The sequence below is a fragment of the Pantoea osteomyelitidis genome, assembly GCF_044342975.1.
In the GTDB taxonomy this organism is placed as follows: Bacteria; Pseudomonadota; Gammaproteobacteria; order Enterobacterales; family Enterobacteriaceae; genus Pantoea; species Pantoea osteomyelitidis.
The window spans coordinates 57,672-114,360 of the sequence record NZ_JBGFSN010000003.1; the positions used below are offsets into that span (position 1 = coordinate 57,672).

The 56,689-nt window shown below is 57.2% G+C and carries 51 protein-coding genes (2 of these 51 only partly in view); 31 read left to right on the forward strand and 20 right to left on the reverse strand.

Annotation, left to right across the window (positions count from 1 at the left end):
- The 3 genes from ABU178_RS02520 to ABU178_RS02530 form a co-directional block, all read left to right on the forward strand.
- Positions 1-110, forward strand: partial view of a single-stranded DNA-binding protein gene (locus ABU178_RS02520; protein ID WP_397211677.1) — the 3' end only. The gene continues 451 nt to the left of window position 1, outside the view; the window shows 110 of its 561 coding nt (coding positions 452-561); its start codon lies beyond the left edge, outside the window; the stop codon is at positions 108-110.
- Between the two features lie 173 nt (positions 111-283).
- Positions 284-1,111, forward strand: coding sequence for an AraC family transcriptional regulator (locus ABU178_RS02525; protein ID WP_397211679.1), 828 nt, complete (start codon positions 284-286; stop codon positions 1,109-1,111).
- Positions 1,112-1,185: 74 nt separating this feature from the next.
- Positions 1,186-2,145, forward strand: coding sequence for a DMT family transporter (locus tag ABU178_RS02530; protein ID WP_397211681.1), 960 nt, complete (start codon positions 1,186-1,188; stop codon positions 2,143-2,145).
- Positions 2,146-3,095: 950 nt separating this feature from the next.
- Here ABU178_RS02530 and ABU178_RS02535 read toward each other — a convergent pair.
- Positions 3,096-3,491, reverse strand: coding sequence for a transposase (locus ABU178_RS02535; RefSeq protein ID WP_397211683.1), 396 nt, complete (start codon positions 3,489-3,491; stop codon positions 3,096-3,098).
- Between the two features lie 525 nt (positions 3,492-4,016).
- Here ABU178_RS02535 and ABU178_RS02540 point away from each other — a divergent pair.
- Both ABU178_RS02540 and ABU178_RS02545 read left to right on the forward strand, forming a co-directional pair.
- Positions 4,017-5,273 carry an MATE family efflux transporter gene (locus tag ABU178_RS02540; RefSeq protein ID WP_397211685.1) on the forward strand — a complete coding sequence of 419 codons (1,257 nt, stop codon included), beginning with the start codon at positions 4,017-4,019 and terminating at the stop codon, positions 5,271-5,273.
- 7 nt (positions 5,274-5,280) lie between these two features.
- On the forward strand, positions 5,281-6,231 hold the full coding sequence (locus ABU178_RS02545) for an ATP-grasp fold amidoligase family protein (RefSeq protein ID WP_397211687.1): 951 nt from the start codon (positions 5,281-5,283) through the stop codon (positions 6,229-6,231).
- Between the two features lie 53 nt (positions 6,232-6,284).
- Here the strand turns inward: ABU178_RS02545 and ABU178_RS02550 are convergent, their stop codons facing one another.
- Entirely contained in the window at positions 6,285-6,566 is a 282-nt protein-coding gene (locus ABU178_RS02550; protein ID WP_397211689.1) for a YjcB family protein, read from the reverse strand.
- Between the two features lie 261 nt (positions 6,567-6,827).
- Positions 6,828-7,253, reverse strand: coding sequence for a superoxide response transcriptional regulator SoxS (soxS, locus tag ABU178_RS02555; RefSeq protein WP_397211691.1), 426 nt, complete (start codon positions 7,251-7,253; stop codon positions 6,828-6,830).
- A 101-nt stretch (positions 7,254-7,354) separates the two neighbouring features.
- On the opposite strand from soxS, the gene soxR reads away from it, so the two are divergent.
- The 4 genes from soxR to ABU178_RS02575 all read left to right on the forward strand — a co-directional run bounded on the left by soxR (position 7,355) and on the right by ABU178_RS02575 (position 12,174).
- On the forward strand, positions 7,355-7,840 hold the full coding sequence (gene soxR, locus ABU178_RS02560) for a redox-sensitive transcriptional activator SoxR (RefSeq protein WP_397211693.1): 486 nt from the start codon (positions 7,355-7,357) through the stop codon (positions 7,838-7,840).
- A 62-nt stretch (positions 7,841-7,902) separates the two neighbouring features.
- Positions 7,903-8,568 (forward strand): glutathione S-transferase family protein, encoded by a 666-nt coding sequence (locus tag ABU178_RS02565; protein ID WP_397211695.1) that lies wholly within the window; start codon positions 7,903-7,905, stop codon positions 8,566-8,568.
- Between the two features lie 383 nt (positions 8,569-8,951).
- The gene (locus tag ABU178_RS02570; protein WP_397211697.1) at positions 8,952-10,301 is read left to right on the forward strand and encodes an NCS2 family permease; all 1,350 of its coding nucleotides are present in this window, start codon (positions 8,952-8,954) and stop codon (positions 10,299-10,301) included.
- Positions 10,302-10,524: 223 nt separating this feature from the next.
- Entirely contained in the window at positions 10,525-12,174 is a 1,650-nt protein-coding gene (locus ABU178_RS02575; RefSeq protein ID WP_397211699.1) for a Na+/H+ antiporter, read from the forward strand.
- A 34-nt stretch (positions 12,175-12,208) separates the two neighbouring features.
- On the opposite strand, the gene ABU178_RS02580 is transcribed toward ABU178_RS02575, so the two are convergent.
- Positions 12,209-13,111 (reverse strand): LysR family transcriptional regulator, encoded by a 903-nt coding sequence (locus ABU178_RS02580; RefSeq protein ID WP_397211701.1) that lies wholly within the window; start codon positions 13,109-13,111, stop codon positions 12,209-12,211.
- A 106-nt stretch (positions 13,112-13,217) separates the two neighbouring features.
- Here ABU178_RS02580 and ABU178_RS02585 point away from each other — a divergent pair, with 106 nt between their 5' ends.
- The 3 genes from ABU178_RS02585 to ABU178_RS02595 all read left to right on the forward strand — a co-directional run bounded on the left by ABU178_RS02585 (position 13,218) and on the right by ABU178_RS02595 (position 15,041).
- Complete coding sequence (locus tag ABU178_RS02585) at positions 13,218-13,643, forward strand: CidA/LrgA family protein (protein ID WP_397211703.1); 426 nt, start codon at positions 13,218-13,220, stop codon at positions 13,641-13,643.
- Positions 13,636-14,331 carry an LrgB family protein gene (locus tag ABU178_RS02590; RefSeq protein WP_397211705.1) on the forward strand — a complete coding sequence of 232 codons (696 nt, stop codon included), beginning with the start codon at positions 13,636-13,638 and terminating at the stop codon, positions 14,329-14,331. Before ABU178_RS02585 ends, ABU178_RS02590 begins: the two co-directional genes overlap by 8 nt.
- Positions 14,332-14,495: 164 nt before the next feature.
- Positions 14,496-15,041, forward strand: coding sequence for a YfaZ family outer membrane protein (locus ABU178_RS02595; RefSeq protein WP_397211707.1), 546 nt, complete (start codon positions 14,496-14,498; stop codon positions 15,039-15,041).
- 42 nt (positions 15,042-15,083) lie between these two features.
- On the opposite strand, the gene ABU178_RS02600 is transcribed toward ABU178_RS02595, so the two are convergent.
- The 3 genes from ABU178_RS02600 to acs form a co-directional block, all read right to left on the reverse strand.
- On the reverse strand, positions 15,084-16,742 hold the full coding sequence (locus ABU178_RS02600; RefSeq protein WP_397211709.1) for a cation acetate symporter: 1,659 nt from the start codon (positions 16,740-16,742) through the stop codon (positions 15,084-15,086).
- Positions 16,739-17,068, reverse strand: a complete 330-nt coding sequence (locus tag ABU178_RS02605; RefSeq protein WP_397211711.1) for a DUF485 domain-containing protein — start codon at positions 17,066-17,068, stop codon at positions 16,739-16,741. The genes ABU178_RS02600 and ABU178_RS02605 overlap by 4 nt, the downstream gene beginning before the upstream one ends.
- Before the next feature lie 221 nt (positions 17,069-17,289).
- Positions 17,290-19,245 (reverse strand): acetate--CoA ligase, encoded by a 1,956-nt coding sequence (acs, locus tag ABU178_RS02610; protein ID WP_397211713.1) that lies wholly within the window; start codon positions 19,243-19,245, stop codon positions 17,290-17,292.
- Between the two features lie 580 nt (positions 19,246-19,825).
- Here acs and gltP point away from each other — a divergent pair.
- The 3 genes from gltP (at position 19,826) to ABU178_RS02625 (ending at position 23,949) form a co-directional block, all read left to right on the forward strand.
- A complete protein-coding gene (gene gltP, locus ABU178_RS02615; protein ID WP_397211715.1) occupies positions 19,826-21,127 on the forward strand; it encodes a glutamate/aspartate:proton symporter GltP in 1,302 nt (433 codons plus the stop codon).
- 124 nt (positions 21,128-21,251) lie between these two features.
- Entirely contained in the window at positions 21,252-22,169 is a 918-nt protein-coding gene (gene murQ / locus ABU178_RS02620) for an N-acetylmuramic acid 6-phosphate etherase (protein ID WP_397211717.1), read from the forward strand.
- Positions 22,170-22,404: 235 nt separating this feature from the next.
- Complete coding sequence (locus tag ABU178_RS02625) at positions 22,405-23,949, forward strand: methyl-accepting chemotaxis protein (protein ID WP_397211719.1); 1,545 nt, start codon at positions 22,405-22,407, stop codon at positions 23,947-23,949.
- Between the two features lie 8 nt (positions 23,950-23,957).
- Here the strand turns inward: ABU178_RS02625 and ABU178_RS02630 are convergent, their stop codons facing one another.
- Positions 23,958-24,914, reverse strand: coding sequence for an AraC family transcriptional regulator (locus tag ABU178_RS02630; RefSeq protein ID WP_397211721.1), 957 nt, complete (start codon positions 24,912-24,914; stop codon positions 23,958-23,960).
- Positions 24,915-25,017: 103 nt separating this feature from the next.
- Here ABU178_RS02630 and ABU178_RS02635 point away from each other — a divergent pair, with 103 nt between their 5' ends.
- The 4 genes from ABU178_RS02635 (at position 25,018) to ABU178_RS02650 (ending at position 29,711) form a co-directional block, all read left to right on the forward strand.
- A complete protein-coding gene (locus ABU178_RS02635) occupies positions 25,018-26,205 on the forward strand; it encodes an MFS transporter (protein ID WP_397211723.1) in 1,188 nt (395 codons plus the stop codon).
- Positions 26,206-26,448: 243 nt separating this feature from the next.
- Positions 26,449-26,658, forward strand: a complete 210-nt coding sequence (locus ABU178_RS02640; protein WP_397211725.1) for a DUF1471 domain-containing protein — start codon at positions 26,449-26,451, stop codon at positions 26,656-26,658.
- Positions 26,659-26,874: 216 nt separating this feature from the next.
- Positions 26,875-27,927, forward strand: coding sequence for a 7-bladed beta-propeller protein YncE (gene yncE / locus ABU178_RS02645; protein ID WP_397211727.1), 1,053 nt, complete (start codon positions 26,875-26,877; stop codon positions 27,925-27,927).
- Positions 27,928-28,067: 140 nt separating this feature from the next.
- Entirely contained in the window at positions 28,068-29,711 is a 1,644-nt protein-coding gene (locus tag ABU178_RS02650; protein ID WP_397211729.1) for a dihydroxyacetone kinase subunit DhaK, read from the forward strand.
- Between the two features lie 40 nt (positions 29,712-29,751).
- Here ABU178_RS02650 and sbmA read toward each other — a convergent pair whose 3' ends face one another.
- Positions 29,752-30,987, reverse strand: coding sequence for a peptide antibiotic transporter SbmA (gene sbmA, locus ABU178_RS02655; RefSeq protein WP_397211731.1), 1,236 nt, complete (start codon positions 30,985-30,987; stop codon positions 29,752-29,754).
- Positions 30,988-31,298: 311 nt separating this feature from the next.
- Between sbmA and ABU178_RS02660 the strand changes: the two genes are divergently transcribed.
- The 3 genes from ABU178_RS02660 to ABU178_RS02670 are packed head-to-tail and all read left to right on the forward strand — an operon-like array spanning position 31,299 to position 35,161.
- Positions 31,299-32,039: a gluconate 2-dehydrogenase subunit 3 family protein gene (locus ABU178_RS02660; RefSeq protein WP_397211733.1), complete on the forward strand. Its 741-nt coding sequence runs from the start codon at positions 31,299-31,301 to the stop codon at positions 32,037-32,039.
- Positions 32,040-32,042: 3 nt separating this feature from the next.
- On the forward strand, positions 32,043-33,827 hold the full coding sequence (locus ABU178_RS02665; RefSeq protein WP_397211734.1) for a GMC family oxidoreductase: 1,785 nt from the start codon (positions 32,043-32,045) through the stop codon (positions 33,825-33,827).
- A gap of 11 nt (positions 33,828-33,838) precedes the next feature.
- On the forward strand, positions 33,839-35,161 hold the full coding sequence (locus ABU178_RS02670) for a c-type cytochrome (protein ID WP_397211736.1): 1,323 nt from the start codon (positions 33,839-33,841) through the stop codon (positions 35,159-35,161).
- A gap of 131 nt (positions 35,162-35,292) precedes the next feature.
- Here the strand turns inward: ABU178_RS02670 and ABU178_RS02675 are convergent, their stop codons facing one another.
- The 3 genes from ABU178_RS02675 to ABU178_RS02685 form a co-directional block, all read right to left on the reverse strand.
- Entirely contained in the window at positions 35,293-36,495 is a 1,203-nt protein-coding gene (locus tag ABU178_RS02675) for an MFS transporter (RefSeq protein ID WP_397211738.1), read from the reverse strand.
- 112 nt (positions 36,496-36,607) lie between these two features.
- Positions 36,608-37,504 (reverse strand): LysR family transcriptional regulator, encoded by an 897-nt coding sequence (locus ABU178_RS02680; RefSeq protein ID WP_397211740.1) that lies wholly within the window; start codon positions 37,502-37,504, stop codon positions 36,608-36,610.
- Positions 37,505-37,516: 12 nt separating this feature from the next.
- A complete protein-coding gene (locus ABU178_RS02685; RefSeq protein ID WP_397211742.1) occupies positions 37,517-38,419 on the reverse strand; it encodes a LysR substrate-binding domain-containing protein in 903 nt (300 codons plus the stop codon).
- A gap of 100 nt (positions 38,420-38,519) precedes the next feature.
- On the opposite strand from ABU178_RS02685, the gene ABU178_RS02690 reads away from it, so the two are divergent.
- Positions 38,520-39,293, forward strand: coding sequence for a HalD/BesD family halogenase (locus tag ABU178_RS02690; protein WP_397211744.1), 774 nt, complete (start codon positions 38,520-38,522; stop codon positions 39,291-39,293).
- Here ABU178_RS02690 and ABU178_RS02695 read toward each other — a convergent pair.
- From ABU178_RS02695 to ABU178_RS02705, 3 genes are all read right to left on the reverse strand, one after another.
- Entirely contained in the window at positions 39,290-40,360 is a 1,071-nt protein-coding gene (locus ABU178_RS02695; RefSeq protein ID WP_397211746.1) for a DUF2817 domain-containing protein, read from the reverse strand. The genes ABU178_RS02690 and ABU178_RS02695 overlap by 4 nt on opposite strands.
- Entirely contained in the window at positions 40,360-41,145 is a 786-nt protein-coding gene (locus ABU178_RS02700; RefSeq protein WP_397211748.1) for an ABC transporter substrate-binding protein, read from the reverse strand. The genes ABU178_RS02695 and ABU178_RS02700 overlap by 1 nt, the downstream gene beginning before the upstream one ends.
- A 219-nt stretch (positions 41,146-41,364) precedes the next feature.
- A complete protein-coding gene (locus tag ABU178_RS02705; protein ID WP_397211750.1) occupies positions 41,365-41,733 on the reverse strand; it encodes a helix-turn-helix domain-containing protein in 369 nt (122 codons plus the stop codon).
- Between the two features lie 167 nt (positions 41,734-41,900).
- On the opposite strand from ABU178_RS02705, the gene ABU178_RS02710 reads away from it, so the two are divergent.
- The 3 genes from ABU178_RS02710 to ABU178_RS02720 all read left to right on the forward strand — a co-directional run bounded on the left by ABU178_RS02710 (position 41,901) and on the right by ABU178_RS02720 (position 45,060).
- Entirely contained in the window at positions 41,901-42,560 is a 660-nt protein-coding gene (locus tag ABU178_RS02710) for a response regulator (protein ID WP_397211752.1), read from the forward strand.
- Positions 42,557-43,912, forward strand: coding sequence for a sensor histidine kinase (locus ABU178_RS02715; RefSeq protein WP_397211754.1), 1,356 nt, complete (start codon positions 42,557-42,559; stop codon positions 43,910-43,912). The genes ABU178_RS02710 and ABU178_RS02715 overlap by 4 nt, the downstream gene beginning before the upstream one ends.
- A gap of 284 nt (positions 43,913-44,196) precedes the next feature.
- Positions 44,197-45,060 (forward strand): nucleoside-specific channel-forming protein Tsx, encoded by an 864-nt coding sequence (locus ABU178_RS02720; protein WP_397211755.1) that lies wholly within the window; start codon positions 44,197-44,199, stop codon positions 45,058-45,060.
- 51 nt (positions 45,061-45,111) lie between these two features.
- Here the strand turns inward: ABU178_RS02720 and yjdN are convergent, their stop codons facing one another.
- Together yjdN and ABU178_RS02730 are read right to left on the reverse strand one after the other, a co-directional pair.
- Positions 45,112-45,546 (reverse strand): VOC family metalloprotein YjdN, encoded by a 435-nt coding sequence (gene yjdN, locus ABU178_RS02725; protein ID WP_397211757.1) that lies wholly within the window; start codon positions 45,544-45,546, stop codon positions 45,112-45,114.
- Between the two features lie 75 nt (positions 45,547-45,621).
- Positions 45,622-46,521, reverse strand: a complete 900-nt coding sequence (locus ABU178_RS02730; RefSeq protein ID WP_397211759.1) for a LysR family transcriptional regulator — start codon at positions 46,519-46,521, stop codon at positions 45,622-45,624.
- Between the two features lie 117 nt (positions 46,522-46,638).
- Between ABU178_RS02730 and ABU178_RS02735 the strand changes: the two genes are divergently transcribed.
- The 3 genes from ABU178_RS02735 (at position 46,639) to ABU178_RS02745 (ending at position 50,067) form a co-directional block, all read left to right on the forward strand.
- Positions 46,639-47,952 (forward strand): amidohydrolase, encoded by a 1,314-nt coding sequence (locus tag ABU178_RS02735; protein WP_397211761.1) that lies wholly within the window; start codon positions 46,639-46,641, stop codon positions 47,950-47,952.
- A 178-nt stretch (positions 47,953-48,130) separates the two neighbouring features.
- Complete coding sequence (locus ABU178_RS02740) at positions 48,131-48,445, forward strand: hypothetical protein (RefSeq protein WP_397211763.1); 315 nt, start codon at positions 48,131-48,133, stop codon at positions 48,443-48,445.
- A 209-nt stretch (positions 48,446-48,654) separates the two neighbouring features.
- Positions 48,655-50,067 (forward strand): MFS transporter, encoded by a 1,413-nt coding sequence (locus tag ABU178_RS02745; RefSeq protein ID WP_397211765.1) that lies wholly within the window; start codon positions 48,655-48,657, stop codon positions 50,065-50,067.
- Positions 50,068-50,129: 62 nt separating this feature from the next.
- Here the strand turns inward: ABU178_RS02745 and ABU178_RS02750 are convergent, their stop codons facing one another.
- Positions 50,130-52,520: a membrane-bound PQQ-dependent dehydrogenase, glucose/quinate/shikimate family gene (locus ABU178_RS02750; RefSeq protein ID WP_397212503.1), complete on the reverse strand. Its 2,391-nt coding sequence runs from the start codon at positions 52,518-52,520 to the stop codon at positions 50,130-50,132.
- 283 nt (positions 52,521-52,803) lie between these two features.
- Positions 52,804-53,403 (reverse strand): hypothetical protein, encoded by a 600-nt coding sequence (locus tag ABU178_RS02755; protein WP_397211767.1) that lies wholly within the window; start codon positions 53,401-53,403, stop codon positions 52,804-52,806.
- A 415-nt stretch (positions 53,404-53,818) separates the two neighbouring features.
- On the opposite strand from ABU178_RS02755, the gene ABU178_RS02760 reads away from it, so the two are divergent.
- Together ABU178_RS02760 and ABU178_RS02765 are read left to right on the forward strand one after the other, a co-directional pair.
- Positions 53,819-55,060, forward strand: coding sequence for an MFS transporter (locus ABU178_RS02760; RefSeq protein WP_397211769.1), 1,242 nt, complete (start codon positions 53,819-53,821; stop codon positions 55,058-55,060).
- 54 nt (positions 55,061-55,114) lie between these two features.
- Positions 55,115-55,990: a BadF/BadG/BcrA/BcrD ATPase family protein gene (locus tag ABU178_RS02765; protein ID WP_397212505.1), complete on the forward strand. Its 876-nt coding sequence runs from the start codon at positions 55,115-55,117 to the stop codon at positions 55,988-55,990.
- Positions 55,991-56,073: 83 nt separating this feature from the next.
- Here ABU178_RS02765 and ABU178_RS02770 read toward each other — a convergent pair whose 3' ends face one another.
- Positions 56,074-56,689, reverse strand: partial view of a tartrate dehydrogenase gene (locus ABU178_RS02770; protein ID WP_397211771.1) — the 3' portion only. 455 nt of this gene lie beyond the right edge of the window; only the last 616 of its 1,071 coding nucleotides appear in the window; the start codon falls outside the window, past its right edge; it ends in the stop codon at positions 56,074-56,076.

Sequence of the window (56,689 nt, forward strand, 5' to 3'; positions counted from 1 at the left end):
CGCAGGGCGGAAACCAGTTCAGCGGCGGCGCGCAGTCGCGTCCGCAGCAGAACAGCGCACCGGCGAGCAACGAGCCGCCAATGGATTTCGACGACGATATTCCGTTCTGATCGACGTCAGCCCGGCGGGAAAATGATCTCGCAAAAGCGTTTTGGTTATAAAAGAAGGCGGGTTTTATCCCGCCTTTTTCACGCCTGTGGGTCGGCTATTTTTTCACCTTTGCGTTTTGCTGCCGAAAGCAGGATCCTGAGCAGCTACAGGCTTGCGTTTGAGGATGTTTACCGTGTCCGTTGTGCCCTCCATGTTTCCCTGCGAAAAAGATCGCGCCCAGTTTCGTCAGCTGCCGGAGCTGCCGGGCGTTGAGCTTTATCAGGCGCATATTTCGCGTTACGCCTTTGAGCCGCATACCCATGAGGCGTACGGTATCGGCACTATCGTTGCGGGCGCGCAGCGTTTTCGTTATCGCGGCGCGCACTATGTTGCGCCAGCCCATTCGCTGGTAATGATGAATCCGGATGAGCTGCATACCGGCGAGTCGGCTTGCGAAGAGGGCTGGCGCTATCGCATGGTTTATATACAGCCTGAAACCATGGACAAGCTCACGGGCGAAACAGGGTGGTGGTTCAGCGAAGCGATGCGTACCGATCCCCGCTTTGCCCAGCCGCTGTCGCAAACGCTGGGCGCGCTTTGGCAGGCTGAAACGGCGCTGGAGCGGGAAGGACTGATGGTTGATCTGCTGGCGACCATGCGGCCTTTCGCCCGGATGGCGCGGCGGCATCAGAGCGAAGCGGCACACCGTTTTGACAGCGTGCGCGACTATTTGCGCGCAAACCTGGCGCAAAACGTCCGCCTCGAAACCCTCGCCTCGTTGGTATCGTTAACACCCTGGCATTTCCTGCGCGCCTTTAAACATCACTTTCACGTCACGCCGCACCAGATGCTGATGGCTTTTCGTCTCTATGAAGCAAAGCAGATGCTGGCGTGCGGCTTTGCCGCTGCGGATGTGGCGGCGGCGGTCGGCTTAACTGACCAGGCGCATCTGACCCGCACCTTTTCCCATCGCTATGGCATTACGCCGGTGCGTTACCAGAAGCAGGTGCAGCCGCGCTGACAGCAATCTGCTACAAGAATTTTGCTGCTGACTCAGGGAGACTGAGCGCCTCAGGTAATAAAGGAAAAGAAAAAATGTTAGCAGGCATATTATTTGCTCTGGCGGCGGGCTTGATGTGGGGACTCATCTTTGTCGGACCGCTAATCGTGCCCGACTATCCCGGCACGCTACAGTCAGCGGGCCGCTACGTGGCTTTTGGACTTATCGCGATGCCGCTGGCCTGGCATGCCCGTCACCAGCTACGTCGGCTGCGATCGGCCGACTGGGTTGAAGCGCTGAAGCTGTCGTTGATCGGCAACCTTCTTTATTACGCCTGCCTGGCGAATGCCATTCAGCGTACCGGCGCCCCTGTCTCTACCATGATTATCGGTACCCTACCTGTGGTGATTTCCGTTACGGCAAACCTCTGTTATGGCCATCTTGAAGGGCGGCTCTCCTGGCGCAGCCTGCTGCCTGCGCTGATCCTCATCGCGCTGGGCCTGCTGTGCGTGAACGGCGCCGAGCTGCAAACCCTGGGCCCATCGCTGAATGTGCGTCGTTACCTGACCGGCATTGTGCTGGCACTGTTTGCTGTGGTCTGCTGGACCTGGTATCCCTTACGCAACGCGCGCTGGCTGCGCAGTCATCCTGAGACGAAACCCTCAACCTGGGCCACGGCGCAGGGCGTCGTCACGCTGCCGCTGGCGCTACTGGCGTGGCTGCTGGTCAGTGGACAGCTTGCCTGGCAGCGGCCTGAATTCGTTCTGCCGCTGGGGCCGCGTCCGCACGTTTTCGTATTGTTAATGCTGGCGATTGGCCTGCTCTGCTCGTGGCTGGGCACGCTGTGCTGGAATGCCGCCAGCCAACGACTTCCTACTGTGTTGCTCGGGCCGCTTATCGTCTTCGAAACGCTTTTTGGTCTTTTATGGACCTTTTTTTGGCGGCAAAGCTGGCCGCCGCTATTAACTCTTAGCGGCATTGCCTGTCTGATAATTGGCGTTATTTACGCGATGCGTATTAAACCTCAGCCGTTGGTTAAAAAAATGAAAGTCTGAGGTGTGGTTGCATGCTTGTTTAAACTTTTCTATCTCTCTGTTTTGTTGCATTTTAAGATTATGACCAGGTGGATAAACCTGCATATTTGGCTGACAGAGGGATGTTGTGGTTGTCCTTTATAACAACAGGCTGGTTTTTTAGCGCAAAATTTATCCTCTTTGCTATAAACCCACAGTTATTCTCCTCTGCTCTTCCTGGCTAATGCTGTTTTCTGCGCGTAACCTGGGGTGAAATATAAAGCATTCGCTTTGCCTGACTGCCTACTCCTTCAAAGTAATGGACTAAACAGGCGACAAATCAGTCAAAATTTTTCTCTGATATTGTTGCGCAACCTTCTGCTGAACGTCTCTGGTACTGGCTTTGTGTAAGGATGAACCAAATTTTGCTTCATTTGTAACGCCGATGTTGCGATAAACCTGAGAAGTTTCGCAAATAAAAAGATTAATGATGTGAATCTTTCACCGGGGGGTATCAACAGCATGGCTGAAGCAGATGAGGTAAGTGATAAGGAATTATTAACTTTTATTTCCGGATAATTCCTGGGGAAAGTTTTTCAACAGTTTACTACTTCGCTTTTTGTTAACAACCAGGACAAGCATTTTAGGTCCATTCATATATGACGTTATTGTGACCAGATAAACCGGGAGTTGTTTACCTTTGCTGAACAGCGCGCCTGCGGGTCAGCGCCATGACGGGGAATTAATAAAGGAAAGGCACAAATGCCCAATCTCCCCGAATTGAGATTGGGCATTTGTTAACTGGCTTGAATAGCGAGACTTTTGCTGTTGTGAATCACGTTTACCGCACAAAAGATGTGTTTCCTCGACAGAAAACATCAGAAAAAAATGGTGCGAAAAGTCAGACCATGAAAGTTATGTTTAACGATCTTCCTTTCATCTGTTAAGTACAAAACCTACACATCATTCAAAGAAAAGACGGTATTGTGATTTTATCGACTATCACAGTTTGAAGGGTAATGGTAAACGCTACGGCTAATATCAAGCAGGCGGCAGCTGCGACGGGTGCCGATGTCGAAAGTGTTCTGCAAGAAATTGACCGCCTGGCGTTTCTCATTCGTGGTAAAGAAGTTTTTAAGTACGCTTTGCAGCATCTCCTTATCTGAACTGAGCGTCTGCAGCTCGCGGGTGAGGGTTTGAAGTTTCTCTTCCAACTCTCTGATTTTTCTGCCTTCTTCTGAAGAAAGACCTGAAAACTTCTTTTTCCAGCTATAGAAGGTGGCTTCAGAGATGCCTAACTCTTCGCAAATTTCCCGCACCTTAACTCCTGATTCAGAAGCTTTAATGGCATTGGTGATTTGCTCTTCGCTATATCGTGACTTTCTCATAAATGCTCTTACCTTTCTTATCAATTAACGGATGAGAATAACTGTATTAATCTCTGGTACTGCAAAAAGAGTATTAATGCAGTATTAAAGTGCGCGATTTGAATTGCGAAGGTTAAATTAAGATATTTAGAATAAATATCATCATGGGATAAATCTTATTTTATTCCGATCGGGTTTGCGCGCCTTCCTGGATTGGGTTTTTTGATATAAATTCTTCACATCCCAAATGGAAAAAATTCTACTTACATTGTAATTTCAGCATAACTTGCTTGCAAAATTCACAGGATATGCCAGGGGAAAGAGCTTCATTTAACGGGCTGAAATCGTTTACAAAACGACAAAATTTAGCCAAATATAATCAGAGTTTTCCTGAAAATAGTCTCAGACCCCAACTTTTATTCTCATTTTTCGAACCAGCTTAGTTTGAAGTCTTTAATTATCGTCAGGCCCATTGCGCGCTTGTTTATTCAATACAGGGATATTGCAACGAACGCTGTAGTAGTAAGTAATACAAAGGATGAGTCAATGAAACTTAGCGTAATGTCCAATGCCGCCTGGATGATGTCAGAGAAAATCGTCTCCGTTTTCGGCGTCATATTCGTGACCTCCTACGTGGCAAAATCTTTCGGTCCAACCGTTTTCGGTCAGATGGCGTTTTCCACCTCGTTGTTCTCAATGGTGCAAACCGTTGCGATTTTCGGTACCGAAACCATTCTGTTTAAACGCATCAGCAAAAGCGCGCCGAAAGGGCTGCGGTTGATGACGGTGGCGCGCACGCTGCGCATGGTGCTGCTATTGCTGACCTCTGTGCCGGTGTTGATTTGGGTTTGGTACAACATGCAGGAAAGCTTCCTGGCTTTTGCGCTGGCCTCTTTTGTCGCATCGGTTTTCGTCACCCAGGATACCTTCAGCGTCTACAACAATGCGCGTCTGGCTTCGCGGCTAAATACCGTGGCGAACTCCGTCGGCATGGTGCTCAGCTTCGCTATCAGCTTTGTCATCGCCTGGTTCCGCCTTAATCCCCTGTGGCTGACGCTCTCGATTGTGGCGGTCACTCTGGTGCCCTATGTCATCAAGCGCTACAACTTCTATCGCGATAATCAGGATATGGCGCCGCCGCAGGAGAAGCGCAGCACCTATTTTCGCTATCTGATGTATGCCGGCCTGCCGCTGGCTATCTCCAGCATTTTCATCTCTGTTCAGGTGAAAACCGCCCAAATGTTTTTAGCGGGCGCCGGTTCGGCACGCGATCTTGGCCTGTTTGCCGCAGCCAATACCATTGCCGCCTCGTGGATTTTTATCCCCGTAGCGATCATTACTTCATGCTTCACTGAAATTTTCAGGGAGCGTGGCGACACCGCCGTGAAACTGGCAGCGCGGCTGAATGGTTATGTCATGGGGGTTTCATTATTGATGCTTCTCTTCATCGCTTTTTATGGAGAGAAGATTGTGATCGCTTTGTACGGTCAGGAGTACACACAGTCCGGAAGTCTCATTACGTTGCTGTCGATAGCGACCTGCTTTTCGGCAATGGGGACCGTAGCCTATCGCTACATGGTTAAAGAGGGTGGATTTAACTATTTGCTGAGGAAAATTGTCTGTCTGATGCTTATCAGCGTGCCGCTTTCCTGGTGGTTGATCCAGGGCTACGGCATCATGGGCGCCGCGTGGAGCGTTTTCCTTTCAGAGTTCTTGTCCCTTACCGTAATGAATTACTTCTTCAAAAATGGCGTCATTCAAAAAATTCAAGTTTCCTCACTCAACTACAAAACCTACAAATGAGGTCCATATGCTCAAGTTGAAAGAAGAACTCAGAAGAAGCGTACAGTATTTTATCAAGAAGATGCCCTGGTCATACCAGGACCGCATCTACTACTTTCACAAATTCCGTAAGCTGCCTAATCTGCGTCAGCCGAAAGTGTTCAATGAGAAAGTACTGTATCGTAAATTCGTCTTTGGCGATTATCAGAACTATGGCCGTCTGTCGGACAAGTACTCGGTACGCGAATACATAGCTGAAAAAGTCGGCGATGAATATCTGATCCCGCTGGTATATGAAACCACCGATCCCACCACGCTGAACGCATTGCGTAGCTGGAAGAACACGGTGATTAAGCCGAACCACGGTTCAAATATGGTAGAGATTCTGTTGGAAGAGCCGGACGCGCTGAAAAAGCAGCAGATCATCAACAACTGCTACACATGGCTCAAGACCGACTTCGCCAAAGAGGCGCGTGAGATCCACTATCGCTACATCAAGCCGCGCATTCTGGTGGAACAATATATTGGCGATGGTAAAAGCGCGCCGATAGATTACAAATTTCACATGTTCAACAAGCGTGACGGCAATTTTGAATATGTGCTACAGGTGATCTACAACCGGGCTAACCCGGCGCTGTCGATGAACTTCTACGTTAACAATCTGTGTGAAGCCTTTCACAAGATTCGCGACACCGGCCTGGATATCACGCCGCAGATGGCCTCTTTGCAACATGCCCTTGAGCTGAGTAAAAAGCTGGCCAGCGATTTCGACTATGTGCGCGTTGACTGGTACATCCATGAGGAGCATATCTTTTTCGGCGAACTGACCTTTACCCCAGGGGCAGGTTTGGTAACCGGACTGGATCGTGGACTTAATCAGATGATGGGAGATATGTGGATTCAGGACCGCCGCGGAACGCAGAGACCGGGTGTGACCGTGCAGGATGTGAACATTCCTGCCATGTTGAAGAAAATTTGATCGACACAGCAATGTAAAAAACCCCGCTTAGCGGGGTTTTTTATTGCCGGTTATCAGGGCATTGGCCATTCGGCCGGCGTCTGGCTCATCACCTGCACAAAGGCGCTTTTGGATATCTCCATAAAATTATGCAGGTTATCCATGCTCAACGTCATACCCAGCAGCCCGGTCACAAACCAACAGGACATGCCCAGACCAATGCCCCCAAACATAAACGCCATCACGTTATGGCTGGTCTGACGACATTTAATTTTCAGGGTACTGGCGAAAAACATCATCAGGGCGCTGAGCAATTCCCAACGCATAATGAGAAAACTGGTGGTTAATGTAGCCATCTGCAACGAACCTCAAGCGGTGATCATCCCTGACGCTCCGGACAATAATGACGGCGTAAAGGCAGGTCAGGGGGCGCCTTTATGTCGTCCACACATAGCTTAATAGTGTGATGCAGGTCACATTATATCATTCGTTTTGAAAAGTTGAACAAAATCTGTAACTGGTATGGTAGAGAAAATTTTATCGAAACGACGGATAGCAGCAGAGGGTGAACAGCGGGAAGCGAGGGGAGAGAGCGCCCGCACGGGGCGCGCAGGCTGTTAACGAACCGGGCAGCACTCGCCGATGGTGCGCTGAGTAAAGCTGGCGACGTTTTCGCCGCAGCCAAAGCTGACCAGGCGCGGACGCTGTATCGCCTGACGTCGCATCGTATGGCGATATGCGGTCGGCGTTTGCGAATATTGACGGCGGAAAACGCGGGAGAAGGTTTGCTGTGAATCGTAGCCATACTGCATGGCGATATCGAACACCGGCCGATGCGTCTGGCGCAGCGCTTCGGCAGCCAACGTTAAGCGACGCTCACGAATATAGCCGCCCAACGTCTGTTTGGTGACGGTACGGAACATTCGTTGCAGGTGCCATTTTGAGTAACCCGATTTCGCCGCTACTTCATCGATCGATAAGCTTTTATCCAGGTTCTGGTCAATCCAGTCGGTCAAAGAATGAATTATTTCCTGTTGCATCATAGCCTCATCCTTTCTTGTGCACTTTCTTATGTCGTGTGGGATTCGTGGTTTTGATGGGGAAGGAGTATAATTCCTCAAGTTAACTTGAGGTAAAGGGCCAAATGAAAAAAGATCGCAATTACCCTAAGCCGGTGTTAACGCCGGGCGAAGTGGCGAAGCGCAGCGGCGTAGCGGTATCGGCGCTGCACTTTTACGAGTCAAAAGGGTTGATCTTCAGCTCGCGCAACGCAGGCAACCAGCGGCGCTACAGCCGTGACGTGCTCAGACGCGTCGCCATTATTAAGATTGCGCAGCGCATCGGCATTCCGCTGGCGACGGTGAGCGACAGCCTGATGCACGTCCCGGCGGATAAGCGTATGTCGACGCAGGAGTGGGACGCTCTGACGCAGCACTGGCGCGAGGAGCTGGATAAGCGTATCGAAACCCTGACGCGCTTGCGTAACGACCTGGATGGCTGCATCGGTTGCGGCTGTTTGTCGATGCGCGACTGCCCGCTGCGTAATCCCGGCGATCGACTGGCGCAACAGGGATCGGGCGCGGTGCTGCTGGATCCGGGGCATGAGCAGCAGCCGGGCGACGAGGGTTGATGCGCGCAGGTATTTTAGCGACGCCAACTATACTGGTGTAAGAACCGCAACCGGGAGCCGCTATGATCACCGTCCACCATCTTGAGAATTCTCGCTCACACCGCGTGCTATGGCTGCTGGAGGAGTTGGACGTCCCTTATCAAATCAAGCGCTACCAGCGAGAAAAAAGCATGATGGCGCCGGAAGCGCTGAAAAAAGTGCATCCGCTCGGCAAATCGCCCGTGATCACCGATGAAAATCGGGTTATTGCCGAATCTGGCGCGATCCTGGAGTATCTGGAAGCGAAGTACGACGACGAAAATCGGCTGAAACTTTCCGATGAAGCAGCGCAGTTGCAGTCTCGTTACTGGCTGCACTATGCGGAAGGCTCGCTGATGCCGCTGCTGGTGATGAAGCTGATATTCAGCCGCCTTGGCAAGTCGCCGGTTCCCTGGCTGATAAGGCCGGTGGGTGCCGCGCTCGGCAAAGGCGTGCAGCGCGCTTATATCGACAAGCAGCTGGCGCCGCACAGGCAGATGATTGAAACACACCTCGCTTCCCAACCGTGGTTTGCAGGCCAGCGCTTCAGCATTGCGGACATTCAGATGAGTTTTCCGCTGCTGGCGTTGACCTCGCGCGGCGGGCTGGATGCGATGCCCGCCACGCAGCAGTGGCTGCAAAAAGTTCAGACGCGCGCCGCATGGCAACGTGCGATTGAGCAGGGCGGCCCGATAAACCTCGCCAGCTGAATCTTTTCCTCCCGTTGCGCAACGGATGATTCACCCTGTTGCGCAACGCGCCGCTTTCATAAGAATTTGTTATTACGTTTCGCGCTGCGGCTTCCGTAGAGTTTGCCGGGCCGCAGTGAAAGTGCGCTTTCTCGACGGCGAGTGGTGCGATTTATCCTGATCAAACGCGAAACAGCAGTTGAAAATCTGCCGCTAAAGGCCGGATAATCGTTTGCCTTTTTATCGGGCCGTTGGCGAACGGCCTTTTCTTTGCGGCCAGGTAAACGTTTGCCTTATGACAATGCGCTGAATTTTCAACGCGATCGTAACGGAACCAGGGAACGAAAACAGACCGAGGCCGCATGGCGCACCACCCTTAAAAAAATCATTTCAGAGGCTCTACTATGTCTAACGAATCTCGCCCGGCCAGTGGAAAACTGGACGCCTGGTTCAACATCTCCGCACGCGGCAGCAGCGTGCGACAGGAAATCCTTGCGGGATTGACCACCTTCCTGGCGATGGTCTATTCCGTGATCGTCGTGCCCGGCATGCTGGGCAAAGCGGGCTTCTCGCCTACGGCGGTATTTGTCGCGACCTGTCTGGTCGCCAGCTTCGGCTCTATTATCATGGGCCTGTGGGCCAACCTGCCGATGGCGATTGGCTGCGCCATCTCGCTGACCGCCTTTACTGCCTTTAGCCTGGTGCTGGGACAACAGATCAGCGTGCCGGTCGCGCTTGGCGCGGTTTTCCTTATGGGGCTGCTGTTTACCCTGATTTCCGCGACCGGCATCCGCGCCTGGATTCTGCGTAACCTGCCGATGGGCGTAGCGCACGGCACCGGCGTCGGTATCGGGCTGTTTCTGCTGCTGATTGCCGCAGACGGCATTGGCCTGGTGGTAAAAAATCCGGCGCCGGGTCTGCCGGTGGCGCTGGGACACTTCGCCTCGTTTCCGGTGCTGATGGCGCTGGGTGGCCTGGGCATGATTTTTGGCCTGGAAAAACGGCGCGTGCCCGGCGGCATCCTGTTTACCATTCTCGGCATTTCCGTGCTGGGGCTGATTTTTGATCCCGCCGTTAACTACCAGGGCCTGTTCGCCATGCCGAGCCTGAAAGATGCCAGCGGCCATTCGCTGCTGTTCAGCCTGGATATTATGGGCGCGCTGAAGCCTGCGGTACTGCCGAGCGTGCTGGCGCTGGTGATGACGGCGGTGTTCGACGCCACCGGTACCATTCGCGCGGTGGCGGGCCAGGCGAACCTGCTGGATAAAGAGGGGCAGATCATCAACGGCGGCCGCGCGTTAACCACCGACTCCATCAGCAGTTTGTTTGCCGGTCTGGTCGGCGCGTCACCTGCGGCGGTTTATATCGAGTCGGCGGCGGGCACGGCGGCGGGCGGAAAAACCGGCCTGACGGCGATTGTGGTGGGTCTGCTGTTCCTGCTGATTCTGTTTATGTCACCGCTGGCGTACCTGGTGCCGGCTTACGCCACCGCACCGGCTTTGATGTACGTGGGTCTGCTGATGCTGAGCAACGTGGCGAAAATCGACTTCAGCGACTTTGTCGATGCGATGGCGGGTCTGCTGACGGCGGTGTTTATTGTCCTGACCTGCAACATCGTGACCGGCATTATGCTGGGCTTCGGCGCGCTGGTGATTGGCCGCGTGTTTGCTGGCGAGTGGCGCAAGCTGAACATCGGCACGCTGGTTATCGCTATCGCGCTGGTGGCTTTTTACGCTGGCGGCTGGGCCATTTGATGCTTCGCCGGGTGAGCGGTTGCTCACCCGGATTTGTCTTTTTCCCCGTCTGACCGCACATCTGGTCGCACTTCTTCGCCGTTTTGCTTTACACTTTCCGGGCAACAATTTTGTATTAATGATAACCAGGCTGTGTCCCGTCATCAGGCAGGGCGCTGGCGCGATAAGCCGCCGCCGCGCTCACAAAACATTAGGTGACGCAGCCTAAACGCCTAAGGAAAGCATGGAAATCTTTTTTACCATCCTCATCATGACCCTGGTGGTGTCGCTCTCAGGTGTCGCTGCCCGTATTCTTCCCTTTCAGATTCCGCTGCCGCTGGTGCAGATTGCCGCAGGTGCGATGTTGGCCTTTCCCACCTTTGGCCTGCATGTCGATTTCGATCCTGAACTTTTTCTGGTGCTGTTTATTCCGCCGCTGCTGTTTTCTGACGGTTGGAAAACCCCTATTAGCGAATTTCTCCACCACGGGCGTGAAATTATCGGACTGGCGTTGATGCTGGTGCTGATCACCGTGGTCGGTATTGGCTACCTGATCCACTGGATCGTGCCGGGAATTCCGCTGCTGCCCGCCTTTGCGCTGGCGGCGGTGCTGTCGCCTACCGATGCCGTGGCGCTCTCCGGTATTGTAGGCGAGGGTCGCATCCCGAAAAAAATCATGTCAATCGTGCAGGGCGAAGCCCTGATGAACGATGCGTCTGGTCTGGTATCGCTGAAGTTTGCCGTCGCCGTGACGATGGGCACCATGATCTTCTCCTGGGGTGGCGCCAGCGTAGAGTTCCTGAAAGTGGCGCTGGGCGGACTGGTGGCGGGCGTCGCGGTCTGCTGGCTCTATGGACGCTCGCTGCGTCTGCTCAGCCGCTGGAGCGGGGACGATCCGGCGACGCAAACCGTGCTGCTGCTGCTGCTGCCGTTTGCCTCTTACCTGATTGCGGAACATCTTGGCGTCTCCGGCATCCTCGCTGCCGTGGCGGCGGGCATGACCATTACCCGTTCAGGGATTATCCGCCAGGCGCCGCTGGCGATGCGACTGCGTGCAAACAGCGTCTGGCAGATGCTGGAGTTTGTGTTTAACGGCATGGTGTTCCTGATGCTGGGTCTGCAACTGCCCGCGATTCTGGAAACTTCGATTGCCGAGGCGAATGCGGATCCCAACGTCGAGCTCTGGATGCTGTTTACCGATATCGTGCTGGTGTACGGCGCGCTGATGATTGTGCGCTTCGGCTGGCTCTGGATGATGAAGCGCATCAGCCTGCGCCTGCTGAAAAAGCGTCCGCTGGAGTTCGCCAGCTATTCGCTGCGTGAGCTGCTGATCGCCTCTTTTGCCGGGGTGCGCGGCGCGATTACCCTGGCGGGCGTGCTGTCGATTCCGCTGCTGCTGGCGAATGGCAATCCCTTTCCGGCGCGTTATGAGCTGATATTTATCGCCACCGGCGTGATCCTGTTTTCGCTGTTCGTCGGCGTCATTGTGCTGCCGATTCTGCTGCGCGGCATCGACGGCATCGATAAAACCGGTCATCGCCGCGAAATTCAGAACGCGCGCGCGGCGATGGCGGGCGTCGCTATCGAAAGCCTGCATAAAATGGAGGCGCGGCTGGAAAAGGACAGCGAAGAGAATATCGATCCGGAGATGTTGAAAGAGGTCAGCCTGCGCGTTATCGGTAATCTGCGTCGGCGCGTGGATGGCAAAGAGAATATGGATCAGGCGCTGTTTGTGGAAAACCTCGAGCGCCGCTTCCGCCTGACGGCGCTGCGGGCCGAACGCGCGGAGGTCTACCATCTGCGTGCGACCCAGCAGATCTCCAACGAGACGATGCAGAAGCTGCTGCGCGATCTCGATCTGCTCGAAGCGCTGCTGATCGAAAAAGAAGAGTAAGCAGGCAGGCCGCAGCGTTTGTTACGTTGCGGCCTTAAACCGACAGGCGCGGCGCCTCGCCGGGCCAGTGTTCGCGGCAACAGGCGATCCAGGCCTGGGCGCTGCGCGACAGATAGCTCCCTTCCCGCCAGATCAGCCCCAGGCTCCACATCAGTTCCGACTCCAGCGGCAGCCACAGCAGTGAGTTCCTGTCCAGCCGCTGACAGATCGGTTCCGGCAGGATTGCCAGTCCCATCTCCGCCTGCACCATTGCCGCCAGAAAATCCCACTGGCCGCTGCGCACCGCGATAGCGGGGGTCAGGCCCAGACGCTGAAACGCCTTCATCAACTGGCGATTAAGCGAAAACTCTTCGTTGAAAATCAGCAGCGGATGCGTTGCCAGCTCCGCCAGCGCCACGCTGGTGCGGTTCAGCCAGGGCGCGCTGCGCGGCAGCAGCACGCAGAGCGGATGGCGCATCAGCGGCAGGGTATTCAGCGGCAGATCGGGATCCACCGGCAGCGCGGTCAACGCAATGTCAAGGCTGCCCGCCAGCACCGCCTGCTGCACCGTGAGCCCGCCAAATTCGGAGATCTTCAGTTCGATGCCGGGATAACGGCGGCGAAAGGCGGAGATGGAACCGGCGATCTGCATACCCACCATTGGCGGAATGCCCAGCCGCAGCTCGCCGGTTTTCAGCTGGTTAATGTCGCCAATCTCCGCCTCAAGCTGATGAAACTCTTGCAGGATAGCGAGGCCGCGCTGGTAAACCGCCTGTCCGCTGTCGGTAAGATGCAGCTTGCGTCCGTCGCGTAACAGCAGGGTGCAGCCTAACTCCTCTTCCAGCTGACGCAGCATTTTGCTGATGGTGGGCTGAGTGACGTAGAGCTTTTGTGCGGCACGGGTAAAGCTTTGCTGGCGCACCACCTCGGTAAAGTAACGCAGAGCGCGAACGTCCATAAACTATTCCTGTATGGCATGAATTGAATAATATTAATTCATTTTTTTCACCCTCTGTCTGCGTTTTATACTCTGTTTCTGAGATTTTGACGGGAGAGTAAGGAAAATGGCGTTAGCGCTCAGTCCGCAAAGAACGGGCAAGTTGCAACGTATATGGCTGCCGCTTCAGCTGCTGCTTTATATCGGGCTGTTTGTGGCGTCGGAACAGCTGGTGAACTGGCTGCATCTGCCGCTGCCAGCCAATATCGTCGGCATGCTGTTGCTGCTGACGTTAATCATGACGCGCATCATGCCGCTGAAGTGGGTGCGCAGCGGCGCCAACTGGCTGCTGGCTGAGATGCTGCTGTTCTTTATTCCGGCGGTGGTTGCGGTGGTGAACTATGGCGATCTGCTGCGCATGGAGGGCTGGCGTATCTGCCTGGTTATCGCCGTCAGTACACTGCTGGTGCTGGCCTCTACCGCGCTGGTGGTAGATCGGGTTTACCGTTTCGAGGTGGCGCGCGCGGCGCGTAAGCAGGCCCGCAATGAATGATTTCGTCATTAGCGTGCTGTGTCTGGCGATCACGCTGCTGATCTACTTTCTCAACAAGCGGCTCTATCGCCGCTGGCGTACGCTGCTGCTGATGCCGCTGGTGATGACGCCGCTGCTGCTGGTGGCGCTGCTGCTGGTCTCCCATGTCTCCTGGCAGAATTACATCGCAGAGAGCCACTGGCTGCTCTGGCTGCTTGGCCCGGCGACGCTGGCCTTTGCCGTGCCGGTGTATGAGAACCTGGAAATTATCAAACGCCACTGGATGTCATTGAGCGCGGGCGTGCTCACCGCCACTGTCGTCGCGGTTTGCAGCTCGGTCTGGCTGGCGCGACTGTTAACGCTGCCGGAAGCGATCCAGCGTAGCCTGGCGGTGCGCTCGATTACCACGCCTTTTGCGCTGGCGGCGGCGAAGCAGGTGGGCGGTCAGCCCGATCTGGTGGCGCTGTTTGTGGTGATCACCGGCGTGTTCGGCATGGCGGTTGGCGACGTGCTGTTTCTGCGCATCGCCATCAAACAGGGTGTCGCTAAAGGCGCGGGATTTGGCGCCGCTTCGCACGGCGCCGGCACGGCGCGCGCATATCAGTTGGGGCAACAGGAAGGGGTGGTCTCCAGCCTGGTAATGATGCTCTCCGGCGTGATCACTGTGGTGCTGGCGCCGGTGATCGGTCATTTGATGTGGGCTGGCTGATGCTGGTTCCGGAACGTTAACCAACGGGCGACACTGTTATCTGCTACTGTCGCCTGCTTGCTGGAACATCTCTTCTTACGTAAAGCTTTCCAAAATAGGTTGTCTCACTGCGCCTTGCTGTTTACCCTTTCCGCCGAATTGATTGTCCTTTACGGAGTGGAATGATGTTTAAGCAACTTGTTACAGGAAGTGCGTTAGGTCTGGTGCTGCTCAGCGGCGCGGCGCAGGCGATTGAGGGCAGTGTTGACGTGGGTGAGCACAACACCAACCTCAACGTTGGTCTTGGCACCACATCTCCAGGGCTGTTTTTAAAAGGCAACTGGCTGCGCAGCGATGATGACGGCAGCGCCTACGGCCTGGGCCTGGGTTATAACATTGATGTCGGCCCGTTACGCGTGGCGCCGACGGCGAAAGCGCTCTTTACCCACCCGGAAGATGGTAAAGATGGTTTTGCCGTCGCGGTGGGTGCTGGCGCGCAGTACAGCTTCAATAACATGTGGGGCCTGTACGGCGAATATTACTACGCGCCGGAAGCGTTCTCCGACCATCTCGACAGTTATAAAGAAGCGTCGGGCGGCCTGAGCTTTACGCCAATCTCTCTGCTGAACCTGCGTGTGGGTTATCAGTATATGGAGCTGAACAACAAAGGCAGCCGTAAAGATAACGTGCTGATGGATGGCCCGTACGTTGGCGCCTCGCTGCGTTTCTGATACTTCTGCATAAAAAAGGGCGACCATGGTCGCCCTTGTTGCTTAATGCGCTTTGCCCTGATCGATGCCGATACCGGTCTGTGAACGCACAAACTGCGCGCGGAAGCGCTGGCGCTCCACCGCCCCCTGCGGCGAGTGATCGGTCACGGAGAAGAGCCATGTGCCGATAAAGGCCACCAGCATCGAGAACAGCGCCGGATATTCGTAAGGGAAGATGGCCGAGGCGTGTCCTAATACCTGAACCCAGACGGTCGGCCCCAGAATCATCAACAGCACCGCCGTCAGCAGACCGAGCCAGCCGCCAATCATCGCGCCGCGCGTGGTCAGTTTTGACCAGTACATCGACAGCAGAATGATGGGGAAATTACAGCTCGCGGCGATGGAGAAGGCGAGGCCCACCATAAAAGCGATGTTCTGCTTCTCAAACATAATTCCCAGAGCGATCGCCACCACGCCGAGCACCAGCACGGTAATCTTCGATACCCGCAGCTCTTCCCGCTCCGTGGCCTGACCCTTGCGCACCACGCTGGCGTAGAGATCGTGCGACACTGCCGATGCGCCCGCCAGCGTCAATCCGGCGACCACTGCGAGGATGGTGGCGAAAGCGACGGCGGAGATAAAGCCCAGGAAAGTACTGCCGCCCACCGCGTTCGCCAGATGCACCGCCGCCATATTGGTGCCGCCAATCAGCGCGCCGCTGGCATCTTTAAACATCGGATTAGCGCCTACCAGCAGGATGGCGCCGAAACCGATAATAAAGGTCAGGAAGTAGAAGTAGCCCATAAAGCCGGTAGCCCAGAACACGCTTTTACGCGCTTCGCGGGCGTCGGAGACGGTGAAGAAACGCATCAGAATATGCGGCAAACCAGCGGTGCCGAACATCAACCCCAGGCCGAGCGACAGCGCCGAAATAGGGTCGTGCACCAGTCCGCCAGGTCGCATAATCGCAATCCCTTTCGGATGTACCGCCATCGCCTCGGTAAACAGCGTATTAAAGCTGAAGCCAGCCGCCTTCATCACCATGATCGCCATAAAGGTGGCGCCGAACAGCAGCAGCACCGCCTTGATGATCTGCACCCAGGTGGTGGCAAGCATGCCGCCAAACAGCACGTAAAGCACCATCAGAATGCCCACCAGCACCACGGCGATATGGTAATCCAGCCCGAACAGCAGCTGAATCAGCTTACCGGCGCCGACCATCTGCGCAATCAGATAGAGCGCCACTACCACCAGCGAGCCGCAGGCGGAGAGGGTGCGAATCGGTTTCTGCGCCAGGCGATAGGAAGCGACATCGGCGAAGGTATAACGACCCAGATTACGCAGGCGCTCGGCGATGAGAAACAGAATCATCGGCCAGCCCACCAAAAAGCCCAGCGAATAGATCAGGCCATCGTAGCCGGAGGTGTAAACCAGCGCGGAGATGCCGAGGAAAGAGGCGGCGGACATAAAATCGCCCGCCATCGCCAGCCCGTTCTGAAAGCCGGTAATGTTACCGCCAGCGGTATAGTAATCACTGCGCGAGCGGGTGCGTTTGGACGCCCAGTACGTAATGCCTAAGGTGGCGGCGACAAATACCACAAACATAATGATCGCCTGATAGTTGGTGGCCTGTTTCTGTACCGCGCCGGTAATGGCGTCGGCAGCCAGCGCCGCGCCAGGCAGCGCCGCGATCGGTATCAACAGCAGATTGCGCCGCTTCATAATTTCACCCCGCTCAGGATCTCTTTCGTCAGACGATCGAACTCGCCGTTAGCCCGCCATACATAGACGCCGGTCAGCAAGAAGGAAACAACAATCAGGCCAATGCCGATCGGGATGCCGCGCGTCACGTTGGTTCCGGGGTGTAGCGGCGTGCCGAGCCAGCCGGGCGCAAAGGCGATCAGCAGAATAAAGCCAACATAGAGCACCAGCATAATCAGCGACAGCAGAGTGGCGAACGCCTGGCGCTTATGCACCAGCTCTTTGAAGCGCGGGTTATTTTCGATACGGGCATAGAGGGCGTCATGTTCGGATGGAGCTTCGTTCATCACAGTTTCTCCAGAGGTCGTTGAGGCGGTTCTTCACGCTTCGTGCCTCGCCGCAAGCAGCGCGCGGCACAGAGGCAAACGGAGCGCGCGAATAACGCCTCATCTGTAGGCTATTGTTATGGTTAAAGCTGTAATGCGACTGCGAAATGCATAATGCGTTGGATGGCCGGTGCGGGAAGCAGGGCACGGCTCAAGCCCTGACGCTTCCCGCAGAGAACCGGTTACGGCATGTTGATGGCCTGTTTCTCCTCCAGCAGTTTTTCCACGACGCCCGGATCGGCCAGCGTTGAGGTATCTCCCAGATTTCCCGTATCGCCAGCGGCAATTTTGCGCAAGATACGACGCATGATCTTGCCGGAGCGGGTTTTGGGCAACGAGTCGGTCCAGTGCAATACGTCCGGCGTGGCAAGCGGGCCGATCTCTTTACGCACCCAGTTACGCACCTCGGTATAAAGCTCAGCCGACGGCTCTTCGCCGTGATTCAGCGTGATGTAAGCATAAATCGCCTGGCCTTTGATGTTATGTGGAATGCCCACCACCGCCGCTTCGGCGATTTTCGGATGGGAAACCAGCGCTGATTCAATCTCGGCGGTGCCGAGGCGGTGGCCGGAGACGTTCAGCACATCGTCAACGCGACCGGTGATCCAGTAGTAGCCATCTTCATCCCGGCGCGCGCCGTCGCCGCTGAAGTACATGTTTTTAAAGGTGGAAAAATAGGTCTGCTCGAAGCGTTCATGATCGCCATACAGGGTACGCGCCTGACCGGGCCAGGAGTCGATAATCACCAGATTGCCTTCCGCGACGCCTTCCTGCGGCTGGCCTTCGTTATCCACCAGCGCTGGCTGGACGCCGAAGAAAGGTTTGGTGGCCGATCCCGCCTTCAGCTCAGTTGCGCCCGGCAACGGCGTTATCATGAAGCCGCCGGTCTCCGTTTGCCACCAGGTATCGACGATCGGGCAGCGACCGTCGCCAATCTTGTTGTAATACCACTCCCAGGCTTCCGGGTTGATCGGCTCGCCCACCGATCCCATGATGCGCAGGCTGGCGCGGCTGGTGCCGTTAATCGCCTTGTCGCCCTCCGCCATCAGGGCGCGGATCGCCGTGGGCGCGGTATACAGCAGCGTCACCTTATGCTTGTCCACAATCTCCGCCATGCGGCTCGGCTGCGGCCAGTTGGGCACCCCTTCAAACATCAGCGTGGTGGCGCCGCACGCCAGGGGACCATAAAGCAGATAGCTGTGACCGGTCACCCAGCCTACGTCGGCGGTACACCAGTAGATATCGTCAGGATGGTAATCGAACACATATTTAAAGGTGGCGGCCACGTAGACCAGATAGCCGCCGGTGGTGTGCAGCACGCCTTTCGGCTTGCCGGTAGAGCCGGAGGTATAAAGGATAAACAGCGGATCCTCTGCGTTCATCTCTTCCGGCTGGTGATGCGCGCTGGCGCTGTGCATCAGCTCATGCCACCAGAGATCGCGTCCTTCATGCCACTCCGTTGTGTTGCCGGTGCGTTTCAGCACTACCACCTGCTGCACGCTGGTCACCGCAGGATTCTTCAGCGCATCGTCGACGTTTCTTTTCAGCGGAATAGCGCGACCGGCGCGAACGCCTTCGTCGGCGGTCACCACCAGCCTGGCGTTGGAATCCACCACGCGCCCGGCGACCGCTTCCGGCGAAAAACCGCCAAAAATCACTGAGTGCACCGCACCGATCCGCGCGCAGGCGAGCATTGCCACCGCCGCTTCCGGCACCATCGGCATATAGATGGCGACCACATCGCCTTTATTCACGCCGAGATCTTTCAGCACGTTAGCGAAACGGCACACTTCGCGATGCAGATCGCGAAAGGTCAGGGTTTTGCTTTCGCTGGCGTCATCCCCTTCCCAGATAATGGCGGGATGATCGCCACGCTCATGCAGGTGGCGATCAAGGCAGTTGGCCGCCAGGTTTAGCGTGCCGTCCTCATACCAGCGAATAGAAACATTGCCCGGCGCAAAAGAGCTGTTTTTCACTTTGCTGAAGGGCTTAATCCAGTCGAGAATTTTGCCCTGTTCTCCCCAAAAGGCGTCGGGATCCTGGACGGACTGTTGATACATCGACTGATACTGTGCTGCGGTAATCAGCGCTTTTTCTGCAATATTGGCCGGAACGGGATGCTTATGTAGTTGGCTCATGGCGGGTCTCCTTGAAGATGTTAATCATATGACAATCAAAGGTTAATAAAAGCGAGAGCCGGCGCTTTGTTTCTTTTTTGCGCCACAGATCACGAGATTAAAAGAGACGCTAAAACGCACAGATGAATGATGGGTTATTGCAGGTAAACAGAGCAGTAACTGCTGCCTTTAGTTTAGGAAATGTCGCTGCATGCTGCTCAAAAAAACAGCAAACGAACCCGCTCTCTTTTTGCCCGATACTGCATAGCTATGCGCGACAGAGATGAATTATTACTTTTTATAACAGCAGGTTAGGCTTTATATAACTAAACAGCATTTTATCCTGCCGGAATGCCGAAGTTTTAAGCGAACCCGCCGGGGGTTGCATTTACCGTAGTGAAAATGATACTTATCACGCCCCTGTACAGCAGGTCACAACTCTGGTTGCACAGGATGGAGCACGGAAAACCACAGCGTTTCCGTGCCGGATGCAACCTATTATATCCCTCTAATTTACCGGGCTTTTGCTCACTTCCCTGTGTTCTTATTCGCTGCATCTGCGCCGCAGAGACAGGGGTTTTGACTGAGGAAATAACGCGTTATGAAAGGTTTTAAAATCAGCCTCGCCTGGCAAATTTTAATTGCTCTGGTGCTGGGTATTGTCGCGGGCGCCATACTGCATAATCAGCAAGAAGGACGTGAATGGTTAATCACTAACATTCTTAGCCCGGCAGGCGACATCTTTATTCATCTGATCAAGATGATTGTGGTGCCGATTGTGATTTCCACGCTGATTGTCGGTATAGCTGGCGTGGGCGATGCGAAAAAACTGGGACGGATTGGGGTAAAAACCATCGTCTACTTTGAAGTGATCACCACCATTGCCATTGTGGTCGGGATTACCCTGGCCAACGTGTTTCAGCCCGGCAGCGGCATTGATATGTCAACGCTGGCAACGGTGGACATCTCTAAATATGAAGCGACCACGCAGCAGGTGCAAGGCGGCGCGCACAGCCTGGTCACCACCATTCTGTCGCTGATCCCGCAGAATATTTTCGCCTCGCTGGTGAAGGGCGACATGCTGCCGATTATCTTCTTCTCGGTGCTGTTCGGCATGGGACTCTCTGCGCTGCCCGCAGAGCATCGCGATCCGCTGGTCACGGTATTCCGTTCCGTGTCGGAAACCATGTTTAAAGTCACGCACATGATCATGCGCTATGCGCCGGTCGGGGTGTTCGCGCTGATAGCGGTGACCATCGCCAACTTTGGTTTTGCCTCACTCTGGCCACTGGCGAAGCTGGTTCTGTTGGTGTACGCGGCGATTCTGTTCTTTGCGTTCGTGGTGCTCGGCAGCGTGGCGCGCATTTGCAAGCTGCGCATTACCACGCTGATGCGCATTCTGAAAGATGAGCTGATCCTCGCGTACTCCACCTCCAGTTCTGAAACCGTGCTGCCGCGCATCATGGAGAAGATGGAGGCTTACGGCGCGCCGAAGGCGATCACCAGCTTCGTGGTGCCCACCGGCTACTCGTTTAACCTCGACGGCTCGACGCTTTATCAGAGTATTGCGGCGATCTTTATCGCCCAGCTGTACGGCATCGATCTCTCGCTCAGCGACGAGATTCTTCTGGTGCTGACGCTGATGGTCACCTCGAAAGGTATCGCTGGCGTGCCGGGCGTCTCCTTTGTGGTGCTGCTGGCGACGTTGGGTAGCGTCGGCATTCCGCTGGAAGGACTGGCGTTTATCGCCGGTGTGGATCGCATCATGGATATGGCGCGCACCGCGCTGAACGTGATCGGCAATGCGCTGGCGGTGCTGGTTATCGCCCGCTGGGAAAACCAGTTTGATACGCAGCAGGCCAGAAAGTATGAGCTGACCCTGCGGGCGCAACCCACAGAATAATCTGATAAGAAACCCGCCATCTGGCGGGTTTTTTTCTGTCTGAAATCACTATGCCGCAACGGCATGATCCCCTGGATATGATAAAAAGAGAGCGGAACCATTCAGTGATACAGACAGGTGCGCGATGAAAATCGATCTCAGCGAGATGATTACCGAAGGCCGTAACGCGGCCAGCCAGAATATTGACGAGCTTTCCACGGAAGCGATGCTGCACGTCATTAATGAAGAAGATAAAAAGGTAGCGCAGGCGGTGGAAGCGATTCTGCCGCAAATCGCGCAGGCCGTAGACGCCATCGGCGCAGCCTTTCGCCGGGGGGGCAGGTTGATCTACTGCGGCGCAGGCACCTCAGGCCGTCTCGGCATCCTGGATGCCAGCGAGTGTCCGCCCACTTTCGGCACGCCGCGCGGCCAGGTGGTGGGACTTATCGCGGGCGGCCACAGGGCGATCCTGCAGGCGGTAGAAAACGCCGAAGATAACCGCGCGCAGGGCGAGCAGGATCTGCGCGATATCGACTTCAGTGCCCGTGACGTGCTGGTTGGCATTGCCGCCAGCGGTCGCACCCCGTACGTGCTCGGCGCGCTGGATTATGCTAAATCCCTCGGCGCGACCTGCGCGGCGCTGACCTGCAATCCCAACAGCGAGATGGCGCAGCGGGCGGATATTCCGCTGACGCCGGTAGTCGGGCCGGAAGTGGTAACCGGCTCGTCGCGTATGAAGGCGGGCACGGCGCAGAAGCTGGTGCTGAATATGCTGAGCACTGGCGCGATGATCCGCAGCGGCAAAGTCTACGGCAACCTGATGGTTGATGTTGAGGCGACCAATCAGAAGCTGGTGCAGCGTCAGATCAATATCGTGATGCAGGCCTGCGGTTGTGACGAGGCAGTGGCGAAGCAGGCACTGGCTGAGTGCGAAGGTCATTGTAAAACCGCCATCGTCATGGTGCTGGCCGGGTTGACGACAGAGGAAGCCCGCGTGCTACTGACGCAAAACAGCGGTTTTATCCGCCAGGCGCTGCGTGATGCCGGTCCGGCAGCGCAGTAAAAACGCTTCCGGGCGCGCGCGGGCTTATCTGTGGCAGGGAAGCTTTCCTTGATTAGCTTAATCATTCTTTACTGTTTTAGTCAGGCAATAATTGTGTGAGCCGGGCTGCAAAGCCCGTTAATTCGGTCTAAAAATTAATTTTCCTCACTAAAGCCAGGTCCTTGTTGTGCCGAAAAGGTAAAAAAAGATAATCGATTTTTTCTGCAATTTGCAGGTGCCTTTCAAGGACCCATCCATGCGTAATAATCAACCCGTAAGCCAACGTGAGTATGTGTTTGACGATCATGCCACGCTGATGTCTACCACCGATCTCAACAGTCACATTACCTATGCCAATGATGCTTTTATTGAGGTCAGCGGTTTTACGCCGGAAGAGGTGAACGGGCAGCCGCACAATATGGTGCGCCATCCGGATATGCCGCCAGAGGCCTTTGCCGATATGTGGGCGACGCTGAAGCAGGGGGAGCCCTGGACGGCGCTGGTCAAAAACCGGCGTAAAAATGGCGATCACTACTGGGTGCGCGCCAATGCTATTCCGGTGGTGCGCGAGGGCAAAGTGCAGGGCTATATGTCGGTACGCACCAAGCCCACGCCGGAAGAGATCAAGCAGACCGAGACGCTCTACCGCAATTTTCGCGAGGGGCGGGCGAAAGGTTACGGTTTCCACAAAGGGCTGATCGTGGGACGCGGCTGGCGTCAGCTCGGCTCGCTGTTCAAAACCCTGTCGCTGCGCTGGCGCATCCGCAGCACCCTCATGGCGCTGTTGCCGCTGTCGGTCGCCAGCGTCTGGGCGCTGGGACTGTCGGCGGGCGCGCTGGGCTGTTTCGCTGGCGGCATGGCGATTTTGCTGCTGCTGGCCAGCTGCTGGCTGGAACAGCAGATTTCACGTCCCATCGAGCGCGTCTGCCGCCAGGCGTTAAGCGTCGCTACCGGCGCCAGCCATAAAGTGGAACAGATGGATCGCGTCGATGAAGTGGGCATGACGCTGCGCGCCATCGGCCAACTGGGGCTGATGTTCCGCTGGCTGGTGGATGACGTCAGCGGCCAGGCGATTAACGTGCTGAGCGCCAGCGACGCGATTGCCCGCAGCAATGACGATCTCAGCCGTCGCACCGAGCAGGCGGCCGCTAACGTGCAGCAGACCGCGGCCACCATGAATGAGATGACCGCCACGGTGAAAAGCAACACGGAAACCGCAGGCGAAGTGAATTCGCTCTCTACCACCACCAGCAAGGCGGCGCAGAAAGGGGGCGAAGTGATGCAGGAGATGGTCGGCATGATGGCGGAGATTGCTGACAGCTCGAAGCGTATCGCCAACATTACCAGCGTGATCGATGGCATCGCTTTCCAGACCAATATCCTGGCGCTGAACGCGGCGGTGGAAGCGGCGCGCGCGGGAGAGCAGGGCAAAGGGTTCGCCGTGGTGGCCGGCGAGGTGCGCAGCCTGGCGCAGCGCAGCGCTAAAGCCGCCAGCGAAATCAAAAATCTGGTGGAAACCAGCGCGCTGCGCGTGCAGTCGGGCAGCAATCATGTCGATGCTGCCGGGCGCACCATGCAGGATATCGTCTCGCAGGTGCAAAACGTCACCGCGCTGATTGCGCAAATCAGCGCCGCAACCGCTGAACAGTCTGTGGCCCTGAGCGAAGTCAGCACCGCAGTGGAAGATCTCGACGACATCACTCATCAAAACGCCGCGCGCGTGCAGGAAGGGGCAGAAGCCTCTGGTCGCATGGCGCGCCAGGCGAACCGGCTGGTAGAGGCGATCAGCGTATTTCGCTGATCGCAGCCTCAGGCGCGCCGCTGCTGTTCCCGCCCGGCACGCAGCGCGCCGGGCGGCTGACCGACAATGCGCTTGAACGCCCGACTGAAGGCGGCCAGCGAGCCGTAGCCAAGATCGAAAGCCACCGTTTCTACCGCCTCCCCGCCGCTGCCGATGCGCTGCGCCGCCAGTCGCATACGCAGCTCGGTAAGATAGCGCAGCGGCGTCATGCCGGTGGCGCTCTGAAAGCGTTCAGCAAACACCGAGCGTGAACAGCCGGAAACGCGTGCCAGCTTTTCAACGCTCCAGCTCTGACCTGGATCGCGATGCATGGCGGCGATCGCCAGGCTCAGGCGCGGATCGCGCAGCGCCTGCACCAGTCCGCTGCCCTGGCCGCAACCGCTCTCCACCCAGCCGCGCACGATGAGCGCGGCCACCACATCGGCAAGACGCGACAGGATGCTGGCGAAACCGGCCTGACGGGCGGTGGATTCGCGCTCCATCGCCTCCAGGATCGGCTGAATTTCCGGGTATTTCGACAGCAGCGTACTGACCATCATCACATCCGGCATGGTGTTAATCAGCGGCTGCATTCCGCCCAGCTCAAAAGCCATGCAGGCGCTGAACAAAACGATGTTCCGCTCGCTGTCACAGGTGCCAGCGGGGGCAATAGCGCAGACGCTGTCGCAAATCGGCTTGCTGCCGAAGGCGGCGATATCTTCTGTGGCCGCATCAACGGCGGAGAGCAGCGCATGGGCTTTGCCGTGGGGGATCAGCAGCGCATCGCCGGTTTGCAGGGTATGAATGGTGCCAGCCGCGCTTTTTACCAGCAGCGGACCGCGCCCGACAAAGTGCAACTGCGCACGGCCCGGCGCGTCATTGAAACGGATGCCGAAAGGCGCGGCGACCTCAATACGCTGATACCTCACGCCGTACAGACGCATCCCCGTCAGCAGCTCGCTGGTCAGATCTTCATAGTGGCTCATACAATCACAGACGAATTATCAATAAAGGCGGAGAAAGCATCATAGATCGTCTTGCGTCTGGCCTCTATGCTCTGCCTTTATTTTTTTACAGGGGAGAGAAGAGATGAGTCAGCATTCAGAAGTGGCTGATGAGGTCGGGACAGAACAAAAACCCGCCTGGAGCGCGGTATTCGCCATGTCGTTTGGCGTATTTGGTTTGATTACGGCGGAGTTTTTACCGGTCAGCCTGTTAACGCCGATTGCACGCAGCTTGCAGGTAACAGAAGGCCATGCGGGACAAACCATCACGGTCACGGCGCTGGTGGCGCTGTTCACCAGTCTGTTTATTACCATGGCGACGCGACGTATCGATCGGCGCTGGGTGCTGCTGGGGTTTTCACTGTTGCAGGTGGTGTCGAATTTGCTGGTGGCCTTTGCCGCCGATCTGAACATGATTCTGATTGGCCGCATGCTGCTGGGCGTGGCGATTGGCGGTTTCTGGACGCTTTCCACCGCGACGGCGATGCGTCTGGTGCCCGCCTCGCAGGTGCCCAAGGCGCTGTCGATTGTTTTCAGCGGCGTATCGCTGGCGACTATTATCGCCACGCCGCTCGGCAGCTTTCTTGGCGAGGTGATTGGCTGGCGTAATATTTTTCTGCTGGCGGCCCTGCTCGGCGCGCTGGCTTTGCTCTGGCAATTCTTCAGCCTGCCTGCGATGCCCGCCGACAGCGCTAAACGTCATGGCAGCATGATCGATGTGCTGCTGCGACCCGGCATGCGCTGGGGAATGCTGGCGATCATCCTGCTCTTTACCGGCCACTTTGCCTTTTTCACTTATATGCGTCCGTTTCTGGAAACGGTGGCGCAAACCGACGTTAACGGCATTTCCGGCATTCTGCTGGCGTTTGGCGTCGCCAACTTCTTTGGCACCTCGCTGGCGGGCTACCTGCTGATGCGTAATCTGCATCTTACCCTGAGCGGCATGACGCTGCTGATGAGCCTGCTGGCGCTGCTGCTGGTGCTGTTTGGTCATTACGCCTGGCTGGATGGCCTTTGCATCGCCCTGTGGGGCATGGCGTTTGGCGCGATCCCGGTGGGCTGGTCAACCTGGATTACCCGTACCGTACCGGATGAGGCGGAGAGCGGCGGCGGACTGCTGGTAGCGACCATCCAGCTGGCGATCACCGTGGGCGCGGCGGCGGGCGGCTGGGTATTTGATGCCAGCGGCGCGCGCGGCGTGTTTATGGCCAGCTTCGTGCTCATGCTGCTTGCTGCCACCACCATTTTTATGCGGGTGCGCGCGCGGGCATAAGCTGACGGGCCGTTGCTTTGTTAGAACGGCCCGGACAATCGCAGCGATAAATGCTGCCTTTTATTGCAGAATTAGCGTATTAACCTTTTGAACAGTTGCCAGGCGATTCGTGCTTTTTAACATCAGTTAATTTGAAAGAGTAAGACGAATCTCTCCGCTTTTACACCTCCTGCTTTCGGCCTATTATCTCTCTCAACAAGGCAACACGCCTTACCTTAACCAAATATCTCCGAGGGATTGACCATGAAAACTATCAAAACTTTTGCTGCTGTTATCGCGCTTTCCGTTCTGCCGTTTGCCAGCTTTGCCCAATCTGTGACCGCAACCGGCGATACGCTGGATAGCGCAGAAGCGAAAATCGCTGCTCAGGCGCACAAAGATGGTGCTTCTTATAAAATTACCGAAGCTTACTTCAATAACGGCGTGCATATGACCGCTGAACTGACTAAATAAGCTAAGCGCGCTTTATGCTGACAGGACGCCTCCGGGCGTCCTGTCTTTTTTGCGCCGTGGAAAAAGCTGTCGCTTTTCTTATGAAAGTGATTATTATTCTCAAAAATTAAAATCTTTCGTCGGCCTGCTTCAGGCTGTTTGCGTTTTACTTGCTGGTTGCAATGTCGGGCTTTTCTTTCACTGCCATGAGGCGGTATGTTTTGCTATGGAGAAGTCATGAACGCTGTAAAAACAACTCGTCAGTGGGCGCTGCGTCCGCTGCTGCTTGCTCTGGTTTTATCCTCTGCGACGGTCGCCGCACAGTCCCGGGAAATCAATCAGCCGGTCGCGAAGGGCGCCTATGAAATGGCCTGGAGCAACAGCGGCAACGCGCTCTGGCTGGCCAGCGCCGGCAGCTTTAAGCTGGACAAAGGCGGCGTGGTCTATCGCCTCGACCCGCAAAATCTCACGGTGACGCAAATCATTCACAACGACATCAAACCCTTTGGCGCCGCCATCAATAATCAGACCAACCGGCTGTTTGTTGGCAATACCGTCAACGGGTCGGTCACGGCGATTGATGCAAACAGCGGCGAAGTGCTGAAGCGTCTGGTGCTGGATGGCCGCAAGCGCAGCGAAACGGTGAAGCCGTTACAGCCGCGCGAGCTGGTGGTCGATGAAGCCAGCGATCGGGTTTATATCACCGGCGTGGGCGCTGAGAGCGTGGTGTGGGTGGTGAACGGCAGCGACTTATCGCTTATCAGCACCATCCCGGATACTGGCAAAGCGGCAACCGGCCTGGCGCTGGATGCCGCCGCGCAGAAACTTTATGTGACTAACAGCGAAGGCGAGTTGGTCACCATCAATACGCGCACTAACGCCATTGAGAAACGGCAGAAGCTGGACGCGGAAAAAGAGCACTTCTTTCTGAACATCGCGCTGGACCCCGCCAGTCATCGCGCCTTCCTGAGCGATTCTAAACAGCCGCAGGTGCTGGTAGTGGATACGCGCAGCCAGGCGATTGTGCATAAAATCGACGTGCCGGAATCGCTGGCGGTGCTGTTTAATCCGCAGCGTAACGAGCTGTATGTTACGCATCGCAAGGCGGGCAGCATCAGCATTATCGATGCGCGCAGCTACAGGGTGAAGCGCACGATAGAGGCGCAGGGCCTGCCAAACAGCCTGGCGCTGGCAGCCGATGGCAACACCCTTTACGTCAGCGTCAAGCAGCCCTCTTCGCGCAAGCAGGAAGCGACGCAGCCTGACAGCGTGATGCGTATCGCGCTCTGATTCTGTGTCGTTATTCCCTGCGGGCGGCCTGTGCCGCCCGTTTGCGTTTTCATGCCTTTCTCCCTGAACGCAAAGTGTTTTCAACTACCTTTATAGCGTGTCGCCTGGGTCGGGCGTCATCAACACCAAGGGAGAATGTAATGAGCCAGTTTTTTATGAACGAGAAAGGCGATCTGGTGAATGAGGCGATAGAGGGCGTATTGCTCAGCACCCCCTGGCATAACCTCAGCCGACTGGATTTGGGTGATGATATTCGGGTGGTGGTCCGTAACGACTGGGATAAAAGCAACGTCGCGCTGATTTCGGGCGGCGGCTCCGGCCACGAACCGGCGCACGCAGGTTTTGTCGGCAAAGGGATGCTGACTGCCGCAGTGTGTGGCGATATCTTTGCCTCACCCAGCGTGGACGCGGTGCTCAGCGCCATTATCAACGTCACCGGCGAGGCGGGCTGCCTGCTGATTGTGAAAAACTATACCGGCGATCGCCTGAACTTCGGCCTGGCCGCCGAAAAAGCGAAAAACCTGGGTTACAAGGTGGCGCTGGTGATGGTGCAGGACGATATCGCGCTGCCGGATAATCCTCAGCCGCGCGGCATTGCCGGGACGGCGCTGATTCATAAAATCGCGGGCTATGCGGCGGAGCAGGGCGCGTCGCTGGAGCAGGTGCAGGCGCTGGCGCAGCGGGCGATAGAGGCTACCGCTACCATCGGGCTGGCGTTCGCCACCTGCCATGTGCCTGGCGAAACGCGCGACGAGCGGGTAAAACCCGGTCAGAGCGAGCTGGGCATGGGCATTCACGGCGAGCCGGGCGTCACCACGCTGGAAACGCAGAACAGCCGCGAAATTGTCGCCATCATGACGGAAGAGCTGGCGAAAACGCTGTCGGAAGATAAAAAAGCGCTGCTGCTGATCAACAATCTCGGCGGCTTTTCGATGCTGGAGCTGGCTGTGCTGACGCGTGAAGTATTGAAAAGCCCGCTGGCGAACCGGCTCAGCCATCTGATTGGCCCGGCGACGCTGGTCAGCGCGCTGGATATGAAAGGCTTGTCTCTCACGGTGCTGCAACTGGAAGCCGACTTTAGCGAGGCGCTGGCCGCGCCGGTCGAGGTGCAGGGCTGGCAGCCGGTGCAAACCCTCGCCACGCCGCAGCTGATGGCGGCAGAAAAAGTCGCCAGTGAATTGCAGGTGCGCCCTTCACAGAATGCGCAGGTCGCGGCGGTGGTAAAAACCGTCAGCCAGACCTTGATCGATCTGGAAGAGGAGCTGAACGCGCTGGATGCCAAAGTGGGCGACGGCGATACCGGTTCGACTTTTGCCGCCGGGGCACGACGGGTGAAAAAAGAGCTGGAAGGCGATCGGCTGCCGCTGGCGGAACTGCCGGCGCTAATGGCGGTAGTGGGCGAACAGCTGGCGACGGTGATGGGCGGATCGAGCGGCGTGCTGATGTCGATTCTGTTCACCGCGGCGGGGCAGCATCTGGAGCAGGGCAGCAACGTCACGGAGGCGCTGGAACATGGCCTGGAGCGGATGAAACATTATGGCGGCGCGCAGATTGGTCATCGCACGCTGGTGGATGCGCTGGAGCCAGCCCTGAAAGCGCTGATGGCCGGTGAGTCGTTGCAGGCAGCGGCAGCGGCGGCGCAACAGGGCGCGGAGTCTACCGCGCAGATGCAGAGCGCGCAGGCGGGCCGCTCCTCTTACCTCAACCAGCAAAGTCTGGATGGCGTGAAGGATCCCGGCGCTTATGCGGTAGAACGCGTTTTTGCGGCGCTAAGCCAGAATTAAAGGGGGCGCGCTGACCAGACCGGCAAGCGCGCAGGGCGGCCTACTCGGCCGCCTCTTTCATCATCTCTTCATGCGGGATATCGGCCAGAATCTGCTCAAAGCTGCGCAGACGCTTGTAGATCGACATCAGCTCCACCAGGGTGGACCAGGAGTTGATCAGATACTGGAACGAGGAGCGCACCTGATCAAACACGTTGGTAATCTGGTTCAGCAGGCCGAGGGTAATGGTGCCGGCGACGATCGAGGGAAACAGCAGAAACAGGCCGAACACGTTATCTACCTGCAGATACAAAATGCGTGTGATATTGAAGTAAAGATAGTGGAAGTAGAGACGGAAATAGTTAAAGCGCACGCGACCAAACAGCTCGGTTACGGTAGGCGGCGCAGCACGATTGGGATCATCCTCGCCATACACCAGCTCTTTACGATAGGCCGCCTCGACACGCTGATTGCGGAACTCCAGCCCCGGCAGCTTAATCCCCACCAGCGCCAGCAGCGCGGTGCCAAACAGCGACCAGAGCAGCGCGGCGATCACCAGCGCGTAAGGGATATTGCCGAGAATCGGGATATCTTTTACATGGCCTGAAAGCGTTACCAGCACCGGCAGAAAGGCGATCAGCGTCATAATCGCCTGGATAAAGCTCACGCCCCAATCTTCCAGCGTGCTGGCGAAGCGCATGGTGTCTTCCTGCACACGCTGTGCCGCGCCTTCCACGCTGCGCAGGCGCTGCCAGTTGTGCATATAGTAATTGTTCATCGCGGTACGCCAGCGGAAGACCCAGTGGCTGATAAAGAATGAGTTCATCACGCCAATCACCACCGCGATCAGGGCGATGCCGAGAAAAGCCGTTACCTGATGATAAAATTCGGCGATCGGCACCGAACCCGCTTTGGTCAGCGCTTTTTGAATCAGATCGTAGAACGGGCCATACCAGGCGTTAATCGCCACGCCGACCTGCACGCCAAACCAGGTGACAAACACAATCAGCGCCGAGCCCCATACCGACCAGCGCTGCCAGGGATGGTTATCAAGCACCCGCCAGGCGAGTGCGAAAATCGCCACCACAATCCAGTAGTAAGCATAAAACCAGAGCTGGCTCACGGCGATAAAACGCAGCGCCGTGGTGGGCAGCGGCTGTTTTACCGCCTCCGCCAACGCGGGAAAAGCAGAAGGCAATTGGCCGACAAAGCCAAACCAGGCAAACACCGCCAGCAGGCTCCAGATAGCGGCCGTACTAAAAAAGAGTGCTGGCCGGGGAAAAAAGGATTTAAACATAGGATCTCCATTCTTATTCCCCCTAGTTATAGCGCGTAAGACCATTCTCTGTCTCTACGGGGTTGTTTCCGGTAGTGACAGCGCCTCTCCTTTGCTCTTTTCTGATCTTTCCTGTTACGGCCAGCGTCAAATGTTAATGTTTTTGTGCGAATTTGTTTCATTGCGCTAAATGTTTGTCGATGACGGTGTTACACTATGCGCCGTTGTTACCGGTAACAGCACCGATGTCACCCTTTAGCCGCTTATAAAAATTATTACAACGCAATCACTTAACTTTCATACCGCATAATGTGTGGTACTGAGGCAATGTCATGTCAGAACAAAAAAATGGTCATTCGCGCAGGGATTTTTTGCTGAGAACCATCACCCTGGCACCCGCAATGGCGGTAGGCAGCACGGCCGTTGGCGCGCTGGCTCTTTCGCCCATGGCGAATGCGGCGGAGGCCAATGCGCCCGCCGGTCCGCAAAAGGCGCGGGATTATCAGCCGAGCTGGTTTACCGCCGAAGAGTTCGCTTTTATTACCGCCGCCGTGGCGCGGCTGATCCCCAGTGACGAACGTGGTCCGGGCGCGCTGGAAGCGGGCGTACCGGAGTTTATCGATCGTCAGATGAATACCCCTTACGCCACCGGTTCCAATTGGTATATGCAGGGTCCCTTTAATCCCGATCTGCCGAAAGAGCTGGGCTATCAGCTGCCGCTGGTGCCGCAGCAGATCTACCGTCTGGGCCTGGCGGAAGCCGATGCGTACAGCAAAGCGCAGCACGGCAACGTATTCGCCGGGCTGAGCGGCGAACAGCAGGACAAGCTGTTGCAGGCGATGGAAAGCGGCAAGGCGGAATTCAAACAGCTGCCGAGCAACACGTTTTTTGCCTTTCTGTTACAGAACACCCGCGAAGGATTCTTCAGCGATCCGGTGCATGGCGGCAATCAGGGCATGGTTGGCTGGAAGCTGATTGGCTTCCCCGGTGCCCGTGCTGATTTTATGGACTGGGTAGAGCGCGGCGAACGTTATCCGTTCCCGTCAGTATCAATTCGCGGGGAAAGAGCGTAACCAATGGCAAATGAGATGAAAAAAGTGGATGCGGTGATCGTCGGCTTCGGCTGGGCGGGCGCAATCATGGCAAAAGAGCTGACCGAAGCGGGCCTGCATGTGCTGGCGCTGGAACGCGGTCCGCATCGCGATACCTACCCGGACGGCGCCTATCCGCAGTCCATTGACGAACTGACCTATAACATCCGCAAAAAGCTGTTCCAGGATCTGTCGAAAAGCACCGTCACTATCCGTCACAACGCCTCGCAAACCGCGGTGCCTTATCGCCAGCTGGCGGCCTTTCTGCCGGGCACCGGCACCGGCGGCGCAGGTCTGCACTGGTCGGGCGTCCATTTCCGTGTCGATCCGGTTGAGCTGCGTATGCGCAGCCATTATGAAGAGCGCTACGGTAAAAACTTTATCCCGGAAGGGATGACCATCCAGGATTTCGGCGTGAGCTACGACGAGCTGGAACCCTACTTCGATCGGGCGGAAAAAGTGTTCGGCACCTCCGGCAACGCCTGGAGCGTCAAAGGTAAAGTGGTCAATCGGGATCAGGGCGGCAACCCGTTCGCGCCGGATCGCTCCAGCGACTTTCCACTCCCTGCGCAGAAACGCACTTATTCCGCGCAGCTGTTCTCCAGGGCGGCGGCGAAAGTCGGCTATCATCCTTACGATCTGCCCTCGGCTAATACCTCTGCTCCCTACACCAACCCTTACGGCGCGCAGATGGGCCCGTGCAACTTCTGCGGCTACTGCAGCGGCTACGCCTGCTACATGTATTCGAAGGCGTCGCCGAACGTCAATATTCTGCCGGCGCTGCGCCAGGAGCCGAAGTTTGAGCTGCGCAACAACTCATACGTGCTGCGCGTTAATCTGACCGAAGATAAAAAGCGCGCCACCGGCGTGACCTATCTCGACGGCCAGGGACGCGAAGTGGTGCAGCCTGCGGATCTGGTGATCCTCTCCGCCTTCCAGTTTCATAATGTTCACCTGATGCTGCTCTCCGGCATCGGCAAGCCGTACAACCCGATCACCAACGAAGGCACGGTCGGGCGCAACTTCGCCTATCAGAACATGACCACGATCAAGGCGCTGTTTGACAAGAACACTACCACCAATCCCTTTATCGGTGCTGGCGGCAACGGCGTGGCGGTAGACGATTTTAACGCCGACAACTTTGACCACGGCCCGCACGGCTTCGTGGGCGGCTCGCCATTCTGGGTTAACCAGGCGGGCACCAAACCGATCTCCGGCCTGCCGACGCCAACCGGTACGCCGGGCTGGGGCAGCGAGTGGAAAGCGGCGGTGGCCGACACCTATACCCATCACCTGTCGATGGATGCTCACGGCGCGCATCAATCTTACCGCAGCAACTATCTCGATCTCGATCCGAACTACAAGGATGCGTACGGCCAGCCGCTGCTGCGTATGACCTTCGACTGGCAGGAAAACGACATCAAGATGGCGCAGTTTATGTTCGGCAAGATGCACAAAATCGCCGAGGCGATGAACCCGAAAATGATTATGGGCGCAGCGAAAACCGCCGATACGCATTTCGACAGCACCACCTATCAGACCACGCACATGAATGGCGGCGCCATTATGGGTGAAGATCCGAAAACCAGCGCGGTGAATCGTTATCTGCAGAGCTGGGATGTGTCGAACGTATTTGTGCCGGGCGCCTCCGCGTTCCCGCAGGGGCTGGGCTATAACCCTACCGGCCTGGTGGCGGCGCTGACTTACTGGTCAGCCAAAGCCATTCGTGAACAATATCTGAAAAACCCAGGCCCACTGGTGCAGGCATAAGGAACATGGCGATGAAAAATGGCATTCTGGCCCTGGTTCTGGGCACGATGGCGTTCGCCGCACTGGCGGACGACAGCAGCGCAGCGGATTTAGTGAAACGCGGTGAATATCTGGCGCGTGCTGGCGACTGCGTCGCCTGTCACACCGGCAAAGGGGGACAACCTTTTGCTGGCGGTCTGCCGATGGCGACGCCGATCGGCACTATCTACTCCACCAACATCACGCCGGACAAGACTAACGGTATCGGCAACTACAGCTACGACGACTTCCAGAAGGCGGTGCGTCATGGCGTGGCGAAGAACGGCGAAACGCTCTATCCGGCGATGCCTTATCCTTCCTACGCGGTGGTCAGCGACGACGATATGAAGGCGCTTTACGCTTACTTTATGCATGGCGTTGCGCCGGTAGCTCAGGCGAACAAAAAGAGCGACATTCCCTGGCCGCTGTCGATGCGCTGGCCGCTGGCGATCTGGCGCGGTATCTTTGCGCCCGAGGTGAAGGCGTTCCAGCCCGCAGCGCAGGAAGATCCGGTGCTGGCGCGCGGACGTTATCTGGTAGAGGGGCTGGGCCACTGTGGCGCCTGCCATACGCCGCGTAGCCTGACCATGCAGGAAAAAGCGCTGAACAACAGCGACGGCAATGACTATCTCTCCGGTAGCAACGCGCCGATCGATGGCTGGACCGCCAGCAACCTGCGCGGCGATAACCGCGACGGTTTGGGCCGCTGGAGCGAAAGCGATCTGCGTCAGTTCCTGCGCGATGGCCGCAACGATCACACCGCCGTGTTTGGCGGCATGACAGACGTGGTGGTGCACAGCCTGCAACATCTGAACGATGACGATATCACGGCGATTGCCCGCTATCTGAAATCGCTTGGCGCGAAGGATCCAGGCCAGGCGGCGTTCAGCGTGGATGATGCGGTGGCGAAAGCGCTGTGGAAAGGCGATGACAGCCAAACCGGCGCTTCGCTGTATGTGGATAGCTGCGCGGCCTGTCATAAAACCGACGGCAGCGGTTATCAGCGCTTCTTCCCGGCGCTGCGCGGCAACCCGGTGGTGCTGGCAGAGGATCCCACCTCGTTGATTCACATTGTCCTGACCGGCGGCACGGTGCCCGGCGTGCAGAATGCGCCATCGCCCATCACCATGCCAGCGTTTGGCTGGCGTCTGAACGACCAGCAGGTGGCGGATGTGGTGAATTTTATCCGCACCAGCTGGGGCAACCGCGCAGGCAAAGCGGTCACGGCGAAGCAGGTCGCTGAGCTGCGCAAGGATGAAACCGTGCAGCACAATATCGGCAGCGCCAGCATTGCGGAACTGCCTGGCGGCGAGTAAGCGGGTATAACCTGATCGAAAAGGGCGCTGATGCGCCCTTTAATTTTATAACCTGGTTTTCTTATCCTGTCAGGGCTTTTACTTTGGCTCTGATAAGTTGTAATCACCTGATCAGCAATTGATTTTTAATTTCAGCGGCGTGACTGCTGCCAGTTCAGCAGCGCGCACAGCGCCATCACAGCACAGGTAGCGAGAAATACCGGCCGCATACCAAAGGCGCCGCCGACAAAACCGCCGAACAGCGGGCCGCTCACCTGGCCTACATATTGCGCCGAGGTGGAGTAGCCGAGCATCCGTCCCACCTGCGCTTCCGGCACGTTGTGACGAATAATCGCCGTGATGCAGGGCAGCAGCCCGCCCAGCGCCATGCCCATCAGAAAACGCAGCGCCACCAGTTGCCAGGCGGCAGTAATAAACGCCTGCGGGATCAGCAGCAGCGCACACGCCAGTAATCCCACCGTCAGGACGCGCCAGTGGCCAATGCGATCCGCCAGCTTGCCGAGGCGCGGCGCGGAAAGAATGCTGCCCAGCGCGGCAGCGGACATCACCAGACCGGCCATCACGGTAACCGCATGATCGCCATGCACAAACTGCCCGACATAAAGCGTGATAATCGGCTCAATGGACATATTGGCAAAAATCAGCAGCATGCCGGAGAGCCACATCATGGCGACCACGCCACGCTGAAACCCGCTTTCATCGCTCGCGGCGGCGACGGTTTTTTTCACGCCCGGCTTGCGCGGCGCTTCTTTCAGCAGAAAGGTGGTGGCAAGGAAAGCGAGGAAAATCGCCGCGCCGGTGAGCCAGAAGGTGTGGCGAATGCCGATCAGCGGCGGCAATACCCCGCCCAGCAGCGGGCCGACCACGTTGCCCGCCATAATTCCTGACGAGAGTACGCCCAGCGCCCAGCCGGTCTGCGCTTTCGGCGTTTGTGCCGCCACCAGAATGGTAGAGCCGGAGGCATAACCGCCCAGCAGTCCCGCCAGCAGGCGCAGCGCCACCAGCTGCCAGGGAGCGGTCGCCATACCGATCAGCGACATGGCGATCGCCATGCCGAGGCTGGCGCGAATCAGCATCAGCTTGCGGCCATAGCGATCCGCCAGCTTACCCCACAGCGGAGCAGTGAGCGCGGCGCTGAAGAAGGTTGCGCCATAGGCCACGCCCGACCAGCGCGCAATGGCGGCAGGCTCCTGCACGCCGAGCTGCGCGACATACAGCGGCAAAAAGGGCAGCAGCAGCGTCATCGCCACAATGGTGGTAAACGAACCCAGCACGCAGACAAAAAGGTTGCGCTTCCAGTACGCCTGTTCGGGTATTTCTGAAACCTGTTCCATTGTTTTTATCCTGATAAATAAGCGATCTACAGGCTAACAATGGTGCCGCCTGAACAACAGTCCTCGGGCAATATTTGCCGTCTGGCCGTCCGCTGTTGTTATCTGGCAACAATCATGACTGCGCCAGCGCGGCAATCAGGCTGTCGCACAGCAACGTCGCTGGCGAAGCAGGACGTTGCGTCTCTTTAAGCAGCAGATAGCTCTGGAAGCGATCCATCTGCCATTCCGGCAGCAGCTGCTGAATCTCGCCGCGCGCCAGCGCTTCCTGCGCCATATAGGAGGGCAGATAGGCGATGCCGGCTCCAGCCAGTGCCGCGTTCAACAGCGCCATACTGTTATTGGCGCGAAAACGGCTGCGCACTTCAATCGCCAGCCGCTGTTTGTCCCGACGAAACGGCAGCGCGGCAGTATGGGCCGCGCCGTGAAACAGCAACAGATCGTGACGCGGCAGCATATCGGGATGGGTAACGGCAGCGCGCTGCGCCAGATAATCCGGTGCGGCGTAAAGTCCCCACTCGATTTCAGAAAGCACACGTGCAGAAACGCCCTCCGGCGCGCGCTGGCGAATCACTATCGCCACATCGAAGTTATCCGTGGCGCAGTCCGGTATGCGATCGGTCAGCTCAAGATCGATATTGATATGCAGATGACGACGAATAAAACCATTCAGCGTCGGCACGACGCACTGGCAACCAAAGGTGACCGGGGCGATCAGGCGCACATTGCCGGCTGGCTGTTGATGAACCTGCTGAACAAACGCTTCTGCCCGATGCATCTCTTCCAGCATGCGCGTGCAAAAGGCGTAGTAAGCCTGGCCCAGTTCGGTGAGCGCCATTTTTCGCGTGGTGCGCTGCAATAGTTTGATACCCAGCCGTACTTCCAGCCGGGCGATTTCACGACTGATATGAGATTTAGAGAGGCCAAGCGAACGGGCGGCCTCGCTGAAGCTTTGCCTTTCCACCACGCGCGCAAACAGCAGCATGGCGGTGAGATTGTCTGAGTTATCCATCTGATTCGTGAGTTATTCCGTTGATTGCTGCGCCAGCTGCTGAAGCCATTGCAGCATGGCAGGGCCGCCCGGCTGGCTTAGCGTACGCGCGGGCCAGGCAAGAAAGTAGGGTTTGCTCAGCGCCAGCCGCAGCGTATCCAGCGCAACCAGATCGCCACGCGCCAGCTCCTGCCGGATCAGCCGACGCTGCCCCAGCAGCAGACCGGCACCCTGCACGGCGGCGTCAATCGCCAGCGAGGTGAGATTAAAGGTGAGTCCGCCTGCGGCATGGGACGCCGGAACGCCGCGCGCCAGCAGCCAGTCGCGCCAGGCGGGCAGAAAGCGGCCCTCGTTGCCCCAGTCGAGATGGATCAGCGGCGCACGGTGGAAATGGTGCGCGTCGTTAAAGCGCGCGGCGAGCGCGGGACTCGCCACCGGAATCACATCATCCTGAAATAGCGGTGCTTTTTCCAGCTGCGGATAGTGATGTTCGCCAAAGCAGATAACAAAGTCAGCGGGCGTGGCGGCAAAATCGACGTGGGCATGGGTGCCGTGCAGCGCCAGGGCAATATCCGGCTCCGCCTGCTGCCACTGGATGAGCGCCGGGGTCAGCCATTTGCTGGCCAGCGCGGGCAGGGACCAGAGGGTGAGGCGCGGCGGAGCGCTCTCCTCCAGCAGGCTCTGCTGCGCCAGTTGCAGAATATCAAAGGCTTCGCTGATGTAGCGCAGATAGGCTTTGCCCGCCTCGGTCAGCTGCACGCCCTGCTGGGTACGCAGAAAAAGCTGGGTGGAAAGCTGTTGCTCCAGCTGGCGAATCTGCTGACTGACAGCGGCGGGCGTTAACGCTAATGCCTGCGCCGCCTTCGCCAGGCTGCCCGCCTCCGCCGCGGTTTTGAACGCCAGAATGGTGTTTAGCCTCGGCAACCGTGGCGACATCGCTTTTTCCTTACGTCGGGGTTAAAAATTCATTGTTACAGCTTGTCTGCCGCGTCGCGCTACAGTGGGCGCTACCTGCCATCAAGAGAATCAGAAAACCATGCTGAAACAGATTATTCAACTCGATGCGCATCCGCTTCATCAGGCAAATTATCGCCAGCAGTGCCGTGATCGGCTCGATCGCGACGGCGCGCTGGTGCTGCGCGGTTTTCTCGCGCCGCAGGCGCTGGCGGCGGTTCGCGCGGAAGGAGAGCGCCATCAGCATCAGGCGTTTTACGCCAACAGCACGCACAACGTTTATCTGCTGAAGCCCGATGCGGCTTATGCCGACGATCATCCGCGCAATCGCGCCGTGGTCTCCTCGAAAGGCTGCATTACCGATGAAGAGGTGCCCGCCGACTCGCCGCTGCGCACGCTCTATAACGCCGCGCTGTTTAAAGATTTCCTCTGCGAGGTACTGAACGAGCGTCAGCTCTATCCTTATGCCGATCCGCTCTCCTCCATCAACCTGCACTACGCCCGCACCGGGCAGGAGCTGGGCTGGCATTTCGACAACTCCTCTTTCGCCATTACGCTGCTGATCCAGAAGCCGCAGGGCGGCGGTCAGTTTGAGTATGTCAAAGCGCTGCGCGATGCCGACGCCGGAGAGATGAACTTTGACGGCGTGGCCGAGGTGCTGGAGGGCAGGCGAGCGCCCGATCGGCTGGCGATCGCGCCCGGCGATCTGGTGCTGTTTCGCGGCCGCAACGCCATGCATCGCGTCACGCCCACCGAAGGCGACGCCACGCGGATGCTGGTGGTGCTGGCCTACAACGCCGAACCGGGCGTGTCGCTGTCGGAAACGGCGCGTATGACCTTTTACGGCCGCGTTTAATCTTCTCTGGTCAGAGACCGCCAGGCGCGACGGAAAATCTGTTGCGTACGCAACTGCGTAACGGCGCGCCAGTCGGGATCGGCAGGGTAAAATCCCGCCGCCAGCGCCTGCTTAATACGCTCGCCTTCCGGGCTGGCGGGATCGCCGGTAAGATGCAGCCAGTGATCGTCGCGTACCCGGCGATGCATCTCCTCACCCGGCAGGGTGCCGCACTCAATCACCAGCTGCATCAGCGTGCACTCCGGCAGGCTGTCGTGCATAAACTGCGACAGATAGCCGGTGGCGGTGGCGGTGACGCCCGTTTCGCTGTCGCGGTTAGCACCGGTGATCAGCACCGTCAGCCATTCGCCAAACAGCGCGCGCGCCTGATCTACTGCCTGCCAGGGACGCTCGGCAATCGCCATCAGCATCGGGTGACCATAGGCGCCCGCGCCGGTATGCAGATCGAAACTGATAATGGTTTTCGCCTGACGCAGATGATTATCGATAATCGCGCCGAGGGTGAGCTGGGACCAGCTGGCCGCCTCGCCGCCAAAGAAGATGCCGTCCGCATGGCTATATTGTCCCGCTTCCACCACCCGTTTGATCGCAGGCCAACCCTGCGTTTGTAATGCCGCAGCATAAGCCGCATCGGCAGTGGCGCGATCGCCCACATAAAACGCATGCATTGCCTCATAGGCCGGGCTGGCGGGGGCGGGGCGGGCAAAATCGATAAAGTTGCGGTTCAGGTCGATATTATCTTCATTTACGCGACGCAGATGTGCCGTTCCCCAGGGATTGATCAGGTGAACCAGCAGCAGGGCGCAGTCGTGCGGCATGGCTTGCGCTTCGCTCGCCTCCAGCCAGGCGATCTGGCTGTCGGAACCGTAGTAGCCTTCCACGCCGTGGGTGCCGGAGATGATCACCATTATTTTTTCCGCCGAGGGATCGCCGAGCAGGGCAACGTCGGTACAGAGCGTTTCCTGTTTCGGCCCCGTCAGCGGGTGCTGCCAGCTGTGCAGCTGTGCGCCCGCGCGTTCCGCCGCCTGTAAAAAACGCGCCCGCTGGGCGCGATAGTCAGGCAGCATCACTCTTGATCCAGCTTCTGGTAGACGTTGAAGGTGAAATATTTTTTCGCCAGTTTGTCGTAGGTGCCGTTTTTGTGCAGTTCAGCCAGCGCGCTGTTGATCAGCTTCAGGTTGGTGGTATCGTCCTGACGCAGACCAATGCCGACGCCTTCGCCAAAATATTTTTTGTCGTAGAGCGTTTTGCCGCTGATGGCGAAGGCCTGGCCCTGCGGCGTTTTCAGAAAGCCGGTTTCCGCTGCGGCGGCGCTGGTCAGGGTGCCGTCGACGCGCCCAGAGGCAAGATCGGGATAGATTTCATCCTGGTTCGGATAGGAAACCACCTGCACGCCCTGCTTCGCCCACACCTCTTTGGCGTAAGATTCCTGAGTGGTGCCCTGCGCAACGCCCACGGTTTTGCCCTTCAGCGCCGCCACATCCGGTTGCAGATTGCTGCCTTTTTTGGTTACCAGCGCGCTTGGCGTGTTATAGAGCATATCGCTGAAGGCGACCTGCTCGCGGCGTTTCGGCGTCATCGCCATCGCCGAAAGAATGGCGTCAAACTTGCGCGCCTTCAGCGCCGGGATAATGCCGTCGTAGCCAGTTTGCACCCAGACGCACTTTACTTTCGCCTGGGCGCAGATGGCGTTGCCCATATCGATATCAAAGCCCTGCAACGAGCCGTCCGCCGCCTTTGATTCAAAGGGTGGGAAAGTCGGATCCACGCCGAAGCGCAGTTCAGATTGCGCCAGCGCGGCGGTACTGAAACCGCAGGCCAGCAACACGGCAGACAGAACGAATTTCTTCATGCAAAGCTCCCTGAAAAAAGTGAAAAGACAAAATGTAATAACACGGAAGCAACAGGGGGATCGAGGGGGATGCAGAAGGGGGCTGACCAGCAGCACAGCACAGATGCCCGCCGCCCGTATCGGCGACAGCATAAAACACAGCGCGCCGTAGCGTCACAGGCGAATCCTCTGCAATACGGCGTGCTAAAAAAAGGTTATGCGGTTTTTGTTTTTTATCTGTTAGCTGGCGACCGCCAGCGGAAATAACAGTCTTTCCGCTTCGACGCGCTTTTGTCGCCGCAGCTGTCCCGGCGTGACGCGAAAATAATTTTTAAACGTTCGTGTATAGGCCTGCTGGGTGTCGAAACCGTAGTTCATCGCCACCTGAAGGATCGCCTCGTTGCTGTTGAGCAGCGTCAGGGCCGACTCCGTCAGGCGCCGCTGACGAATATATTCCGCCAGAGAGAAGCCGGTATGCTGACGGAACAGGCGTTGCAGATGCCAGCGGGAATAACCGGAACGGCGTGCCACCTCATCCAGATGCAGATCGTGTCCTAAATTGCTTTCAATCCACTCCAACAGACTTTGAATAAACTCGCGCTGATTCACGGGCTCCTCCTGATACGGCCTGGTTTCCAGACTGCCCACTGTAGCGCTGAAAATTTATCCCTTAATTAGCGAAAAATTAGCGCAGAATTAGCAACGTCGAAAACGGTGTAATTCTGCGCTAACTTTGCGGCGCTACACTGCGCAAACCGGTTCCGGAGGAGATCATCATGCGCGTATTGCTGGTGGAAGATGATGAGATGATCGGCGCCAATCTGCAGCAGGCGCTGGAAGGGGCGGGCTGGTCGGTGGACTGGGTGCGGGACGGCGTATTCGCTACTCACGCCTGGAGCGAGGGCGACTACGCCTGCGTGCTGCTCGATCTCGGCCTGCCGCGCGACGACGGGCTGCATGTGTTGCGCCGGGCGCGCGGGCGCGGCGATATGACGCCCGTGTTGATCCTCACCGCCCGCGACACTATCGCGCAGCGTGTGCAGGGTCTCGACAGCGGCGCCGACGATTATCTGCTTAAACCTTTCGATTTGCAGGAGGTGCTGGCGCGTATGCGAGCCATAACCCGACGTCGCCACGGTGCGGCGGATTCCGTGATCGGCAGCGGCGACGTGCAGCTGGATATGATGACGCGCGAGGTGCTCTATAAGGGGCAACGCGAACAGCTGACGGCGCGCGAATATGCGCTGCTTTACGCGCTGCTGGAGCGTCCGGGCGCTATCCTCTCGCGGGAGCAGCTGGAAAATCGCATCTACGGCTGGGGCGAAGAGGTAACGAGCAACGCCGTAGATGTGTTGATCCACGGTATGCGCCGCAAGCTGGATAACGATGCGATCCGCAACGTGCGCGGCCTCGGCTGGCGGGTACCGGCAATATGAAAGCCTGGCCTTTTATGCGCTCGCTGCGCAACAAGCTGCTCAGCACGCTGCTGGCAATTCATCTGATCATGATCGGCGGCGTGAGCTGGTATTTCTTCAGCTGTTACGGCGACATGATCGGCACCATGAAGGATGACCAGCTGTCAAAAATCGCCGATGCCTGGGCGACCAACAAACAAATCCCCGCGCTGATGCCGCTGATGCCCCATGCCGATAAGCTGAAAAGCGCCTATGTGGTTCAGCTCTGGGACAGCAATAACCAGCTGCGCGCCAGCTCCTGGCCTGCGCTGCATGTGCCGCTGCAAACCACCAAAGGGTGGCATGACGTCAGCGCAGGCCGCTGCCATGATTGCGCATGGCGGGTGTTTACCCGCGCCGGTGCGCCGGGCAGCGATATCGGAACTATTCAGGTGCTGCATAATCTCGGCTACATGAAAACGGTAGTGGTGCAGCGTGCGCTCTCGGCCATCGTGCCGCTACTGCTGATGATGCCGCTGTCGCTGCTGGTGATCTGGCTGGTGGTGCGCAAAATTACCCGCGATCTGCGCACCGCCTCGCGCCATATCGCCGCGCAGGAGACGCACCATCCTTACAGCGTGCCGCCCGACGGCCTGCCCGACGAGATCCTGCCGCTGATCGCCGCCTATAACTCGCTGCTGGATAAGCTGCGCGCCGCCTGGTCGGCACAGCGGCAGTTTCTGGAAGACGCTGCTCACGAGCTGCGCACGCCGGTAACGGCGGTAACCCTGCAGCTGGAGAACCTGCGTCAGCACATTCAGCCAGGAGAGGCGAGCCGTCAGTTCGATCAGCTGGAGGCGGGCGTCACGCGCACGCGCCATCTGGTGACGCAGCTGCTGAATATCTCGCGTCAGGAAGATCGCTCGGTGATCGCCACGATAGAGAACATTGAGCTGGAGGAGGTGCTGAAAGAAAGCATTGAACAGCTGATGGTGGTGGCGGATAAGCGCGGTATCGATATTGGCTACAACGGCACCACCCATTATCGCTTGCAGGCCAGCCGCTCCGATCTGCGTAGCCTGTTTGATAACCTGATCGGCAATGCGATGCTGCATACGCCGGAAGGGAGCCTGGTGGATGTGCTGCTGCACCGCGTCGCCGGGCACACGGTGGTGGATATCGTCGATAACGGGCCCGGTATGCCCGAATCCTTTATCGATCGCGCCTTTGACCGCTTCACCCGTTCGCCCGACGTGCAGGCGCAGGGCAGTGGACTCGGTTTATCTATCGTGCGCAGCGTGGCGCAAAAACACCGTATGCAGGTTTCTCTTTCTAATTGTTTCGGTCCGCAGGGCGAAATCTGCGGTTTACAGGTACGCGTAACCCTTCCCTGATCTCTGCCACTTTTGCAACGAACCAGACAACGTAAACGGTTGCCTGGTTCCGTTCGTTACAGCGTTATTTTGTGATCTTCATCACATATTAACGGAATTGAAATGCAACACATTTTGACAAACGTGATCAAAATCTATTTTCTATCGCTTTGCGACCAATACTCTAAGCAAACTCAAAACCGGGTCCCGATAACACGGTTAAAAACTCACCGCCCACCCGCTGGGATTGATTTCACTCCGACTGCATGTTCACCGATGCGGTCGAAAGCATGTGGTTAACAATAATGAAATTCAAAGCATTGATAGCAGGCGCCTTACTGGCTGGCTCATACACGGGCGCGGTACAGGCTGATAGCGATCCGCAGTATGTTTCCGACTGGTGGCACCAGAGCGTAAACGTGGTGGGCAGCACCCACACCCGTTTTGGACCGCAGTTCAACAACGACGTTTACCTCGAATATGAAGCCTTTGCTCATAAAGACTGGTTCGATTTCTACGGCTACCTGGATCTGACTAACTTCTTTGGCGTCGGCAACAGCAACGCCAACGGCATTTTCGATCACGGTTCGCCGATGTTTATGGAGATTGAACCGCGTTTCTCCATCGACAAGCTGACCGGCACCAGCCTGGCTTTCGGCCCGTTCAAAGAGTGGTATTTCGCCAACAACTATATCTACGACATGGGCCACAACAGCGCTAACCGTCAGAACACCTGGTATATGGGTCTGGGCACCGACATCGACACCCACAGCGATGTTGGCCTGTCGCTGAACGTCTATGCCAAATATCAGTGGGAAAACTACGGCGCGGCGAACGAAAACAGCTGGGATGGCTATCGCTTCAAGGTGAAATATTTCGTGCCGATTACCACGCTGTGGGGCGGCAACCTGAGCTATATCGGCTTTACCAACTTCGACTGGGGTTCCGACCTTAACGAGAAGGGTGGTTCGTCACGTACCAGCAACTCTATCGCCTCCAGCCATATCCTGTCGCTGGCTTACGATCACTGGCACTACTCGGCAGTAGCGCGTTACTTCCATAACGGCGGACAGTGGGCTGATGGTCGCGAGCTGAACTTCGGCAACGGACCTTTTGAAGTGAAATCGACCGGCTGGGGTTACTACCTGGTGGTAGGTTATAACTTCTGATTGAACGCCCGGCCTTCCCTGCGCGCAGGAAAGGCCGGGCGGAAAGCGCTGTCAGCTGTGCTTTACCACGTTGATGCGCCACGGAATGCCGAACTTATCAATAAACATGCCGAACCCGTTGGCCCAGAAGGTCTCCTGCCATGGCGTGGTGACTTTTCCTCCCGCCGACAGCTTCTCAAACCAGGCTTTTCCCTGCGCTTCATCGGTAGTGGCCAGGCTCACCGCATAACCCGCATGGGGGGACGCCGGCGGATGATCGGTGTTGCCGTCGCTCATCATGATCTCGCCCTGACCAATACGCAGATGCGCATGCATGATTTTATCCGGCGGGAATGGCGCGGCAGAAGCATCGCCCACCTGCTGACCCTGTTCGGGCATATCGCCAAAAGTCATCTTAAACAGCAGCTCGCCTTCTGTGGCTTCCAGGTAAAAATCGATCGCCTCTTCACAGCGGCCATATAAAAACAGATAAGGACTGACTTGCATCTCCACCTCCGTACATGGGTTGTGTGAATTTCTTGTCTCGTCCAAAGTGTAGACGATAGCGAGAGTACGCCGATCTCAGCCCTGACAATAACGGCGGAACAGCTGCGCCATGTAAGCGCTCATGGGCGTCAGCGTGGTATCCCGGCGCTGAATCAGATAAAAAGTCGCTTTGGGCAGCGGCTCATCCAGCTCCAGCGCCACCAGCTGGCGACCCAGAATCGGATCGGCAATCACATCCACCGACAGAATGCTGACGAAATCGCTCTGCGCCACCAGGCTGGTGCAGGCCATAAAGGTTTCGCAGATCACGCTGATGTTCGGCGTTATGTCCCGATCGTGAAACATATCGTGCAGCAGACGATAGTAGCTGCCTTTCGGCGTGGGCATCGTCCAGCTACAGTGTTGCAGCGCTGCCAGCGAGCGCGCTTTTTCACAGGGATGGCCTTTGCGCACCACCACCTTATATTCGCGTTCCGTCAGCCGCTCATAGCTCAGCTCGCGGTCAAAGTGGCGCTGATCGTAGGTATTGATGGTGAAATCAAGCTCGCCCTGGCGCAGCTCGTGGATCATCGATACCAGCTGGCCCTCCACGATGCGCACCCGTACCTGCGGGTATTCGCGATGAAACTGGTCGATGACCTGCGGCATAAGCGTGCGCGCCACGCTGCTGCCGATGCCGATATTGACGCGCCCGCCCGCCAGCCCGAGACGCTGCTGAATATCTTCCTGCGCCGTGCGCAGCTCTTCCAACACCAGGCTGGCATGACGGAAAAAGTTATCACCGATATCGGTGAGCACCACCCCCTGCTGGCGACGGATAAACAGCCGCGCCCCCAGCGCCTGCTCCAGCTCCTGAATCGATTTGCTCAGCGCGGGCTGTGAAATACCCGACAGGCGGCTGGCGGCGCGAATGCTGCCCTGGCGCGTGACTTCCACAAAAGCGCGCAGCTGGTGCAGCTTGATATTGGCTGGCATAGCGTATCCGGTGATAACTTTTGTTTATCAGGTAAAGGATATTCGCATCTTATGCAGGCCGACGCCATTGTGTAAATTTGCCGCAGTGCATAAAAACCAACATCAAGGACAACGCCTGTGAAAACTCTCTCTGACCATGTCAGCGCGCTGGTGCCCCAGCTGCAAGCCTGGCGGCGCGATCTGCATCAGTTTGCCGAATCGGGCTGGCTGGAATTTCGTACCGCCACGCGGGTTGCGGAAACGCTACATCGTCTCGGTTATCAGCTGAAGCTGGGGCGTGAAGTGATTAACGCTGAGGCGCGTATGGGTTTGCCTGATGCGGAGGTGCTCAATGCGCAGGAAACGCGCGCGCTGGCGCAGGGCGCGCTGCCGCAGTGGCTGCCGCACTTTTCCGGCGGCTTTTGCGGCATTGTCGCCACGCTGGAGACCGGACGTCCCGGCCCGGTGATGGGTTTTCGCGTTGATATGGATGCGCTCGACCTCAACGAAAGCCAGGCGGCCGATCATCTGCCGGTGCGCGAGGCGTTTGCCTCCTGCAACGCGGGCATGATGCACGCCTGCGGCCATGACGGCCACACCGCGATCGGGCTTGGCCTGGCGACAGTGCTGAAGGCGATGGAAGATCGGCTGAGCGGCACGATTAAAATCATCTTCCAGCCCGCCGAAGAGGGCGTGCGCGGGGCGAAGTCGATGGTAGAGGCGGGCGTGGTGGATGATGTCGATCTCTTTACGGCGATCCACCTCGGCACCGGCGTGCCCGCCGGTGAGATTGTCTGCGGCAGCGACAGCTTTCTCGCCACCACCAAGCTCGACGTGGAATTTATCGGTACAGCCGCCCATGCCGGCGCGCGTCCCGAGGCGGGGCGTAATGCTTTGCTGGCGGCGGCGCAGGCGACGCTGGCGCTGCATGGCCTGACGCAGCACAGCGGCGGCGTGGCGCGCGTCAATGTCGGCGTACTGCAGGCGGGCAGCGGGCGCAACGTGGTGGCGGATCACGCGCTGATGAAGGTGGAGACGCGCGGCGCGAATAATGCGATCAACGATGAGGTTTACCAGCAGGCGCTGCGCGTGATTACCGGGGCGGCGGCAATGTATGGCGTTGAGTCTCAGGTAAAGCTGATGGGCGCCGCGCGCAGCTGCACGCCGACGCAGCCGTGGGTCGAATTTATTTATCAGCAGGCGCAACAGCTGGGCGAATTCAGCTCGGTGCTGGATCGTAAAGAGGAGTCGGCCGGTTCCGAAGATGCCACCTACATGCTGGAGCGCGTAAAGCAGCGCGGCGGGCAAGCTTCTTACGTTATCTTTGGCTGTGAGCTGGCGGCGGGACATCACAACGCAAAATTCGATTTTGACGAGCAGGTGATGGCGACGGCGGTGAAAACTCTGGCGACGCTGGCGCTGAATCAGGCGCAGTTCAGCGTGCAGCGCTGAGGCTTACTTGTCCCGCATTTTTTTGTCATTGTTGAACCGCCTCTTCCCGGAGGTGGTTTTTTATGCCACTTTCCTGACGCGAGCATTGTCTATCTCGCCGCGCGGCCTTACGCTTTTTGTACGGTAATCCACCTTACTTTTTATCGGTGCTTCCGGCGGTTGTTATAGCCAGCCCGGTATGAGTAATGCCCAGCGTAAGCAGGTTCCTTACCGCGATGTCCCTTGCATTCTTCCCGGTCGTCTCGCTGTAAATAAACGCCTGGCAGGTAAGGGTTTCGGCACTATTCTCATCGCCGATGCCGCACGTCGCGTTTATGAGGCGACACAGTCGGTTGGCGTCTACGCCATGATGGCGGAAGCGATAGACGACGCGGCAGGTGAGTGTTATGCAAAGCCGGGCTTCATCAGGCTCAATACCGAAGACGATCCACTGATCTACTTTTATCCTGGCCAAGTCATTAAGCCGCTGCTGGCTCTTTATCCTGACGCCTGACGGCCTGTAACGCGCAGGCTGCTGGCGGGACAAAACGCACTGCGAAAAAGTGCAACGTACGTTGCTAAAAACTCACCGTGTAGCCTCTCGGCAAGCTAAAACGAATCCATTATCCTGCTATATCTTCGCTTGCTAACGGTTAATTATTTTAATTCAACAACGCCGTCGGCAAGTTTTGCAAACATCGTCACACCGAGGTTCATAATAAAATGACAATCGCCTGCTCTACAGGGAGCCCGTCTGTACCCGTCGCGCCCGATAAAAACGTTTCCTTAGCCAGTCGCATTGACGCGCTGCCCTCATCTGCGGGACTGTGGCGCTTTATTTCGCTGCTGGCGTTAGGGGGCTTTTTCGAACTCTACGATCTGTTTGAAACCGGCTATATCAGCTCTGGTCTGCTGGCCGCCAATATTTTCCACACCGGCAGCGCCGGGGTGTTTGGCATTGCCGATCAGGCGGCATTTGCCTCCGCCACCTTTCTCGGCCTGTTTGTCGGCGCCAGCCTGCTTGCGCCGTATGCTGACCGCTTTGGCCGTCGCTTCACCTTTATGTGCGCGCTCGCGTGGTATGGCGCTTTTTCGCTGATCATGGCGTTTCAGCACAGCGCGGAAGGGGTGATTTTCTGTCGCTTTCTGGTCGGCATTGGTCTCGGCATCGAGTTGGTGACCATAGACACCTATCTTTCCGAATGGGTGCCGACCCGCCTGCGCAGCAAAGCGTTCGCCTTTTCGTTTTTCATCCAGTTTCTCTCCGTCCCGGCCGTGGCGTTGATGTCGTGGTGGCTGGTGCCGCAAACCATCCTGAATCTGGAGGGGTGGCGCTGGGTGGTGATTGCTGGCGCGCTCTGCTCGCTGTTGATTTGGTTTATCCGTAAGAATCTGCCGGAATCGGCGCGCTGGCTGGCGCAGCAGGGACGGCATCAGGAGGCGCATCGCGTTCTGAGCGAGATGGAAAAACGTTGCGGCGTCGCGCCCGGCGCTGATTTCCCGGCGGATGACGCCGCCGCGCAGCTGCCGAAGCGCGGTCGCTTCAGCGAGATTTGGGCGCCGGCTTACCGCAAGCGCACGCTAATGCTGGTGGTAATGAACTTCTTCCAGGCAATCGGCTTCTTCGGCTTCGGCAACTGGCTACCGGCGTTGCTGTCGGGCAAAGGCGCCACCGTGACCCACAGCCTGCTGTATGCCTTTTTCATCACGCTCGCCTATCCGCTCGGCTCGTTGATTTGCAGTCGTTATGCGGATAAGTTCGAAAATAAATGGCAGATCGTATTTTCCTGCCTGATGACGGTGGTATTCGGCACGCTGTTTGCCTTCCAGACCAATCCGCTGCTGCTGATTGCCTGCGGCTTTTTGATTACTTACTCCAATGCGTGGCTTACCTTCAGCTATCACGCTTATCAGACCGAGATTTTCCCAACCCACATCCGCGCCCGCGCGGTGGGCTTCTGCTACTCGTTCAGCCGGCTTTCCACGGTGTTCAGCAGCATTCTTATCGGCCTGATTTTGCAGTATGCCGGTAGTCAGGGGGTCATCGCCTTTATCGTGCTGAGTATGCTGATGGTGATGCTGTCGGTAGGGATTTTTGGGCCGAAAACGCGCGGCATCGATTTGGAAAACATCTGAATAAAAAAGGCGGACCTCAGGTCCGCCTTGCTTTGTACCGCGCCGCTTAACGCAGCGCCGGATTACTTCTCATCAGGCAGGGCATAAGCGACAACATAGTCACCCAGCTTGGTGCCAAACGAACCGTGACCACCGGCAGCAATAACAACATACTGCTTGCCATTCGCTTCATAGGTCATCGGCGTCGCCTGACCGCCTGCCGGCAGACGTGCCTGCCACAGCTTCTCACCGGTATTGGTGCTGAAGGCGCGCAGATAGTTATCTGCGGTCGCACCGATAAAGGCGACGTTGCCTGCGGTGGTGATCGGACCGCCCAACATCGGCATACCCATTTTGAACGGAATCGGAACCGGCGCGCTGTCGCGGGTGGTACCAATACGTTTCTTCCAGATAACCTCATTGGTTTTCAGATCAACCGCAGACATATAACCCCAGGCCGGCTGTTTACACGGCAGGCCAAACGGCGACAGGAACGGGTTCAGCTCTACGCCGTACGGTACGCCGTACTGCGGCTGAATACCGGTTTCGGTGCCTGAGCCACCTGCGCTGTCCGCAGGCGGTTCCATCGGGTTGCCCGGACCGCGTGGGATCAGCTTAGAGACGAACGGCAGCGCCATCGGGTTAGCGATCGCAATCTGACGATGCGGGTCAACGGCGATACCGCCCCACTCGAACATGCCCAGGTTGCCAGGGAACACCAGCGTGCCTTGCTCAGACGGCGGCGTGAACGGACCTTCATAGCGCAGACGCTTGAAAATCACGCGACACACCAGCTGATCGAACAGGGTAGCGCCCCACATATCCTTGTCCGTCAGGTTCTGTTTCGGACGGAAGGTCAGCTCGGAGTAAGGCTGGGTCGGGGAGACATGGTCGCCTTTCGCCGCACCCTGCGGAACCGGGGTTTCCGGCGCCGGAACAACCGGTTTGCCGGTACGACGATCCAGCACAAAGATGTTACCGGTTTTCGCCGGGGCATAAATCACCGGTACGGTGTTGCCATCTTTATCGGTGATATTAGCCAGCGTGGGCTGAGAGGGCAGGTCCATATCCCACAGGTCGTGGTGAACGGTCTGATAAGACCATACCAGCTTACCGGTGGTCGCATTCAGCGCTAACACGCTGCTGGCATAACGCTCCTGCTCCGGCGTACGGTTTCCGCCCCAGATATCCGGCGTGGAAACACCCATCGGCAGGTAAACGGTATCCAGCTGCGGATCGTAAACGGCCGGCGCCCAGGAGTTAGGCGAATTCATGCTGAAGGTGTGCTCATCAGCCGGAATCGCATTTGGATCTTTCGCGCCCGGATCGAACACCCACAGCAGCTTGCCGGTATTCACGTCGAAGCCGCGAATCGCACCAGAAGGCTCACGGGTCGAGTAGTTATCCGTGACGGCACCCGCGACAACAATCACGCTATTGGTGATCACTGGCGGCGAGGTCGGCTCATACTGACCGGCAGTGGTAACCGGCTGTTTGTGCTGCAAATCCAGCTCACCGTTGTTACCGAATTCCGGGCAGCGCGCGCCAGTATCCGCATCCAGTTCAAACAGACGACCGTCGTTCACCGGCAGGATAATGCGGCGTGCACACAGCGCAGGCTGCGCGTTTGACGCGTCGGCAGCGGCAGGCGTTTCATGATAAGAAACACCGCGGCAGGTAACGTGCTGGAAGGTCGGATTCGGCTTCAGGCCCGGATCGAATTTCCATTTCTGCTTACCGCTAACGGCATCCAGCGCAAACAGGATCTGATGCGGCGAGCAGAGATAGAGCGTGTCGCGGATCTTAATCGGCGTCACTTCATCGGTGATTTCACCCGGATCGTTAGCCGTTTTCAGATCGCCGGTCTGGAAGGTCCAGGCAACCTGCAGGTTTTTCACGTTCTGATCGGTGATCTGCTTCAGCGGCGAGTAGCGCGTACCCTGCTGATCGCGCGCGTAAGCCGGCCAGTCGCCGTCAGGAATCGCACTCAGCGGCGCGCCCTGCGTAGCGTTTTGATCGGCGGTGGGCACTGTACCGTTCACTTCCTGCGGATCGTTGAACACCGCATAAGCCAGCACCAACGCGCTGATTACGAGGCTGACGACCAGCGCCGAAGCAGGGCCTTTGCCCTGAGTGTGGAAGCCGCGATAAACAAACGGCAACAGCAGCCAGATGCCGAAAATCACCAGCACGTCGGAACGTGGCGCCAGCGCCCAGAAGTCGAAGCCGACTTCCCAAACGGCCCAGGCCATGGTGAACAGCAGCAGCAGCGCATAAAGCACCAGTGCCGTACTGTTACGACGCCAGATCAGGAAAGCGGTGATAAGCATCACAACACCGCCGACGATGTAATACCAGGAACCTCCAATGGCGGATAACCAAATACCGCCGATCAGCATATACGCACCAGTAAGCGCCGCGAACAGCACCGTCAGGAAACGTATTACGCCAAATGATGAGGAAGCTTTCCCCATAATGTTGACCTCTTTTTTTGCCATAAAACTTAAGGAAACAATAACCTGCATTGTTTTCCAGTTATAAAGTACAGATGGAAAGCGCTGTTCTTTTGCTGGCTCTTCCGCTAAGCCCTGGGATCCTTTGAGTTAAATTTTATCTTAAAAAAGGTTAGCGGGTTTGATTTTTTTAGCGAATTGTACCTGACGAGAGAATTAACACGACATTTTATGAGGGTAATTAACGGTTATGCGCAGGTTGATACGCGCATAACGCAACGGCACAGCATTTTTCGCGCCGGGCTTACATTGCGAACAGAGGGTGATTGTTACGCTGTTGCTGCCAGCCATTGATATAGAGCGCCGCATAGTGCTCTGCAGGTAATTGTGGTATGGCGGTGCGTAATATCAAGTCGGCTTTTTTTTCGTGCAAAGATTCAAGAAAATAGGGAAAGCTGAATTTTTGGTAATTATCATTAAAGAAATTTTCGTTAAAAGCGATGCCGCAAAATGGAAAAGCCTCGATCACAGACCAGTTAGCGCCGGGCGGGGCAAAATCATAAAGCCAGAAACGAAACTTACTGGTCAGATCCTGCAAAGCGGGAAAATTAGCTTGTAAAAGAGCGTAGTTAATTGCCAGCCGAACGGAGACGCCCTGTAAATATGAATAACGTTCTGGTGCCATTATCAATTGTTGTAATTCAGCTTCCTGCAGAGCAATAATGATTAACGTTGTTTCATTGATTAGCTGATTATCTCCTGAAACTAATTGATGAAGGTTAAGTGTAGTGTCGGATTCCTGATGTTGTTGCATAAAAGGCGTCAGACAACAGACACCGTAGAGTGCGCCGTCAAAGCTGCGAATCGGTTCTGTAACGCATGGATTATAGGAATGATTTTTCATTTATCTCTGGTAATGAATTCGTTAATTCAGGTTTCATTTTTAGTTATTATTAGCGATTTCCGGGGTTAATGACCCTGGAAATATAAAACAATTTCCCGACAGAAATCATCTCTTTTTATTTTTGTTTGCGGCAGAGATCTTCTTAGCGGCTTTATGTAAATTGAAAGAGATATAATTTTCAGGTAAGCAGAAATATCGTAGCAATTGAAATAATCCTTTTGGCAGACGCGCTTAGCGGCTCGCTGCACGGCTTGCCCGTTTCGGTTTAAGCACGCTTCGCCGTTGCCTGCGGGCGCGAAATCGCGCACCCTGTTTGCTGAAAAAAGAAGACGGCCAGCAGCACAGGCCGTCTGTTGCGCTGACGATCGCGTCGGCGGGGCGCGAGGCCCGGACAGACTTTACATTGGGATGGTTTATGGGATTACTGGCATCGGCAGCGGACAGTTCGCTGCTGAGACATCGCGCGTTCGTCTTTTTTTGGCTGGCGCGCACCTGCTCTTCATTTGGTTTTCAGATGTTTTCGGTGGCGGTGAGCTGGCAAATTTATGCGCTCACCAACAGCGCGCTGGCGTTGGGCATGATTGGGCTGATGCAGTTTCTGCCGTCGCTGCTGTTGGCGCTGCCCGCGGGCCATCTGGCCGATCAGCTCGACAGGCGGCGCATCGCGCTGTTTGGTCAGCTGATCGAGTGGATTGCGCTGATGGCGCTGGTGGCGCTGACCCTGCTGCACTGGGCGGATAAAACAGCGATCTGGGGATTGGTGTTTATGATTGCCGTCGCCAAAGCGCTGGAGGGACCGGCGATGCAGTCGATGCTGCCATCGCTGGTGCCGCCGGGTATTCTGGCGCGCGCCACTGCCGCCAATGCGGTAGGCAGCGAAGCTGCGGTGATTGTCGGGCCGACGCTGGGCGGTTTGCTCTATGTCGCGGGGCCGCAGGTAGTATATGGCGTTGCCGCCGCCTTTTATTTTTTCTCCATCGTGCTGATTAGCCGCCTGCGCTATGAGCGACCGGCGCAGCCGCGCCTGCCAATGAATCTGTCGAACCTGTTTGCGGGCGTGCGTTTTATCCGCGATCGCAAGGATGTGCTGGGCGTTATCTCACTCGATCTCTTCGCGGTACTGCTGGGCGGCGCGACCGCGCTGCTGCCGATCTTCGCCAAAGATATTCTGCACACCGGTCCCTGGGGGTTAGGTTTGCTGCGCGGCGCGCCCTCGGTCGGCGCGCTGCTGGTGGGCTTATGGCTGAGCCGCAACAAGCTGGAAAAGCATGTCGGGATGATCATGTTTATGTCGGTCGCCGGATTTGGCGCGGCAACGCTGGTTTTTGCGCTCTCCAGCCAGCTCTGGCTTTCATTGATTGCCCTCTCGGCGCTCGGCGGCTTTGATATGATCAGCATGGTGATTCGTGGCGCGCTGGTGCAGCTGGATACGCCTGATGATATGCGCGGACGCGTAAACGCGGTCAACGGCATCTTTATCAATACCTCAAATCAGCTGGGGGAGTTTGAATCGGGACTGCTCGCCGCCTGGCTGGGCGCGGCTCCGGCAGCAGCGCTCGGCGGCATTGGCACGCTGGTGGTGGTTGGGCTGTGGATGGTACTGTTTCCCCATTTGCGCCGCCGCCAGAAGTTAGAAAACGAAGCGACCAGCGAGTGAGCCGCAAGGGCGCTGGTTTTGCTTATGAATACTGTATTAGCGGTGGAAAAAGACATGCGTACCGATTATCTCCTGGGTATTGATGGCGGCGGCACGCAGTGCCGTGCGCGCTTAACGGACCGTCAGGGCAAGGTGCTGGCGGAAGTCGCTGGCGGTCCGGCAAACGTCTGGTCGCGCTTTGACGAGGCGCTGGCGACGGTAAACGGCTTAATAGTGGAAGCGTTACGCCAGGCGGACCTGCCGCAACATTGCCTGGCGCAAACCTCCGTGGCGGCGGGTCTCGCCGGGGCTAATGTCGCCTCGGTCAAAACGCGTCTCGCCAGCTGGCAGCCGCCATGCCAGCAAATCATGTTGTTAACGGATGTTGAGATCGCCTGCATGGGCGCGCACGGAGGTGAACCGGGCGCAGTGTTTATCGTGGGCACCGGCAGCCAGGGCGCCGCCTGGGATGGTGAGCGCTTTTCGCTGCTGGGCGGCTGGGGATTCGCTTTATCCGATCTCGGCTCCGGCGCAGAGCTGGGCCGACGCGCATTACGGCTCGCCTTGCTGGCTCATGAAGAGGTGGTGTCGCCATCGCCGCTGACGCACGCCATTATGGCGCGTTTTGATCAGAGTGCTGAAGCGATGCTGCTCTGGTCACAGCAGGCCACGCCAGCCGACTGGGGACGCGTGGTGCCGGACGTTTTTGCGGCCGCCAGCGCGGGTGATGCGCAGGGACGTTTGCTGGTGCAGCAGACCGCGGATAATATTGCCCTGATGGTGCGGCGGCTGACGGCGCGCAGTGCGGGCAGGCTGTCGCTGATGGGAGGCCTGGCGCTGCCGATTCAGCCCTGGCTTGCTGCCGATGTGCAGGCAATGCTGACCTTACCGCAAGGCGATGCGCTTGACGGCGCGCTGCGGCTGGCCCGGCAGCAGGCTGAAACGCGATAAAAAATCGCCGCCTGTCTTTACCGGCAGGCGGCGATCTGAATAACCGAGGTCGCCGATCCTGACATCTGCGCCGTTTTTTTTATTTACAGCGCCCGGGCAATCGCTTCTCCCAGCTCTGCCGTGGTCGCCTGGCCGCCGAGATCGCGCGTCAGGCAATGACCTTCCGCCAGCGTGCACTCAATCGCATTCAGCACCGCGCTGCCCGCTTCCGCATAGCCAAGATGTTCCAGCATCATGGCGCCGCACCAGATTTGACCAATCGGGTTCGCGAGTCCTTTGCCGGCGATATCCGGCGCGGAGCCGTGTACCGGTTCAAACAGGCTGGGAAAGGTGCGGTCAGGATTGATGTTGGCCGAAGGCGCAATGCCGATGGTTCCGGTGCAGGCGGGGCCGAGGTCGGAAAGGATATCGCCAAACAGGTTGCTGGCGACCACCACATCAAACCAGTCGGGATGCAGCACAAAGTTGGCGGTGAGAATATCGATATGATATTTGTCCACCTTCACATCAGGATAGTGCGCTGCCATCGCCTCCACGCGGCTGTCCCAGTAAGGCATGGTAATGGCGATACCGTTGGACTTGGTGGCGGAAGTGAGATGTTTTTTCGGACGGCGCTGCGCCAGTTCATAAGCAAACTTCAGAATGCGATCGACGCCGGTGCGCGTCATCACCGTCTCCTGAATCACCACTTCGCGCTCG

What these genes read in the sequence shown, in the direction of transcription:
- ABU178_RS02530 (WP_397211681.1), top strand. Translation starts at nt 1,186, where the DNA reads ATGTTAGCAGGCATATTATTTGCTCTGGCGGCGGGCTTGATGTGGGGA.
- ABU178_RS02535 (WP_397211683.1), bottom strand. Translation starts at nt 3,491, where the DNA reads ATGAGAAAGTCACGATATAGCGAAGAGCAAATCACCAATGCCATTAAA.
- ABU178_RS02540 (WP_397211685.1), top strand. Translation starts at nt 4,017, where the DNA reads ATGAAACTTAGCGTAATGTCCAATGCCGCCTGGATGATGTCAGAGAAA.
- ABU178_RS02545 (WP_397211687.1), top strand. Translation starts at nt 5,281, where the DNA reads ATGCTCAAGTTGAAAGAAGAACTCAGAAGAAGCGTACAGTATTTTATC.
- ABU178_RS02550 (WP_397211689.1), bottom strand. Translation starts at nt 6,566, where the DNA reads ATGGCTACATTAACCACCAGTTTTCTCATTATGCGTTGGGAATTGCTC.
- soxS (WP_397211691.1), bottom strand. Translation starts at nt 7,253, where the DNA reads ATGATGCAACAGGAAATAATTCATTCTTTGACCGACTGGATTGACCAG.
- soxR (WP_397211693.1), top strand. Translation starts at nt 7,355, where the DNA reads ATGAAAAAAGATCGCAATTACCCTAAGCCGGTGTTAACGCCGGGCGAA.
- ABU178_RS02565 (WP_397211695.1), top strand. Translation starts at nt 7,903, where the DNA reads ATGATCACCGTCCACCATCTTGAGAATTCTCGCTCACACCGCGTGCTA.
- ABU178_RS02570 (WP_397211697.1), top strand. Translation starts at nt 8,952, where the DNA reads ATGTCTAACGAATCTCGCCCGGCCAGTGGAAAACTGGACGCCTGGTTC.
- ABU178_RS02575 (WP_397211699.1), top strand. Translation starts at nt 10,525, where the DNA reads ATGGAAATCTTTTTTACCATCCTCATCATGACCCTGGTGGTGTCGCTC.
- ABU178_RS02580 (WP_397211701.1), bottom strand. Translation starts at nt 13,111, where the DNA reads ATGGACGTTCGCGCTCTGCGTTACTTTACCGAGGTGGTGCGCCAGCAA.
- ABU178_RS02585 (WP_397211703.1), top strand. Translation starts at nt 13,218, where the DNA reads ATGGCGTTAGCGCTCAGTCCGCAAAGAACGGGCAAGTTGCAACGTATA.
- ABU178_RS02590 (WP_397211705.1), top strand. Translation starts at nt 13,636, where the DNA reads ATGAATGATTTCGTCATTAGCGTGCTGTGTCTGGCGATCACGCTGCTG.
- ABU178_RS02595 (WP_397211707.1), top strand. Translation starts at nt 14,496, where the DNA reads ATGTTTAAGCAACTTGTTACAGGAAGTGCGTTAGGTCTGGTGCTGCTC.
- ABU178_RS02600 (WP_397211709.1), bottom strand. Translation starts at nt 16,742, where the DNA reads ATGAAGCGGCGCAATCTGCTGTTGATACCGATCGCGGCGCTGCCTGGC.
- ABU178_RS02605 (WP_397211711.1), bottom strand. Translation starts at nt 17,068, where the DNA reads ATGAACGAAGCTCCATCCGAACATGACGCCCTCTATGCCCGTATCGAA.
- acs (WP_397211713.1), bottom strand. Translation starts at nt 19,245, where the DNA reads ATGAGCCAACTACATAAGCATCCCGTTCCGGCCAATATTGCAGAAAAA.
- gltP (WP_397211715.1), top strand. Translation starts at nt 19,826, where the DNA reads ATGAAAGGTTTTAAAATCAGCCTCGCCTGGCAAATTTTAATTGCTCTG.
- murQ (WP_397211717.1), top strand. Translation starts at nt 21,252, where the DNA reads ATGAAAATCGATCTCAGCGAGATGATTACCGAAGGCCGTAACGCGGCC.
- ABU178_RS02625 (WP_397211719.1), top strand. Translation starts at nt 22,405, where the DNA reads ATGCGTAATAATCAACCCGTAAGCCAACGTGAGTATGTGTTTGACGAT.
- ABU178_RS02630 (WP_397211721.1), bottom strand. Translation starts at nt 24,914, where the DNA reads ATGAGCCACTATGAAGATCTGACCAGCGAGCTGCTGACGGGGATGCGT.
- ABU178_RS02635 (WP_397211723.1), top strand. Translation starts at nt 25,018, where the DNA reads ATGAGTCAGCATTCAGAAGTGGCTGATGAGGTCGGGACAGAACAAAAA.
- ABU178_RS02640 (WP_397211725.1), top strand. Translation starts at nt 26,449, where the DNA reads ATGAAAACTATCAAAACTTTTGCTGCTGTTATCGCGCTTTCCGTTCTG.
- yncE (WP_397211727.1), top strand. Translation starts at nt 26,875, where the DNA reads ATGAACGCTGTAAAAACAACTCGTCAGTGGGCGCTGCGTCCGCTGCTG.
- ABU178_RS02650 (WP_397211729.1), top strand. Translation starts at nt 28,068, where the DNA reads ATGAGCCAGTTTTTTATGAACGAGAAAGGCGATCTGGTGAATGAGGCG.
- sbmA (WP_397211731.1), bottom strand. Translation starts at nt 30,987, where the DNA reads ATGTTTAAATCCTTTTTTCCCCGGCCAGCACTCTTTTTTAGTACGGCC.
- ABU178_RS02660 (WP_397211733.1), top strand. Translation starts at nt 31,299, where the DNA reads ATGTCAGAACAAAAAAATGGTCATTCGCGCAGGGATTTTTTGCTGAGA.
- ABU178_RS02665 (WP_397211734.1), top strand. Translation starts at nt 32,043, where the DNA reads ATGGCAAATGAGATGAAAAAAGTGGATGCGGTGATCGTCGGCTTCGGC.
- ABU178_RS02670 (WP_397211736.1), top strand. Translation starts at nt 33,839, where the DNA reads ATGAAAAATGGCATTCTGGCCCTGGTTCTGGGCACGATGGCGTTCGCC.
- ABU178_RS02675 (WP_397211738.1), bottom strand. Translation starts at nt 36,495, where the DNA reads ATGGAACAGGTTTCAGAAATACCCGAACAGGCGTACTGGAAGCGCAAC.
- ABU178_RS02680 (WP_397211740.1), bottom strand. Translation starts at nt 37,504, where the DNA reads ATGGATAACTCAGACAATCTCACCGCCATGCTGCTGTTTGCGCGCGTG.
- ABU178_RS02685 (WP_397211742.1), bottom strand. Translation starts at nt 38,419, where the DNA reads ATGTCGCCACGGTTGCCGAGGCTAAACACCATTCTGGCGTTCAAAACC.
- ABU178_RS02690 (WP_397211744.1), top strand. Translation starts at nt 38,520, where the DNA reads ATGCTGAAACAGATTATTCAACTCGATGCGCATCCGCTTCATCAGGCA.
- ABU178_RS02695 (WP_397211746.1), bottom strand. Translation starts at nt 40,360, where the DNA reads ATGCTGCCTGACTATCGCGCCCAGCGGGCGCGTTTTTTACAGGCGGCG.
- ABU178_RS02700 (WP_397211748.1), bottom strand. Translation starts at nt 41,145, where the DNA reads ATGAAGAAATTCGTTCTGTCTGCCGTGTTGCTGGCCTGCGGTTTCAGT.
- ABU178_RS02710 (WP_397211752.1), top strand. Translation starts at nt 41,901, where the DNA reads ATGCGCGTATTGCTGGTGGAAGATGATGAGATGATCGGCGCCAATCTG.
- ABU178_RS02715 (WP_397211754.1), top strand. Translation starts at nt 42,557, where the DNA reads ATGAAAGCCTGGCCTTTTATGCGCTCGCTGCGCAACAAGCTGCTCAGC.
- ABU178_RS02720 (WP_397211755.1), top strand. Translation starts at nt 44,197, where the DNA reads ATGAAATTCAAAGCATTGATAGCAGGCGCCTTACTGGCTGGCTCATAC.
- yjdN (WP_397211757.1), bottom strand. Translation starts at nt 45,546, where the DNA reads ATGCAAGTCAGTCCTTATCTGTTTTTATATGGCCGCTGTGAAGAGGCG.
- ABU178_RS02730 (WP_397211759.1), bottom strand. Translation starts at nt 46,521, where the DNA reads ATGCCAGCCAATATCAAGCTGCACCAGCTGCGCGCTTTTGTGGAAGTC.
- ABU178_RS02740 (WP_397211763.1), top strand. Translation starts at nt 48,131, where the DNA reads ATGAGTAATGCCCAGCGTAAGCAGGTTCCTTACCGCGATGTCCCTTGC.
- ABU178_RS02745 (WP_397211765.1), top strand. Translation starts at nt 48,655, where the DNA reads ATGACAATCGCCTGCTCTACAGGGAGCCCGTCTGTACCCGTCGCGCCC.
- ABU178_RS02750 (WP_397212503.1), bottom strand. Translation starts at nt 52,520, where the DNA reads ATGGGGAAAGCTTCCTCATCATTTGGCGTAATACGTTTCCTGACGGTG.
- ABU178_RS02755 (WP_397211767.1), bottom strand. Translation starts at nt 53,403, where the DNA reads ATGAAAAATCATTCCTATAATCCATGCGTTACAGAACCGATTCGCAGC.
- ABU178_RS02760 (WP_397211769.1), top strand. Translation starts at nt 53,819, where the DNA reads ATGGGATTACTGGCATCGGCAGCGGACAGTTCGCTGCTGAGACATCGC.
- ABU178_RS02765 (WP_397212505.1), top strand. Translation starts at nt 55,115, where the DNA reads ATGCGTACCGATTATCTCCTGGGTATTGATGGCGGCGGCACGCAGTGC.